This is a genomic window from Arthrobacter sp. Z4-13, assembly GCF_054792705.1.
Map to the genome: position 1 here is coordinate 3929376 of NZ_CP096459.1, position 57671 is coordinate 3987046.

Annotated in this window: 50 protein-coding genes (2 of these 50 cut by a window edge); 16 read left to right on the top strand and 34 right to left on the bottom strand. The window is 62.9% G+C overall.

Annotated features, from left to right (window positions below; translation table 11 throughout):
* Positions 1-1453, top strand: the end of a protein-coding gene (locus M1E07_RS20010; protein WP_461188344.1) for a rhamnogalacturonan lyase family protein. The gene continues 2948 nt to the left of window position 1, outside the view; only the last 1453 of its 4401 coding nucleotides appear in the window; its start codon lies off the left edge, out of view; the stop codon is at positions 1451-1453.
* A 129-nt stretch (positions 1454-1582) separates the two neighbouring features.
* Positions 1583-2554, top strand: coding sequence for an acyl-CoA thioesterase (locus M1E07_RS20015; protein WP_461188345.1), 972 nt, complete (start codon positions 1583-1585; stop codon positions 2552-2554).
* A gap of 51 nt (positions 2555-2605) precedes the next feature.
* Here M1E07_RS20015 and dnaB read toward each other — a convergent pair whose 3' ends face one another.
* Entirely contained in the window at positions 2606-3988 is a 1383-nt protein-coding gene (dnaB, locus tag M1E07_RS20020) for a replicative DNA helicase (protein WP_461188346.1), read from the bottom strand.
* Between the two features lie 670 nt (positions 3989-4658).
* On the opposite strand from dnaB, the gene M1E07_RS20025 reads away from it, so the two are divergent.
* Both M1E07_RS20025 and M1E07_RS20030 read left to right on the top strand, forming a co-directional pair.
* Positions 4659-4937, top strand: coding sequence for a hypothetical protein (locus tag M1E07_RS20025; protein ID WP_461188347.1), 279 nt, complete (start codon positions 4659-4661; stop codon positions 4935-4937).
* Between the two features lie 3 nt (positions 4938-4940).
* The gene (locus M1E07_RS20030) at positions 4941-5513 is read left to right on the top strand and encodes a hypothetical protein (RefSeq protein ID WP_461188348.1); all 573 of its coding nucleotides are present in this window, start codon (positions 4941-4943) and stop codon (positions 5511-5513) included.
* A 51-nt stretch (positions 5514-5564) separates the two neighbouring features.
* Here M1E07_RS20030 and M1E07_RS20035 read toward each other — a convergent pair whose 3' ends face one another.
* The 23 genes from M1E07_RS20035 to M1E07_RS20145 all read right to left on the bottom strand — a co-directional run bounded on the left by M1E07_RS20035 (position 5565) and on the right by M1E07_RS20145 (position 29382).
* Entirely contained in the window at positions 5565-5891 is a 327-nt protein-coding gene (locus M1E07_RS20035; RefSeq protein WP_461188349.1) for a TFIIB-type zinc ribbon-containing protein, read from the bottom strand.
* A 57-nt stretch (positions 5892-5948) separates the two neighbouring features.
* Entirely contained in the window at positions 5949-6575 is a 627-nt protein-coding gene (locus M1E07_RS20040) for an FMN reductase (RefSeq protein WP_461190450.1), read from the bottom strand.
* A gap of 94 nt (positions 6576-6669) precedes the next feature.
* Positions 6670-7518 (bottom strand): PhzF family phenazine biosynthesis protein, encoded by an 849-nt coding sequence (locus tag M1E07_RS20045; protein WP_461188350.1) that lies wholly within the window; start codon positions 7516-7518, stop codon positions 6670-6672.
* Between the two features lie 188 nt (positions 7519-7706).
* Positions 7707-8159 carry a 50S ribosomal protein L9 gene (rplI, locus tag M1E07_RS20050; protein WP_050057159.1) on the bottom strand — a complete coding sequence of 151 codons (453 nt, stop codon included), beginning with the start codon at positions 8157-8159 and terminating at the stop codon, positions 7707-7709.
* A gap of 17 nt (positions 8160-8176) precedes the next feature.
* A complete protein-coding gene (gene rpsR / locus M1E07_RS20055; protein WP_003800144.1) occupies positions 8177-8416 on the bottom strand; it encodes a 30S ribosomal protein S18 in 240 nt (79 codons plus the stop codon).
* Positions 8417-8542: 126 nt separating this feature from the next.
* A complete protein-coding gene (locus M1E07_RS20060) occupies positions 8543-9124 on the bottom strand; it encodes a single-stranded DNA-binding protein (protein WP_461188351.1) in 582 nt (193 codons plus the stop codon).
* A gap of 73 nt (positions 9125-9197) precedes the next feature.
* Positions 9198-9503 (bottom strand): 30S ribosomal protein S6, encoded by a 306-nt coding sequence (gene rpsF, locus M1E07_RS20065; RefSeq protein WP_015939036.1) that lies wholly within the window; start codon positions 9501-9503, stop codon positions 9198-9200.
* A gap of 228 nt (positions 9504-9731) precedes the next feature.
* Complete coding sequence (locus tag M1E07_RS20070; RefSeq protein WP_461188352.1) at positions 9732-11066, bottom strand: M18 family aminopeptidase; 1335 nt, start codon at positions 11064-11066, stop codon at positions 9732-9734.
* Positions 11067-11076: 10 nt separating this feature from the next.
* A complete protein-coding gene (locus tag M1E07_RS20075) occupies positions 11077-11976 on the bottom strand; it encodes an intradiol ring-cleavage dioxygenase (RefSeq protein WP_461188353.1) in 900 nt (299 codons plus the stop codon).
* A 56-nt stretch (positions 11977-12032) separates the two neighbouring features.
* Positions 12033-12725 carry a response regulator gene (locus M1E07_RS20080; RefSeq protein WP_461188354.1) on the bottom strand — a complete coding sequence of 231 codons (693 nt, stop codon included), beginning with the start codon at positions 12723-12725 and terminating at the stop codon, positions 12033-12035.
* Complete coding sequence (locus M1E07_RS20085) at positions 12722-14074, bottom strand: sensor histidine kinase (protein ID WP_461188355.1); 1353 nt, start codon at positions 14072-14074, stop codon at positions 12722-12724. The genes M1E07_RS20080 and M1E07_RS20085 overlap by 4 nt, the downstream gene beginning before the upstream one ends.
* A gap of 25 nt (positions 14075-14099) precedes the next feature.
* A complete protein-coding gene (locus M1E07_RS20090) occupies positions 14100-14987 on the bottom strand; it encodes an ABC transporter permease (protein WP_461188356.1) in 888 nt (295 codons plus the stop codon).
* A 14-nt stretch (positions 14988-15001) separates the two neighbouring features.
* On the bottom strand, positions 15002-15949 hold the full coding sequence (locus M1E07_RS20095; protein WP_461188357.1) for an ABC transporter ATP-binding protein: 948 nt from the start codon (positions 15947-15949) through the stop codon (positions 15002-15004).
* 182 nt (positions 15950-16131) lie between these two features.
* Positions 16132-17628, bottom strand: a complete 1497-nt coding sequence (locus M1E07_RS20100) for a bifunctional phosphatase PAP2/diacylglycerol kinase family protein (RefSeq protein WP_461188358.1) — start codon at positions 17626-17628, stop codon at positions 16132-16134.
* Positions 17629-17706: 78 nt separating this feature from the next.
* Entirely contained in the window at positions 17707-18903 is a 1197-nt protein-coding gene (locus M1E07_RS20105) for an MFS transporter (protein WP_461188359.1), read from the bottom strand.
* Positions 18900-19673 carry a DeoR/GlpR family DNA-binding transcription regulator gene (locus tag M1E07_RS20110; RefSeq protein ID WP_461188360.1) on the bottom strand — a complete coding sequence of 258 codons (774 nt, stop codon included), beginning with the start codon at positions 19671-19673 and terminating at the stop codon, positions 18900-18902. The genes M1E07_RS20105 and M1E07_RS20110 overlap by 4 nt, the downstream gene beginning before the upstream one ends.
* Before the next feature lie 49 nt (positions 19674-19722).
* Positions 19723-21405: an ABC-F family ATP-binding cassette domain-containing protein gene (locus M1E07_RS20115; protein WP_461188361.1), complete on the bottom strand. Its 1683-nt coding sequence runs from the start codon at positions 21403-21405 to the stop codon at positions 19723-19725.
* A 99-nt stretch (positions 21406-21504) separates the two neighbouring features.
* A complete protein-coding gene (locus tag M1E07_RS20120; RefSeq protein WP_461188362.1) occupies positions 21505-23493 on the bottom strand; it encodes a penicillin-binding transpeptidase domain-containing protein in 1989 nt (662 codons plus the stop codon).
* 69 nt (positions 23494-23562) lie between these two features.
* Positions 23563-25011: a phytoene desaturase family protein gene (locus tag M1E07_RS20125; protein ID WP_461188363.1), complete on the bottom strand. Its 1449-nt coding sequence runs from the start codon at positions 25009-25011 to the stop codon at positions 23563-23565.
* Positions 25004-26470, bottom strand: coding sequence for a glycosyltransferase family 87 protein (locus M1E07_RS20130; RefSeq protein ID WP_461188364.1), 1467 nt, complete (start codon positions 26468-26470; stop codon positions 25004-25006). The genes M1E07_RS20125 and M1E07_RS20130 overlap by 8 nt, the downstream gene beginning before the upstream one ends.
* 129 nt (positions 26471-26599) lie before the next feature.
* A complete protein-coding gene (locus M1E07_RS20135; RefSeq protein WP_461188365.1) occupies positions 26600-26857 on the bottom strand; it encodes a hypothetical protein in 258 nt (85 codons plus the stop codon).
* Between the two features lie 438 nt (positions 26858-27295).
* The gene (locus M1E07_RS20140) at positions 27296-27880 is read right to left on the bottom strand and encodes a histidine phosphatase family protein (RefSeq protein WP_461188366.1); all 585 of its coding nucleotides are present in this window, start codon (positions 27878-27880) and stop codon (positions 27296-27298) included.
* Positions 27877-29382 (bottom strand): CCA tRNA nucleotidyltransferase, encoded by a 1506-nt coding sequence (locus M1E07_RS20145; RefSeq protein ID WP_461188367.1) that lies wholly within the window; start codon positions 29380-29382, stop codon positions 27877-27879. The genes M1E07_RS20140 and M1E07_RS20145 overlap by 4 nt, the downstream gene beginning before the upstream one ends.
* Before the next feature lie 159 nt (positions 29383-29541).
* Between M1E07_RS20145 and M1E07_RS20150 the strand changes: the two genes are divergently transcribed.
* The 5 genes from M1E07_RS20150 (at position 29542) to trxA (ending at position 35715) form a co-directional block, all read left to right on the top strand.
* Positions 29542-30090 (top strand): NUDIX hydrolase, encoded by a 549-nt coding sequence (locus tag M1E07_RS20150; protein ID WP_461188368.1) that lies wholly within the window; start codon positions 29542-29544, stop codon positions 30088-30090.
* Between the two features lie 61 nt (positions 30091-30151).
* On the top strand, positions 30152-32413 hold the full coding sequence (murJ, locus tag M1E07_RS20155; RefSeq protein WP_461188369.1) for a murein biosynthesis integral membrane protein MurJ: 2262 nt from the start codon (positions 30152-30154) through the stop codon (positions 32411-32413).
* A gap of 167 nt (positions 32414-32580) precedes the next feature.
* Positions 32581-34164, top strand: coding sequence for an ABC transporter substrate-binding protein (locus M1E07_RS20160; RefSeq protein WP_461188370.1), 1584 nt, complete (start codon positions 32581-32583; stop codon positions 34162-34164).
* A gap of 234 nt (positions 34165-34398) precedes the next feature.
* On the top strand, positions 34399-35355 hold the full coding sequence (gene trxB, locus M1E07_RS20165; protein WP_461188371.1) for a thioredoxin-disulfide reductase: 957 nt from the start codon (positions 34399-34401) through the stop codon (positions 35353-35355).
* 33 nt (positions 35356-35388) lie between these two features.
* Entirely contained in the window at positions 35389-35715 is a 327-nt protein-coding gene (gene trxA, locus M1E07_RS20170) for a thioredoxin (protein WP_461188372.1), read from the top strand.
* Between the two features lie 4709 nt (positions 35716-40424).
* Here the strand turns inward: trxA and M1E07_RS20175 are convergent.
* The 8 genes from M1E07_RS20175 to rpmH form a co-directional block, all read right to left on the bottom strand.
* Positions 40425-41747: a ParB/RepB/Spo0J family partition protein gene (locus M1E07_RS20175; protein ID WP_461188373.1), complete on the bottom strand. Its 1323-nt coding sequence runs from the start codon at positions 41745-41747 to the stop codon at positions 40425-40427.
* 66 nt (positions 41748-41813) lie between these two features.
* Positions 41814-42881: a ParA family protein gene (locus M1E07_RS20180; RefSeq protein WP_461188374.1), complete on the bottom strand. Its 1068-nt coding sequence runs from the start codon at positions 42879-42881 to the stop codon at positions 41814-41816.
* An 89-nt stretch (positions 42882-42970) separates the two neighbouring features.
* On the bottom strand, positions 42971-43621 hold the full coding sequence (gene rsmG, locus M1E07_RS20185) for a 16S rRNA (guanine(527)-N(7))-methyltransferase RsmG (RefSeq protein WP_461188375.1): 651 nt from the start codon (positions 43619-43621) through the stop codon (positions 42971-42973).
* A 21-nt stretch (positions 43622-43642) separates the two neighbouring features.
* Positions 43643-44209, bottom strand: a complete 567-nt coding sequence (locus M1E07_RS20190; RefSeq protein WP_461188376.1) for a Jag family protein — start codon at positions 44207-44209, stop codon at positions 43643-43645.
* The gene (gene yidC, locus M1E07_RS20195) at positions 44209-45177 is read right to left on the bottom strand and encodes a membrane protein insertase YidC (RefSeq protein ID WP_461188377.1); all 969 of its coding nucleotides are present in this window, start codon (positions 45175-45177) and stop codon (positions 44209-44211) included. Before yidC ends, M1E07_RS20190 begins: the two co-directional genes overlap by 1 nt.
* 15 nt (positions 45178-45192) lie before the next feature.
* Positions 45193-45588, bottom strand: coding sequence for a membrane protein insertion efficiency factor YidD (gene yidD, locus M1E07_RS20200; protein WP_461188378.1), 396 nt, complete (start codon positions 45586-45588; stop codon positions 45193-45195).
* Complete coding sequence (gene rnpA, locus M1E07_RS20205; RefSeq protein WP_461188379.1) at positions 45581-45991, bottom strand: ribonuclease P protein component; 411 nt, start codon at positions 45989-45991, stop codon at positions 45581-45583. The genes yidD and rnpA overlap by 8 nt, the downstream gene beginning before the upstream one ends.
* Positions 45992-46031: 40 nt before the next feature.
* Positions 46032-46169 carry a 50S ribosomal protein L34 gene (rpmH, locus tag M1E07_RS20210; RefSeq protein ID WP_003800212.1) on the bottom strand — a complete coding sequence of 46 codons (138 nt, stop codon included), beginning with the start codon at positions 46167-46169 and terminating at the stop codon, positions 46032-46034.
* A 468-nt stretch (positions 46170-46637) separates the two neighbouring features.
* On the opposite strand from rpmH, the gene dnaA reads away from it, so the two are divergent.
* From dnaA to M1E07_RS20235, 5 genes are all read left to right on the top strand, one after another.
* Positions 46638-48059 carry a chromosomal replication initiator protein DnaA gene (gene dnaA / locus M1E07_RS20215; protein ID WP_461188380.1) on the top strand — a complete coding sequence of 474 codons (1422 nt, stop codon included), beginning with the start codon at positions 46638-46640 and terminating at the stop codon, positions 48057-48059.
* Between the two features lie 524 nt (positions 48060-48583).
* A complete protein-coding gene (gene dnaN, locus M1E07_RS20220; RefSeq protein ID WP_461188381.1) occupies positions 48584-49708 on the top strand; it encodes a DNA polymerase III subunit beta in 1125 nt (374 codons plus the stop codon).
* A 43-nt stretch (positions 49709-49751) separates the two neighbouring features.
* Positions 49752-50636, top strand: coding sequence for a phosphogluconate dehydrogenase (NAD(+)-dependent, decarboxylating) (gene gnd, locus M1E07_RS20225; protein ID WP_461188382.1), 885 nt, complete (start codon positions 49752-49754; stop codon positions 50634-50636).
* A 45-nt stretch (positions 50637-50681) separates the two neighbouring features.
* Positions 50682-51884 carry a DNA replication/repair protein RecF gene (gene recF, locus M1E07_RS20230; protein ID WP_461188383.1) on the top strand — a complete coding sequence of 401 codons (1203 nt, stop codon included), beginning with the start codon at positions 50682-50684 and terminating at the stop codon, positions 51882-51884.
* A complete protein-coding gene (locus M1E07_RS20235; RefSeq protein ID WP_461188384.1) occupies positions 51877-52449 on the top strand; it encodes a DciA family protein in 573 nt (190 codons plus the stop codon). The genes recF and M1E07_RS20235 overlap by 8 nt, the downstream gene beginning before the upstream one ends.
* Positions 52450-52524: 75 nt before the next feature.
* On the opposite strand, the gene M1E07_RS20240 is transcribed toward M1E07_RS20235, so the two are convergent.
* Together M1E07_RS20240 and M1E07_RS20245 are read right to left on the bottom strand one after the other, a co-directional pair.
* A complete protein-coding gene (locus M1E07_RS20240; protein ID WP_461188385.1) occupies positions 52525-53199 on the bottom strand; it encodes a hypothetical protein in 675 nt (224 codons plus the stop codon).
* Positions 53200-53337: 138 nt separating this feature from the next.
* On the bottom strand, positions 53338-54480 hold the full coding sequence (locus M1E07_RS20245) for a ThuA domain-containing protein (RefSeq protein ID WP_461188386.1): 1143 nt from the start codon (positions 54478-54480) through the stop codon (positions 53338-53340).
* A 727-nt stretch (positions 54481-55207) separates the two neighbouring features.
* Here M1E07_RS20245 and gyrB point away from each other — a divergent pair.
* Both gyrB and gyrA read left to right on the top strand, forming a co-directional pair.
* Positions 55208-57298, top strand: coding sequence for a DNA topoisomerase (ATP-hydrolyzing) subunit B (gyrB, locus tag M1E07_RS20250; RefSeq protein WP_461188387.1), 2091 nt, complete (start codon positions 55208-55210; stop codon positions 57296-57298).
* Between the two features lie 55 nt (positions 57299-57353).
* Positions 57354-57671, top strand: the start of a protein-coding gene (gyrA, locus tag M1E07_RS20255; protein WP_461188388.1) for a DNA gyrase subunit A. Its footprint extends 2361 nt past the window's final position; only the first 318 of its 2679 coding nucleotides appear in the window; the start codon lies at positions 57354-57356; the stop codon falls past the right edge of the window.

Sequence of the window (57671 nt, forward strand, 5' to 3'; positions counted from 1 at the left end):
CGGCGACGGGACCTACGAGGTCCTTCAGATGTGGTCACCGTCCAACTCCAAGGACAACTCGCAGGCCGGCTACACGGGCACTGTCTACGTCGATGCCTACAAGATGGACGGCACCAAACTCTGGCGCATCAACATGGGCCCGAACATCCGGGCAGGAGCCCACTACACCCAGGTGCTCGCTTACGACTTCAACGGCGACGGCAAGGCTGAGATCGCCATGAAGACGGCGGACGGCACACGGGATGCCGCCGGCACGGTGATCGGCAACCCGAGCGCCGACCACCGCAACAGCAGCGGCTACGTGCTGACCGGTGATGAATTCCTGACCGTCTTCCACGGCGCCACCGGCACTGTGATGGACACGGTGAAGTACGATCCGCCGCGCGGCGACGTGGGGGCCTGGGGAGACACCTACGGCAACCGCGTGGACCGCTTCCTGGGAGCCGTGGCCTACCTGGACGGTGAGCACCCCTCCATGATGTTCAGCCGCGGCTACTACACCCGTGCCGTGCTGGCCACCTACGATCTGGTGGGCGGCAAAATCGTCAAGCGCTGGGTCTTCGATTCGGATGCTGCCGGTGCACAGTACCGGAGCCAGGGCAACCACAACCTGTCCGTCGCGGATGTTGACGCCGACGGCAAGGACGAGTTCGTCTTCGGGTCCATGACCATCGACGACAACGGCAAACCGCTGTACAACACCGGCCTCGGCCACGGCGACGCCATCCACACCAGCGACTTCGATCCGTCCCGCCCGGGGTTGGAGACCTTTGCCGCCCACGAGGACCTGGGTTCAAGCGGAAACAAGGGAGCAACGTTCCGGGACTCACGGACAGGCGAAGTGCTCTGGAGCATCCCGGCCACCAAGGACACCGGACGGGCTGCGGCCGGAGACATCGACCCCCGCCACCCGGGTGCCGAAGGCTGGGCCATCGGCGGCGACGCCGCCTGGAACTCCCCTGTAGGTGAACTCCGCTCGGCCAAGGGCCAGCTGATCGCCAACAACATCCCTGCCGCCAACTTCCTGGCCTGGTGGGACGGCGACCTGCTGCGCGAAATCGTGGACCACGACTGGAACGCCGCAGCCAACACCGGCACGCCCAGCATCGCCAAGTGGAACTGGGAAACGGAGTCCAGCGACCGGCTGCTGACAGCCACCGGTGCCAAGACCAACAACAGCACCAAGGGAAATCCCGCCATCCAGGCGGACCTCCTGGGTGACTGGCGTGAAGAACTGGCGTGGCCTTCGGCGGACAGCACGGAGTTGCGGATCTACACCACCTCCGCTTCCACCGACGTCCGGCTCCGTACGCTGATGCATGATCCGGTGTACCGCCTCTCGGTTGCGCGCGAGAACATCGCCTACAACCAGCCGCCGCACCCCGGCTTCTTCATCGGCGAGGGCATGGAGCTTCCGGCCCAGCCGGACATCGTGTACACCCGCGCCGGTTAGGCTGCCGCGGCCGCACTCCCCTGATCAAGCGATGCCCCGTCCGCCACTTGGCGGGCGGGGCACTGCTGTTGGCGCCAATGTTGCAGGTCCAACTGCTGGGTAACCAAGCGGCGTCAGTAAGATCGCACCATGACTGAGACCGGCACCTCCAACTCCGTGACCCTCCGCTTCCTGGCCGCCCCCATGGACGTGGGGCACAGCGGCTCCGTGGACGCCGGAACCGTCCTGGAGTGGGTGGACAAGGCCGCCTACGCTGCCGCCGTGGGCTGGGCCAAGTCCTACTGCGTCACCGCCTACGTGGGGAACATCCACTTCGCCGACCCGGTCAACAGCGGCGACATGGTGGAGGTGGAGGCGACCATCGTCTACACCGGCAGGTCCTCGATGCACATCAGGACCGTGGTGTCCTCGGGGGATCCCAAGGGCGGCCCGGCCACCATGCGCAGCCAATGCATGGTGATCTTTGTGGCCGTGGGGGAGGACGGAAGACCCATTCCGGTCAAGCAGTTTGAGCCCGTAACAGCTGAAGAGATCGAGCAGCGGGACCATGCCCTGGCGCGCGTCAGGATCCGCGAGCAGATCGTAGAAGCTATGAACCGCCAGGAATATACCGATGCGGGTACGGCGGAGCGCGTCACCCTGCGTTTTATGGCTGCTCCTACGGACGTGAACTGGGGCGGAAAAGTCCACGGCGGCATTGTAATGAAGTGGATTGACGAAGCCGCCTACGTCTGTGCGTCCCGCTATTGCGGGATGGACACGGTGGCCGTGTTCTCGGGCGGCGTCCGGTTTTACCGCCCGCTGCTGATCGGCCACGTCGTGGAGGTTGAGGCCCGCCTCGTGTACACGGGCACGAAGGGCATGCACGTCGCCGTTCATGTCCGGTCCGGCGATCCGAAGGGCGGCGGGCTGAACCTCACCACCTACTGCCTCACCGTCATGGTGGCTCGCGACGACGAAGGCAACTCCGTTCCCATCCCCGCCTGGGCGCCTGCCAGCGAGGAGGACAAGAGGCTCCACGCCCATGCCCGCGAACTGCTGGAAATCAGGGGGACGGCGCCGGGGAACCGGCTGCCGAACCACCTGCTGGCACAGGGCTGAAGGTCAGGGGCCAAAAGGCTCCAGGCGGACGGCCCCGGGACGGGCGTAGCCCTAGAAGCCTCCGCCGCCGGCGTCGGCCGCCATGTTGGCAAAGCGGGAGTAGTGCCCCTGGAAGGCCACCACGATGTCCTTGGTGGGACCGTTACGGTGCTTGGCAATGAGGATATCCGCCTCGCCGGCGCGCGGGGATTCCTTGTCGTAGACATCCTCGCGGTGGAGCAGGATGACCATGTCGGCGTCCTGCTCAATGGATCCGGATTCGCGAAGGTCAGAAACCATGGGCCGCTTGTCAGAGCGCTGTTCCGAACCACGGTTCAGCTGCGACAGGGCAATGACGGGGACCTGGAGTTCCTTGGCCAGCAGCTTCAGGGCACGGGAGAACTCCGAGACCTCCTGCTGGCGCGACTCCACCTTTTTGCCGGAGCTCATCAGCTGCAGGTAGTCGAGGATAACGAGCTTAAGATCGTGCTGCTGCTTCAACCGCCGGCACTTGGCACGGATTTCCATCAGGGACATGTTGGGGCTGTCATCGATAAACAGCGGGGCGTCATTCATCCGGCCCATGGTGGTGGCGATCTTGGACCACTGCTCGTCCTTGATGGTTCCCTTGCGGAGGTCCTGCAGGCCGATGGTTGCCTCCGCCGAAAGCAGGCGCATGGCAATCTCGTTCCGGCCCATTTCGAGCGAGAACATCACGGTGGCCAGGTTGTTCTTGATTGCCGCGGAGCGGGCAAAGTCCAGGGCGAAAGTGGACTTGCCCACCGCGGGCCGGGCTGCGATGACAATCATCTGGCCGGGGTGGAGGCCGTGCGTGAGCTCGTCCAGCTCGTAGAAGCCGGTGGGAACGCCGGTCATGCCCTCGCCGCGGTGGCCGGACGCCTCAATTTCGTCCACCGTGGACTCCATCACGTCCTTGAGCACCACGTAATCCTCCGCGGTGCGCCGCTCAGCCACCGCATAGACCTCAGCCTGGGCCTGGTTAACCAGGTCCTCCACCTCGCCGTCCGAGCCGTAGCCCAGTTGCACAATCTTGGTGCCGGCATTCACCAGGCGCCGGAGGACCGCGCGTTCAGCAACGATTTCGGCGTAATACCCGGCGTTGGCTGCGGTGGGAACAGTCTGGATCAGCTCGTGCAGGTAGGCAGGGCCGCCGATCCGGTTGATCTCGGCGCGCTTGGTGAGTTCATCGGAGACCGTGACGGCGTCAGCCGGTTCACCGCGGCCGTAGAGGTCGATGATGGCTTCATAGATGGTTTCATGCGCAGGCCGGTAGAAGTCCTGGCCGCGGAGGATCTCCACGACGTCGGCAATGGCGTCCTTGGACAACATCATGCCGCCCAGGACAGATTGTTCGGCGGGAATATCCTGTGGAGGCTTCCGGCTCACGTCCGATCCGCGGGTGGCCTCGATCGGGTCCAGATGCGCTACTGACAAAGCTGCCGTCCTCCACTGTGTACCGGGGACCAAAAGTACCCGGTGGCTAACCATCCTGCTAAAGGCGTTGCGCCTCAAAAGCTGCGCTCCGCCACCTGTCCAGGTTTACCGGCGGGGTCTGACAATCCTGCGCTGCCCGCACGTGCGCGGGCTATCACCGGAGTTATCCCCACTATCCACAGGTTTTCCACATTGGGCCGTCACTGGGGTTGGGAGCGGTCCGCCCTGAACACTCCCGACGCCCTTATAAGGGCCGTCCGAGGCGCCGAGGAACAGGTACCCCGCTACGCTAGCCGCCTTAGGTTCAGCCGCAAAGCCAGCATGCCGGAAGGGGTGTGGATAACCTGTGCAGTACCGGGCATAGCTTGTGCACAGCCTGTGGGGAAAGCTGTGGAAACTAAAAAACTTTGTGGCTGCTAACGGCTCTGACCTGCGGAAACGTCCGGGCGGGCATGTGGAGGAGATATTTCTTTTGGGGAATTTCATCCACAGCCGGCCGTCGCGGACCTGGTGGGCGAGGCAGGCTTCGGGAGACCGTAGCGGACAGAGCCGGCGCCATTGTGGCAGTCCTCATATTCCGCTCCGCTGATGTGGCGCGGTCCTGGGCCCACCTCCATGCACTATGCCGAATATTGCTGTGGATAACCGGGATCTGGCATAAGCTCTATGCATGGGCGAACTACTGCTGGTGCTGTTGCCCGCGATCGTTTTGGTGGCGCTCATTTGGGGTCTTTTCACAGCCCTGAGCCCGCGCGATTCGGGCATGTCTGATGCCGAAAAATACCAGCGCGACCTGGCGGCGCGTTCGGCACAGCACTACGCGGCCCAGGTCCAGGCTGCCACCGCTGCCCGCGCCCGCCTGGAACGGAGTACCAAGCCCAGCCAGAACGCTGCCCAGGCAAAGCAATCGGATCTGGCTGCCGCCAGGAAGCACATAGAACGGCTTTAGACAATGGAATCGCTTGTGGCCCCTGTCCTTATCCTCCTCGCAGTGATCGCGGGAGTAACGCTGGCTGCCCGCGCCGTCAGCAGGCGGAAGGCCGCCCGCAGGGCCGAACCGGCGGACCCGGCTGTTACCCCCTCTGAGCTGGCGCGGACGGCCTCGGCCAGGCTTTCGGAGGAAGAGCACCGCAGGCTTTATGCCCTGATCGCCCAGGGACAGGCCATGGCGGCCATCAAGCTCTACTACGAGAGCACGGGAGAGGGCCTGCGGGCGTCCCGGGACGCCGTCGGGGCGCTGGCAGCCCATCCCCAGCCCTACCGGGGCGCGGAGGCTGCCCCTGCCGCTGCTGAGGACGACGAGGACGAAGAACCGCAACGTTTCCCGTACCGCTACCGGGCAATTGCAAGCAAGGGCGATGTGACGCGTGAAGTCAGCAGCAATATGCTCAATGACGAGATCTACGGCAGAATCCGCACGCTGGCCCGGAGCGGGGACACCGAAGCTGCGGCCAACGCCCTGACGCGGCATTCGGACATCAGCCTGAAGCAGGCAAGGGAATTCATCGAACTACTCGATGACTGACCCGCGGGTGCTGTTCTTCCCGGAACAGCACAGCATCCCCGGGCCCCGGACCTAGAAGTCGAACATCTCCCCGAGCCAGCCTTCCTTCTTTTTATGCCGCCGCCGGTCGTGGTCCCGGTCGTATTCCTGCTTGCCGTACCGGCGGTCGTCGTAGCCGCGCTGCTCCCGGCGCGGTTCGAAGTTGGGATACAGCGGCGGGGGTGCCATTCCCGGAGCCGGGGTTGAAGGACGCGCCGGGGCGGGGCCAGGCATCATATCTGCCGCGCGGTCCAGGATCTTGTCCAGCTCCCCGCGGTCGAGCCACACGCCCCTGCACTGGGGGCAGTAGTCAATCTCCACCCCGCCGCGTTCGGTCATCATCAGTTCCACGGAATCCACAGGACATTTCATGCCCACATAACGTGCGGCCCCGCCTGAAAGTTCGGCATGGCCGGTTCAACGCATTCCCGAGATGCCCGCCATAAGCTGTTCGAAGGGCAGGGACTCCAGTGGGGCAGGCTTCCGCCCCGGCTGCGGTCCTTCCAGCAGGCGCGTAAATTCACCGGCTGCCCGGTTGACGCGCTCTGCAAGGCCGGAGCCGCCGTCGTCCATCGTGCCCCAGTCCTGGGGTCCGGCGAAAACGCCTGTGGCGGCCATCCGGGTGCGGAGGTAGCTGAACAGCGGCCGCATGGCGTAGTCCAGGACCATCTGGTGGCGGTCCGTGCCGCCGGTTGCGCCGAGCAGGACGGCTTTGCCGTCAAGTGACTTGGGGTCCAGGACGTCAATGAACGACTTGAAGAGGCCGCTGTAGGACGCACTGAAAACGGGCGTTACGGCGATGATTCCGTCCGACGCTTCCACGCCTGCAATGACCTCAGCGAGGCGGGGGGCGGCATAGCCGGTAACAAAATTGTTGGCGATGTCTACGGCAAGGTGGCGGAGTTCGACGACGTCCACCTGCACGCTGAATCCCGCGGCGCCCAGTTGCCGCTCAGCAGCGGCCGCCAGCTGGTCAGCCAGCAGGCGGCTCGACGACGGTACGCCGAGTCCGGCAGAAAGGACTGTGATGCGGCGGGTCTCCATGGCATTCTCCTGTTGCTCGTTCATTCGATCATACATGCATATGCATCTACCTTCTGAACGGTGCGGGCTCCCGGAGTATTCCCGCAATGTGCGTTCAGAGCAGCACTGATCCCCGGATGCACGTGGTGCAATGTCCACCTACCCAGATGTCGCCGCCTTCCGCCATGACGTGCACGCGCCCGGCCCGGCCCAGCGCGGTTCCCTGCGCGGCTACGTACTCGTCTGGAGCCCTGTTGCTGTTGATGAGCCACTGCGCCACGCCAGCGTTGAAACTGCCGGTGACCGGGTCCTCCATGGAATCACCGGGGAGGAAGGTACGCACTTCGTAGTCCGCATCGGCCCCTGGCCCGTGGGCTCCTACAACCCCCACTTTCAGCCCGCCCATGGCTGCAAAGTCGGGCTGGATCGCCAGAACCTGCTCCGCGGAGCCGAGCAGCACGCCGATCCATTCAGGACCATTGACCAGCCATGACGCATCCAGAATGTCGGCTTGGGGAACCCGCAGGCCGGCGGCCAGTTGGCTACGAACCTCCGCCTCAACCGGACCGAAGCGGGTAAGGGGCGGGGCAGCGAAGGCCAGCCGGCCGGCGTCGTGCTTCACCCGCACCAGCCCAACACCGCACTCCTGCACCACGAAGCCCTGCGATTTGGGCACTCCCCCGGACTCCAGCCAGGCGTGCGCCGAACCCAGTGTGGGATGGCCGGCGAACGGAAACTCCTCGGTACCCGTGAAGATGCGCACGCGGTAGTCTGCGCGGGGGTCTGCCGGGGGCAGCAGGAAGGTGGTTTCGGACAAGTTGGTCCAGTTTGCGAACTGCTGCATCTCCTCCGAGGTCAGTCCCTCGGCATCCACGACGACGGCGAGCGGGTTACCGCGGTATGGCTCGGCGGAGAAGACGTCGACCTGATGGAAGGGGCGGCTGCGCGGGGAAGTTGAACTCACCGCTGCAGGCTATCACCGGTACTGCACAGCCCTGACCGTCCCGCGAGATAGCATTTGGCCGCGGTCCGAAGGGCCAACACTGCTCCCAAATGTCATCTCGGCGTGGCCGCGCGCAGACAAAAGACCCCCGCCGCCGGAATCCGGCAACGAGGGTCTTAGTGCAGTTCAGGAATGCGTAGCCGTGAAGACTACTTGCCTGCCACTACGTCGAGTTCAATCACAGCAGCAACGTCGTCGTGCAGACGGACGTTGGCCTGGTAGGAACCAACCGACTTGATGTGTGCCGGCAGTTCAACCTTGCGCTTGTCGATGCGGCCAAGGCCAGCGGCCTCAACAGCGTCAGCAACGTCGCCCTGCTTGACGGTGCCGAACAGGCGTCCGGTCTCGCCAGCCTTGACGACGAGCTTGACCGGCTTGGCGGAGAGTGCAGCAGCCTGCTTCTGAGCGTCTTCCAGGGAAGCGTGCTCGCGGGCGGCGCGGGCAGCCTTGATGGACTCAACCTGCTTTTCGCCACCCTTCGACCAGGTCAGGGCGAAGTTGCGGGGGAGCAGGTAGTTACGTGCGTAACCGTCCTTGACCTCTACAACATCGCCAGCAGCACCGAGACCGGTTACTTCGTGGGTCAGAATGAGCTTTGCCATGTTAGTTAATCCCTTCCTTAGCCGCGGCCAGCGCCGGAGTAAGGCAGCAGGGCAACTTCGCGGGCGTTCTTGATTGCCTGTGCGATCTTGCGCTGTTCCTGCACCGTGACGCCAGTGACGCGACGGGCGCGGATCTTTCCGCGGTCGGAGATGAACTTGCGCAGCAATGCTACGTCCTTGTAGTCGATGACAGTGATGTCAGCGGCCTTCAAGGGGTTGGACTTTGGTTTGGGCTTACGGAGTTCAGCCTTAGCCATCGTGGAGCTCCTATTCTAGGGAGCCCGTGGATATTGATCCACGGGATGGTGGTGGTCCGGCGGCGGCAGTCACCCTGGTGCCTTGCGGCACGTTCGGTGGTCCCGGCGTCGGGCCTTGTTTGGTTGTTAGAAGGGAGGTTCGGAATCGGGGCCGTTGCCCCAGCCGCCTGCGTTGGAGACACCGGGCGTCGCCCAGGGGTCGTCCTGTGCAGCCTGCTGGTTGCCGCCGCCCCAGCCTCCACCGGAGTTGCCGCCCTGGTTTCCACCAGAGTTGCCGCCTCCGAAGCCACCGCCGCTGTTGTTGCCTCCGCCGAAGCCGCCCTGACCACCCTGACCGCCGGAGCGCTGGGTGCGGTTGACTTTGGCATTGGCGTAGCGCAGGCTGGGGCCGATTTCGTCGACCTCAAGCTCGATGACGGTGCGCTTTTCGCCTTCTTTGGTTTCGTAGGAACGGCTCTTCAGGCGCCCGGTAACAATCACGCGCATGCCCTTGGTGAGGGACTCGGCGACGTTCTCGGCCGCTTCACGCCATACCGCTGCGCGGAGGAACAGGGTTTCCCCGTCCTTCCACTCGTTGGACTGGCGATCAAAGGTGCGGGGGGTGGAAGCGATGGTGAAGTTCGCTACTGCCGAACCGGACGGTGTGAACCGCAATTCCGGGTCATTGGTGAGATTACCGATGACCGTAATGGTGGTCTCGCCTGCCATCTACTGCCTCCTTGTTCGATCCTGGGTGAAGAGTGCGTTTCCTGCGGGGTGAAGAATGAAGATCGGGCTGAAATTACTCAGCAACAACCTTCTGCTCTTCGGGGCGGGTGATCTTGGTGCGCATGATGGTCTCGTTAAGAGACAGCTGGCGGTCAAGTTCCTTGGCGGTTTCCGGCTTGGCGGTGAAGTTCACCACGGCGTAGATACCTTCGGACTTCTTCTTGATGTCGTAAGCCAGCCGGCGACGGCCCCAGATGTCAACCTTTTCGATGGTTCCACCATCGTTGGTGATGACGTTCAGGAACTTCTGAAGCGACGGCTCAACGGTACGCTCTTCGACCTCGGGGTCGATGATTACCATCAATTCGTAAGGACGCATATGTGAACCCACCTCCTTTGGGCTAAGCGGTTACGGCATTTCCGTAACAGGAGGTTCATTTGCGATGCCATGCAAAGCCCCGCCGCCGGAACGGAGGCAGGACGCAGCACAGACTTCAATATCTTAGTGCATTTGGACCGGATAGGCGATTCGCGCTTGACTCAAGGCTATCGGCCATGGTTGCCGGCACAGCAGCGCGAATGCCGCTATGTGGAAAACCCGCTGTAGTTACGACGGCAGCAAAGGCTGCAAAGCCGTCCTGAAAAACAACTCCGTCACCACGGCAAGACGCCGCGGGTCGTCCACGCCGCACAGTTCACGCGCAGAATGCATGGAAAGCAGCGGAACACCCACGTCCACCGTCCGGATTCCCAAGCGGGTGGCAGTCAGCGGGCCGATGGTGGACCCGCAGGGGATCGCGTTGTTGGACACGAACTCCTGGTACGGCACCTTGGCTTCGCCGCAGAGCCGGGCCCAGAAAGCCGCCCCGTTGGCGTCCGTGGCGTACCGCTGGTTCGCGTTGATCTTCAACAGCGGACCGCCGTTGAGCACCGGGTGATTGGCAGGGTCGTGCCGCTCGGCGTAGTTCGGGTGGACAGCGTGCCCCGCATCGGCCGAGACACAGAACGACGCCGATAACGCTTGCCGCCGCTGGCTTACAGTAGCGCCGAGGCCATCGGAAATGCGCACCAGCACATCCTCAAGAATGGGCCCGCAGGCGCCGGAGCGGGAGTTGGAGCCGATCTCCTCGTGATCGAAGGCGGCAAGCACAGCGATCGGCCCGCCGGCCGCGCCGGAACTGCCGCCGGCAGCAGAAGTAGCATGGCCAATCAGGGCCACCAGCCCCGCATGCGTGGCGGAAAGGTTATCCAACCGCCCGGACGCGAAGAACTCCCCGTTCCCCCCGAAAACCGCAGGGGCCTGTGTGTCTGCAATAACGACGTCGTACCCCCCAATCCGGGCAGGATCCACGGAAGCACCGGCAACATGGGAAGCCAGGACGGAAAGCAGGTCAAAATCGGCGGGGTTCCCGAGCCCCCACACGGGGTTCATGTGGCGCTGCTTATCCAGCGTCAGGCCATCATTGACGGCCCGGTCCAGGTGGATTGCCAGTTGCGGGAAGCGGAGCATGGGCCCGGTAGCCGTGAGGTGCCCGGTCCCGTCCAGCATCACCAGCCGGCCGGCAAGCTGCAGTTCGCGGTCCAGCCAGGAGTTGAGCAGCGGCCCGCCGTACACCTCCACTCCCGCCTGGAGCCAGCCGTGGGCGCCGATGGTGGGCCTGGGCTTGAGCTTGAAGGAGGGTGAATCCGTGTGCGCCCCCAGGATGTTGAAGCCGGTCGCCGGGCCGGCGTTTTCGGGGACAACCCAGGCGATCAGCGCGCCGTCGCGAATTATGAAGAACGAGCCGGCGCCGCCCTCCCAGGGCTCCAGCTCATCCAGGCGGACAAACCCCGCCCCAACCAGCCGGCGGCCCGCTTCATGCACAGCATGGAAGCTCGACGGCGATGCGGTGACGTAAGCGCCAAGGTCCTGGATGTGGTCTGCAGCGGAGGAAGAAGGCATGCTCCCGAGTCTAGATGGTGACGTTCAGCCCCGCCGTGTAGCCCGCCGCGGCTGATCCTGTCATGGTGGCGAGCTGGTAGATGCCGCCGTCGTTCCGAAAAACGCTGTCCGACTGCAGGGTGGTGCGGCCCATGTTGCGCAGGCTCTCCTCGTAGCCGGGTGTGGCATACACGTCATCGCACGACGCCTTGGTCAGCGCTATCTGCGAAACGGCCAGCACCTGGCCCGCAGCTGTCGCGTTGTTCATGGACTCGAACACCTCGAAGTGGATGTGCGGCCAGCGTCCCGAATAGGCGCCCGGGAAGACGGACGTGAAGGTCGCCTGGCCGTTGGCGTCGGCCTCCTGCACGCCGCGCAGGTAGTTTTCGCTTCCCAGCTCCGGGTCGTACATCGAGTACCTGCCTTCCCTGTCGCAGTGCCATGCGTATACGGCCGCGCCGGCCAGCGGAACACATCCGTTTGCGTTATCCAGCAGTGTCAGGGTGAAGGTCAGCGGCACGCCTTCAGCCTTGGCGGTTCCGGTCCCGAAGCTGGACGCGATGTCCCGCCGCACTACTCCCGAGGCTTCCAGCAGGTTCGGCCCGTTCGAGCCGTCGGCCGGAAACGGTCCGGCGGTTTCACGCGGAATTTCCACGCCGCACTCCACGATGGCCCGGGTCAGGGTGGGCGACGGGGAGGCGGCCGCAGCAGTACCGGTCGCCGCAGGAGTACTGGTTCCGGCAGCGGTTGCCGGGGCGGCGGACGACGTCGACGGGCTGGCGTTGGGGGATCCGCCAGGGGTGCAGGCGGCCAAGGCAGCCGCGGCGCCGCCTGCCCCGAAAAACATGCCCAGTGACCGGCGGCTCATGATGGTGGACAGGTCGAATTCGAGGCCGCGGTCGTGGTTCGGGTGGGGGGCTCGGTTGATCATGGGACTATCCAACCCGCCCGCAACCCGCCTGCATAGGGTTTCCTGCCCGGGGAGTGTCAGTAATCCGGATTGCTGGGAACCACCAGGCCCGTTTCGTAGGCGTACACCACAGCCTGGACCCGGTCGCGCAGGTGGAGCTTGGTGAGGATCCGCCGGACGTGCGTCTTCACCGTGGCCTCGGACAGAAAGTACCGGTGGGCGATCTCCGCATTGGACAGGCCCTCGGCCATGGCCTGCAGCATTTCCGTTTCCCTGGGCGTCAGGTCGGCCAGCAGCGGATCGGGCGCAGGGGCCACGGGTGCCGGCTTGGCGGCACCGCGGACATAGGTTTCGAGCAACCGCTGGGTAATCCTCGGCGCCACTACGGCGTCCCCGCTGGCCACCACCCGCACAGCGTTGATCAGTTCCGAGGGCGCCGCGTCCTTAAGAAGGAACGCGGACGCGCCTGCCTGAAGACCTGAGAAGGCGTACTCATCCACGTCGAAGGTGGTGAGGATGATGATCCTGGCGCAGGCCCCGGAATCCGTGATGGCACGCGTCGCCTCGATGCCGTCCAGCACTGGCATCCGCACGTCCATCAGCACCACATCAGGGTTAAGTTCCCGGACCTGACGGACAGCCTCGGCGCCGTTGGAGGCTTCACCCACGATCCGCAGGTCATCCTCGCCCTCGAGGATGAGCCGGAAGCCCATGCGGAGCAGCGGCTGGTCGTCCACCAGCAGGACGGAAATAGCCGGATTATTGGTCATGCTTTGCCTTGAAGTTCGTAGGGGCGGAGGGGTTCGGAAACATCATCGCCCGGCCAGGTAAGGACGGCGTGCACGCGCCAGCCCCGTCCGCTGCGGCCGGCTTCCACCGCGCCGGCATAAATCCGGGCCCGCTCCGCCATTCCCGTGATCCCTTGGCCCGTGCCGTACGAGCCGTGCCCCGGGGCAGTGGCCGCACCGCTGTCAGAGGCGGAAACCCCCGGCACCCCCGCGCCGTCGTCAAGCACGTCAATGGTGACCGTTGGACCGTCCCGGACGATCGAAACATCTACGCGTCCCAGGGAACGGCCGTAGCGGAGCACGTTGGTCAGAGATTCCTGGACAATCCGGTACACGGTGAGCTGGAACGCTGCGTCGTCGGGCAACGCCGGGCCGGTATGGGAGTAGTGCAGGGGCAGGCCCGCCGTGCGGAATCCCTCCAGCAGCTTGGACAGGCTGTCCCCTGAAGCGAGCGGCAGCGGCGGCGCAGCGGCTCCGGCATCGTCGCGGAGGACACCGAGGACCCGCCGCATGTCGGCGAGGGCCGTCCGCCCCGTTCGGGAGAGTTCACCCAGGACCTCGCCGGCGCGCTCCGGACTTTTCCGGACCACGACGGCGGCACCGTCCGACAGACTGATCATCACCGTCAGCGAGTGGGCCACGACGTCGTGCATCTCCCGGGCAATCCGGTTACGTTCATTCACCGACGCGAGCCGGGCAGTCCGCGCCGCCCAGGCCGCCACTTCCTGTTCGTGTTCGCGCCGCTGCCGGACAGAGATACCGATGCCCGTGGCGATGACATTTGAGAGGGTGATGGTGGCCCCGGTGGCGATGCTGGTCAACAGGTGGAAGTCCCCGGGGTTGACCCCGGTGTCGTGGACGAAGGAGTTCTCCATGGGTCCGACGGCGGCAAGGAGGTAGAGGAGGGCCAGCGGCGCCGTGGCCGCTGCCATGGTGATGAGAGCAAAGCGGCGGGTATGCGCCACTGCCACTGCATACAGCGAGAACCAGAGGCCGGCGGACGCATTGGAACCCCACGGGTGCAGGAGCGTCACGGCCACCTCCGCCACTGCCACAAAGGCAACGACTCCCAACGGGTGGGAACGGCGAAGGAAAAGCGCCGCAGCCACCGCCGCCAGCAGGGCGATGGCGAGCCAGTTGCCGGACCTGACGGCGTCCGCCACGGTGGGCGCAACCAACAGGCAGTAGCTGAGCGCCACCGCGGTGTCCATAACCCGGGGGTGCCGGTGCAGGTAGCGGCGGATGAGTCCCCTGCGCCTGGCTGTGAGCTCGGCGAAGGACGCGTCGGCCTGTCCGGCCGGCGCGTCCCTTTCAACCGCCGTTTTTGTCATGGTCCTGCTTCTTGATCCTGCCCGGTCAGACGTCGCGTTTCTTCAGCACAATCATTGCCGGGATCAGGAACAGCAGCACGTAGCCCAGGAAGATCAGGCCGCCGTGCCAGGGATCGATCACGCCGTCGGTGTGGCCAATCGACAGGAACCGTCCACCGGCCTCGCTGGGGATGTACTGCGGAACGTACTTCCAGAATTCGCCGGGGATGAGGGTCATGAAGCCTGCGGCGATGGACAGGACAAAGAACATTGCCACCAGGACGGTGATGCCGCCGGCGGAGTTGCGGAGCAGGGTTCCCAGGGAAAGGCCAATCAAGGCAACGCCGGCCACGTAAAGGCCGCCGGTGAAGATGCTGTAGAGCACACCGTCGGTGGACCAGTCGAGGTCGAAGCCCATGCCCTGGAATACCGGCATGGCGATCAGGAAGGTAGCCACTCCGGCGATGGTGGTGATCACGTAGGAGATGACTGCAAGGATGATCGCTTTGGCCACAAAGGCGGGCGTGCGCCGGGGGACGGCGTTCATGGTGGAACGGATCATTCCGGTGGCGTATTCAGAGGACATAAAGAGGACTGCCAGTGATCCGAGGATCAGGATGCCGATCTGGAGCCCTGCGTTGGGCAGGTTGTAGAGGTCGAAGCCGGAGCCCGGGGGGAAGGATTGCTCGAGCATTTCGGGGGTCATTGTCTGGCCCTGGTCCCTGGCGCTGCGCACCATGTCTTCAAGATAGGTGTAGCGGATCAGGACGGCCAGAGCGCCGATTCCGATGATGGCAGCCAGCGTCAGCAGCAGCAGGATGCGGGTGGACATCAGCGACCAAAGCTTGATCCATTCGGACCGCAGGACGCCGCCGAAGGTCACACCCCTGGAGCCGGCGGAGGAACGGGTGGGCGCGGTACGGGTTTCAGTCATGGTGCTCATCGTCCTTACTTTCCTGCCGCTGCGGGAGCGGACAGCGCGGGTCCGCCGGTCAGGTGCGAGTGGTATTCCACTTCGTCCTTGGTCAGGTCGAAGTACGCGTCTTCAAGGGAGGACAGCTGCGGGGTGAGCTCGTACAGCAGGACGCCGTTATCCAGGGCAACCTGGGCAATGCGGCGGGAATCCATCCCGGTCACCTCAAGGGTCTCAGGCTCGCTTTGGTCCACGGTGACGCCGTCGCCGGCCAGCAGGGCAGACAGTTGCAGGGCCGCGCCGGTGCGCACCAGGGTCCTGGCCTGGCGGGTGCCGGCGATGATCTCCTTCACCGGGGCATCGGCAATGATCCGTCCGCGGCCGATCACAATCAGGTGGTCCGCGGTCTGTGCCATTTCGCTCATCAGGTGTGAGGAAAGGAAAATTGTCTTGCCCTGGTTGGCAAGGTACCGGACCAGGTTGCGGACCCACAGGACGCCCTCCGGGTCCAGGCCGTTGACGGGCTCATCCAGGATGAGCGTCTGCGGATCACCCAGCAGGGCTGCAGCAATTCCAAGCCGCTGGCCCATGCCCAGTGAGAAACCGCCGGCCTTCTTGCGGGCCACCGCCTCGAGGCCGGTCATTTCAATGACTTCACGGACCCTGGTCCTGGGGATGTTGTGCGTGGCGGCCATGGCCAGGAGGTGGTTGTAGGCGCTGCGGCTGGTGTGTACGGCCTTGGCGTCCAGCAGCGCGCCCACCTCATGCAGCGGCGCCTTGTGCTCTGCGTACGGCAGGCCGTTCACGGTGACGGAGCCCGACGTCGGCCGGTCCAGCCCCATGATCATGCGCATCGTGGTCGACTTGCCGGCGCCGTTCGGGCCCAGGAACCCCGTGACCTGCCCTGCTTTGACGGTGAAGCTGACCCCTGCCACGGCGGTTTTTCCCCCGTAGACCTTGGTCAGGCCTTGTGCCTCAATCATTGATTGTTCCTTCGGACGGCAGCGCGCGGCTGCGGCAGATGTTTAGGGACCGTTGTGTATCCACCACGCTACCGATGCCCGGCTCTGTTTTCGCCGGTCTCAGGGATGATTCAGGGGTAAACCGGGGTAGTCCCCGTGGATGATCCACTGTCAACGAAATTCCCATCGGGGGAGAATCTCCGTCAGGGACGGGGGGAGTAGTAGGCGAGGGCCCGGGGCAGCACACGGTACGCCACGCTGCGGACGCCGGCAAGCGTCTCGCCGTCGACGGCCAGTGCCATCGGTGACCCGCCGGATTCGATGTGCACCTCCGTTGCCGCCGACAAATGAGTGATGCGTGAGGTAGCTACGGTCCCTGTCAGCACGGACCACAGCAGCCGCAGCCGGGCAAAGGACTCATCAGCCGTAATCATGCGGACATCCAGGAAGCCGTCGTCCATCACGGGCCGGAGCAAGGGGGCGTGGTCGCGGGGATAGTAGCGGCCCCGTCCCACGTAGGCGATCCACACCTTGCGCAGCATGCCATCTACCGTCAGGGTGGTGGGAGTGCCTGCCACGAACGTACGGAACATTGCCACCACTCGCGCGAGGGGTTTTCCCAGTGCGGGCTGCAACTGTTCCCGCCGCCGGACAAAGTCGGGATACAGGCCGAGGCTGGAGGTGTTGAGCATCAGTACTTCCGCCGTTTCGGACTTGCCGGCGAGGCCGCGTTCAACCGTGACGGTTCCGACGTCGGCCAGGGCAGCTTCGCCTTTGGACGCCGCTGCCAGGGCCCCCTTGAGGCTCTCCGTTCCTGCGTCGCGGGCAAAGTGGTTGAGGGTTCCGCCGGGCAGGACCAGCAGCGGGAGTGACCGCTCGACGGCGGCAGCTGCTGCCGCTCCCACGGTTCCGTCGCCACCGTACACACCCAGGGCACGTGTCCCGGGAAGGTCCGCCGTGTGCCTGATGGCAGCCAGCAGGTCATCATCCTGCTGCACGGTCTTTACATACGCCTCGGGGAATACTTGCAGAAGTGCCGCAGCTGTCTCTTCGCTGAAGGAGCCGCCGAGAGTGTTGACCACAATCGCCAGCCCTTCACCCCCGGGCAGTGGCGGCGCCGTGGTCCAGGTCCTGGCTGTCTGCGGAATGGGCGGACTGACAGGCCACCACCGCCGTGTCACCAGCGCGGCGGCGGCACCAAGCGCCGAACCGAAAAGCACGTCCGAGGGCCAGTGCGCCCCGGTATGAACGCGGGAATACGCCACTCCCACTGCCGCCGGGGCCAGTGCCACGCCCAGGGCGGGCTTGACCAAACCTGTCCCTACGGCGAACGCCACAGCCGACGCTGAATGCCCCGACGGCATGGACGAGCTTCGAGGCTGCGGATGCACGAACCGGAACACTGGCAGGTGTTCGGGCAATGGGCGGGCGCGGGGCAGCAGGGTCTTGAAAACGCCGTTGGTAACGGCGGAGGCCACCGCCTGGGCAATCAGCCCGTGCAGCGCAGCCCGTCGCGGCCGGCCCGGAATCGCGGCGAGGACGCCTGCCACACCTATCCAAAGTTTTCCGCGGTTTGCAGCGGCCGACAGCCTGCGGAAGAAGTCGTCATGGTTTCCGCCCGGCAGCCTCGATACATGCTGCACGAGGTATCTGTCCGTCCGGCTGACCCACCGATGGCCCTTGGGCCATTTCGCCTGCATGCCCTCACCCTACCGCCGTCACTGCATCCGGCAGCCGATACAGAACCACGTGCTGACCTGCCCTTCCCGGGACGCCGCCTATGTGACCTTTAGCGGCTTGGCAGCACCGGCGAGCAGGAGGGCAAGAAGGATGGGCGCAAGGATCGCCAGCAGCGCGAGGTGGATTCCCGTCAGGTCGCCCAGGTATCCCAGCAGGGGCGGACCGGCCAGGAATGAGATGTATCCAAGCGTGGACACCACGGAGACCCTCGCTGCTGCATGCCGGGGGTCGTCCGCGGCAGCGGACATTCCCATCGGGAAGGCCAGTGCTGCCCCGACGCCCCAAAGCGCGGCGCCCACCGCAGCGAGCCACACATTGCCGGCCAGCACGAAGAGGCAAAGGCCGGCGGCCGCTGCTGCCATGCTGGCACGGAGGACGGCGACGCGGCCGTACTTGTCGATGACGGTGCCGCCAAGGAACCGCATGGCTGTCATGGCCAGGACAAAGAGGGCGAACATCAGGGCGCCGGTCGATTCGGAGGTACCCAGGCCGTCAACGGATGCCTTGGCGATCCAGTCATTGCCCGCACCCTCGGTCAGGGTGGCGCCAAGGACCACGACGCCGATGAGCAGGGTCCTCCCGTCCCGCCAGGCCGAAGGGCCCTTGGCTGCTTTCGGTTCTCCTTCGGCCGCGGCTGGTGCCGGGGCGTGCGGAAGAAAGTAGCGCGGAACGGTCATCGTCACCAGCAGCACGATGCCCGCAATGACCAGCAGGTGCACCGGCAGTCCGACGCCGAGGTTCGATAGTCCTGCGCCGATGAGGGCACCCACAAAGGCACCGCCGCTGAAGGCAGCGTGAAACTGGGGCATGATGGTGCGCCGAAGCTTGTGTTCGACGTCGGCCCCTTCGATGTTTTGGGAGACATCCCAGAGGCCGATGGCTATGCCAAAGAAGAACAGGGCAATGGCTGTGCCCGGGATCGAGGCCGCGGCCAAGGAGAGCGCAATGCCCACACCGGCCGCGGAGGCCAGCAGCCCGCCAAAGCGCACGGTGTTGGCCGTGCCGATCCTGCCCACTACCCAGCCCGCCGTCGGCAGGGCGAGCAATGAGCCGACGGCGGTGCAGAGCAGCAAGGTGCCCATCTGGCCGGACGTTATCTGCAGGGTCTCGGTGACAGCAGGGATCCGCGCCGCCCAGCTGGCGAACACCAGGCCGTTGATGCCGAAGACAACGAACGTTGCCGCTGCTGCCGCTTTCAGGCCGGCATGCTGCGCCGTTCCGGTATTTATGCTCATACATTCACTACTTCCACAGAATTGTCATCGAGTCGTCGTCGTTCTTCGGAGCTGAACTGCTTATTGGTGACCAATATGTCCACCCGATCAAGACCGCCCACAAGTGCTCTGGCAACCGCATCCCATTTGGCAGCGGCGGCGGCCACCACAACACGCGAGGCTGATTCCAGGCCCGCGCGTTTTACGGCTGCGTCTTCCAGGTCATGGGCCAGGAGACCGTCCTTAAAGTCGACTGAGCAGGGCGTAACAACTGCCGTATCGAAGCGGAGGGAGCGGATGTTGGATTCCGCGAGCGGGCCCCGGAAGCACAACTCGCCGGGGACTAGGCTTCCTCCCGGCAACAGCAGCGCGGGCCTGGACCCTGCGCTCGACTCCTCACCCGCCAGCACGTTGAGCGACCGCAGCGACATCGGCATGAGGGTCAACTCCCTGCCGTTCAACGCCCGCGCCACCTCAGTGGCGGTGCTTCCACTGTCCAGCCAGACGTGCTCACGGTCACCCAAAAGGTTCGCTACAGCTGCTGCGATGCGCTTCTTGACGTCCTGGTCCTCCAGCTCGCGCTGCCCGTAACCTGGATTCCCGCCGCGCCCGATCAGACTCCGTGCGCCACCGTGGACCCGGCGGAGGACGCCGTTGGCCGCCAGGACTTCGAGGTCCCGGCGGATGGTCGCGCCGGAAGCGTCACAAGCGAGGGTCAGCTCCTCCACGGTGACCTCGTGGCGCTGGCGGAGCAACCCGGCGATCGTGCGATGACGCTCGTCCGTCTTCATGATCAAATGATAACAACTTTTGATCATTTGATCAGAATAAGACCAGGACTCAGCGCGTGCGCACTACGCGCTTCTCGTCCCACACCGGCTCGGCGGACTCGTACACCTTGCCGTCAGATCCGAACACCAGGAAGCGGTCGAAGGTCCGGGCAAACCAGCGGTCGTGCGTCACGGCCAGGACAGTGCCCTCAAAGTGGTCGATGGCCCGCTCAAGTGCCTCTGCCGAGTGCAGGTCCAGGTTGTCCGTGGGCTCGTCCAAAAGGAGCAGGGTGGCTCCGCTGAGCTGCAGGAGCAGGATCTGGAACCGGGCCTGCTGGCCGCCGGAAAGGGACTCGTACTTTTGCTCGGACTGGCCTGCCAGCCCGTAGCCGTCCAGCGCCCCGGCTGCTGCCTCGCGGCCCAGGCCGGAGCGGTGTTCGTCTCCGCGGTGCAGGATTTCCAGCAACGTCTTACCAAGGAGGTCCGGCCGGACGTGTGTCTGGGCAAAGAACCCGGGGCGGATCCTGGCGCCGAGTTTCACCGTGCCCTCGTGTGGCACCTCGGCAATCTCGACATCCGACACCGGCAGGTGCTCACGTTCGGGATCGGTGCCGCCCGTCGCGAGCAGCCGCAGAAAGTGGGATTTGCCCGAGCCGTTGGATCCCAGGACACCCACACGGTCGCCAAACCACACTTCCGTGGAAAACGGCTTCATGAGCCCGGTGAGCTCGAGTTTCTCCGCTACGATGGCGCGCTTGGCGGTCCGTCCGCCCTTGAGCCGCATTTGCACGTTCTGCTCGATGGGCAGCGCCTCGGGCGGTCCGATCTCCAGGAACTTCGCCAAACGGGTTTGGGCCGCGTGGTAGCGGTTGGCCATGTCGGAGCGGAATGCGGCCTTGTTTTTATACATATTGACGAGTTCCTTGAGCTTGACGTGCTCCTCGTCCCACCGCTTGCGCAGTTCCTCGAAGCGGGCGTTCCGGTCCGCCCTTGCCTCCACGTAGGAGCCGAACCCGCCGCCGTGAATCCACGCGCCGGCGCCGTTGATGCCCGGTTCCAGCGTGACGATGCGCCCTGCGGCGTTGTTCAGCAGTTCACGGTCGTGGCTGATGAAGAAAACGGTCTTCTTCGATTCGTTCAGTTTGTCCTCGAGCCAGCGCTTGCCGGGCACGTCCAGGTAGTTGTCCGGTTCGTCCAGCAGCAGCAGGTCGTCGGGTCCGGCAAAAAGCGCCTCCAGCACCAGCCGCTTCTGCTCACCGCCGGAAAGGGTCGACGCCGGGCGGTGCTGGGCGCGGTCAAAGGGCAGTCCCAGCGCGGCCATGCACACTTCGTCCCAGACGGTCTCGACGTCGTAGCCCCCGGCATCTCCCCAGTCCACGATTGCCTGGGCGTAGCGCATCTGGCTGGGTTCGTCGTCGTCCTCCACCATCGCCAGCTCAGCCTCGTCCACCTCGCGCGCCGCTGCGGCCAGTGCGGGCGGGGCCGCCGACACCAGCAGGTCGCGGACAGTGGAATCATCGCGGACCTGCCCCACGAACTGGCGCATGATGCCCATGTTCCCGGAGCGCCCGATCACGCCTTCATCCGGAACCAGGTCCCCGGCGATGATCCGGAACAGCGTTGTTTTTCCGGTCCCGTTGGGGCCGATCAGAGCAGTTTTGGTGCCGTCCGGAACCTTGAAGGTCACCCCATTGAGCAGCTGAGTGCCGTCGGAGAGGAAGTAATCGATACCGGAAACGTCAATATGGGCCACGTACTCCATCTTCCCACGCCCCAGCCGCGGAGTTTTTGGGCAGGTACTGCGGCCTGAGCCGGCCTGTACGTCACCGTACCTGCCCAAAAACCCGGGACGCTAGCCCGCGGCGGTCAGGAACTTCTGCAGCAGCGGCCCGGACGTTGTTGCCCCCAAGCCGCCATCCTCAACAAACACGGCAACGGCAAGATCCCCGTGCACGGCCACAATCCAGGCGTGGGTCTTGGGCGGATTCTCGTTGCCGAACTCGGCGGTTCCGGTCTTCGCTCCCACCGGGGCACCGGGGACGCCGGACAGGAAGCCGGCGTGCCCCGACGTCACCACGGCACGCATCATGTCCGCCAGGGATGTTGCCTCTTCAGCCGTGATCGGCTTGTCGGACGCCTGGGACGGCGCCTCAGCAGAGGCTGTGGCGGACGGCTGGGCAGCGGGAGCTGTGGAACCGCTGGTAGTTCCCTCAGCGGCAGCACCGGCGTCGGGATTCAAAACCAGCTGCGGGGCAACCGGCCCGCCCTTGGCCACGGAGCCGGCCATCATGGCAGCGGCCAAAGGCGACAGCAGCACCTTTCCCTGGCCGATCATGGACGCTGCATGCTCTGTTCCCGCGGCCTCGCCGGGGACGGATCCCAGGAAGGCCGCTGCACCGAGCGTCGGGGCCTCGACGGCGAGGCCCATCGACATGGCGGCGGCTTCAAGCTGACCCTGCGAGACCGTGTCCCGAGCGGCGATAAACGCTGTATTGCAGGAGTGGGCGAAGGCGTCACGGAGCGTCACCGAACCCAAAGAATCCTCCGGGTACCCCTCAGCATTTTTGAATGTCCGCCCGTCCACCGTCAACGTGGGCGTGCACTCTACTTTCGACTCGGGGGTCAGGCCGTTGCGGAACATCGCCAGCGAGTCCACCATTTTGAAGATGGATCCGGGAGCGTACTGGCCAAGCATGGCCGTGTTGTAGCCGTTGCTTCCCGGGCCGGATGCGGCCGCCAGGACCGCGCCGGTGGAGGGGCGGAGAGCAACAATTGCGGAGGCTGGTTTCACACCTTCCAGGGTGCTCTCGGCCAGGGACTGAAGCTTGGGATCCAAGGTTGTTTTCAGCGGCGTTCCGGGCGTGGGCTTCACCTCGAAGAGCACCCGGCGGGGATCCGTTGCGGCGGACTGGATCTGTTCCCGGGTCAGGTCCGCGCGCTGGGCACGGATAACGACGGCGTCCGTCCCCCGAAGCTGTTCGTCGTACTGCTGCTGGAGGCCGCCAACGCCGGTGACATCACCGGATGTCAGTTCGCCTTCGGAGGCCTCTATCTGCTCAGCCGTGGCCTCGCTGACCGAGCCGAGCACGGCGCGGGCAAACGTGCGGCTGGGAGCCAAGGGCACCGTGGCGGGAATGGCGCGTGCTCCGGGAACTGCCGTGATCTGCTCATTGGTGATGGTGCGGCCTTCTTCACGCAGGGTTATCGCGGAGACGAACGCCTCGGCGCCGGAGGCCTGTACCTGCTGGACGTAAGCGGCCGGGTCCACTCCAACCAGGGCGGCAAGCTTTGCAGCGGAAGCGGCAGGATCCGCTGCGCCCAGTTGCGGCTTGTCGATGCCGACGTTCACCACGGGACGGTAGGTCACCAGGGGCACGTCGCCGGCGCCGAGGATATCTGCCCGCTGGGGCGACTGTTCACCCTTGGTCAGGATCTCGCTGTCGGCAAGGTCCGGTGCCAGGGTGGCCGGATCCCAGACCGTGAGCCACTTGTCTCCGGACTTCTTGAACTTGGCGGAGACGGTGTACTTCCACTCGGCGCCGCCGAAGTTCCAAATGTAGTTCAGGGGTGCAGACGCGTTGTCGCCGTCCAGGGCCAGCTCGCCTGCTTCGACGGCGGGCTTCTCCGGATCCAGCGCGGCAAAGACTTTTTTCAGCTGGTCATTGGCAGCCGCTGAGTCCTTGCCGTCGAAGGGCACCGAGCCCACATCCAGCCCGGAGACGGCGGTGGCCAACTGCCCCGCTGCCGCTTCGGCACCGCTCCGGCCGTCGTCGCAGGCAACGAGCGAAGTTCCGAGAATGACGGCAGCGATGCCTAAAGAAAGTTTTGTTGATATCCCCATCGCGCCATTATCTCCCGTTTTTGAGGTCAGTTTGGCACATGTCGCAATCCCACGCCCTGGGTGACGCCGCTAGGTTCCGGCCACTCCCAGCTGGGGTACGGAAAGGCCGAACATGTCCCGAAGAGCATATTTTGCCGCGTGCCAGCCCGGCATGCCGGTAACACCCGGGCCTGGCGGGGTGGAAGAGGAACAAAGGTAAACGCCCCGGAGCGGGGTCCGCCACGGGACCCGGGACACGACGGGCCTCTGAACCAGGTTCACCATGTCCATGGTGCCCGCGCTGAAGTCCCCGCCAACGTAGTTCCGGTTGTATTTTGCCAGCCCCGCGGCGGTGATCGCCTTGGACTCAACCACAAGGTCCCGGAACCCCGGCGCGAAGCGTTCCAGTTGCGCCGTGATGGCTTCTGTCATGTCCCTTGTAGACCCGGTGGGGACGTGGCAGTAGGCCCACAGGGTGTGGTGTCCTGCCGGTGCGCGGCCGGAGTCGAAGCGGGACTGCTGTGCCACCAGGACGTAGGGACGTTCCGGGTGTTTGCCGGCGTTTACTTCGTTCTCCGAGCGGACAACTTCTGCCCGCGTGCCGCCCAGGTGGACGGTTCCGGCGTCGGCCAGTTCCTTGGCAGCCCACGGCACGGGTCCCGAGAGGATGAAGTCCACCTTGCAGGAGCCGTTCCCGTATCTGAAGGATTCCAAGGCACTGCGGTACCGGACGGGAAGGGCGTTGCCCGCCATGTTCAGCAGGCCTTGCGGGGCGACGTTCAGCAAAGTTGCCCGTGCGGCGGGGAGATCTTCCAGGCGATCGATCGGGGAATCCGTGTGGATGACACCGCCGTGCGCTACGAGGTCGTCCGCCATCGCGGCGGCAATGGCAGCTGATCCGCCCTGGGGAATGGGCCAGCCGCCCGCATGTCCGAGTGCCCCGAGCATCAATCCGCCGCCGGAAGCTGCAAGGGATGGCTGCTGTGAGATGGGATGGGCGGCAACACCGCTGAGCAAGGCGGGTGCCAAATCTTCCCTGAACCGGGCATTCCACAACCCGGATCCCTGCTCCAGCGTCCTGAGCCCGAACACCCCGGCCGCCAAGGGGTTGCGGGGGATACGGAGGAGTTGGTTCTGGGTGAAGTCCATGATGCCGTCGATGCGGGCCACGAGAGGTGCCATCAGCCGCCGGTAGGCATCGCCGTCGCGGCCCAGCCCTGCAACTGTCCTGTCCAGGGAGCGGTAGGCAAGGGCCGCCCTGCCGCCATCCAGCGGGGATCCATAGGACAACTCAGGGGTGATGAGGTTTATCCGGCGGGACAGTTCGAAGGCCCTGAAAAATGGTGAGGCCACTGCCATCGGATGAACGGCGGAGCAGATGTCGTGGAAATGCCCGGGCCGCATCACTTCGCTGGTCCGAGTGCCGCCGCCGATGGTTTCGCCGGCCTCGAAGAGCTCCACGGAGAGCCCTGCCCGCGCCATCACCGCTGCGGCTGCAAGCCCGTTGGGCCCAGCGCCCACCACGGCCACGTCAGGCATTGGAACCAACTTTCCAGGGCAGTAGGAACTTCGATCGGTCCCGAGGGTTCAACCGGAACCAGTCAGGGGTACCGGCGAAGGGGCCGCCGTGGGGATCATCAAGGTGATGCCGCCGGATGGGGTCGTAGTCCGGGTTGTAGATGTCCCAGGTCACGCGCAGCATGAGGTAACCCACCACAGCCATGTGTGCCGCCACGGCGAGAACGTAGTAGGGCATATCCAGGTTGTGCTGGGAAGAGCCTGCGCTGGTCACCTGTCCAAGGTACATCCACACTGCTGCCCAGTGCAGGCCTTCGACGCCCTGCCAAATCAAAAAGTCGCGCCATCTCGGTCGCGCCAGCGCCAGGAGGGGGATCAGCCACACCACGAACTGCGGCGAGTAGACCTTGCTGGTAAGGATGAAGGCCGCCACGATGAGGAAGGCCAGTTGGGCCAGGCGGGGCCGGCGGCGGGCGGTGAGGGCAACGGCTGCGATGGCAGCGCAGGACAGCAGGAAAAGGCCAAGGGACAAGAGGTCGACGGCGGCCGGGCTGAGTTCCCTCCATCGCAGCCGGTCCGCCACCAGGTTGTAGGCGAACCAGGGCGAGCTGTAGCCGGCACCGCGGTCCGCGCTGAACCGGAAGAAGTAGGCCCAGCCGGCGGGGTTGGCAGCGGCGAAGGGCAGGTTGACGGCCAACCACGTGACAGCAGCAGCCCCCGCTGTCACCAGGAAGGGGCGGAACCGGCCGGTCCGGACGGCCAGCAGCAGGATCGCGCCCAGAATAAGCAGCGGGTACAGCTTCGTGGCCGTGCCCAGCCCGATAAAGACCCCGGCAAGGACCAGCCGCTGCCGCGAGAAGAAGTACATGCCCAGGGCAAGCAGCGCCACTGCCCATAGGTCCCAGTTGATGGTGCCGGCCAGCACGATCCCTGGGGCCAGGGCCACCATGGCGGCATCCCAGGGCCGGCGGCTGGTCATCCGGGCGGTGGCCAAAACCGTGACCACCGTGACCGCCGCCAGAAGGGCAACATTGATATCGAAGTAGGCGAGCACACTCGAATCCGATATCCCGGTCCCGGGAACGAACAACGCCGTCACCCCCGCGATCAGGGCGATCAGGACCGGGTACTCAAACTGGCTGCCGGCACTAAGGACGGGAAAGGTACCTTCGGCGAGTCCACGGTTTCGAAAGAGCTCGGGAAAGTCCGAGTAGCAGGTGGCGTAGAACTGCGTGGGTGACTCCCAGCCGTTGGCGCGGCAATACCCTTTGACCAGGATGCCCGTGACAGCCGCCAGGACTGTGAGGAGTATCAGTACGCGTTCCACGGTGAAGATGCCGGGGGAGATGATGCCCGGGGCCGCCCTTGTTCCGAGGGGACCGCCGATGACTTCGGTGAAATTGCGCAGCAGGACATCACTGCGGCTGGGAACTATCAGGCGGGACGGCCCTCGATGCTCCGGCGGCTGGGTTCCCTGCATGGAACCGAGCTTACCGCCGTTGCCAGGCACCACCGAAAGAAGGCCCGTGGGGAGCCCACGCGTCGCTGCGTGGGCTCCGGCACGGCAATATGGTGCACCATAACTTCTCCGGAAAACGGGACCAGCAAGCTACATCATGCCGCCCAGTTGCTGATGCATCAGCAGGAATACGTCTTCCCGCTGCTTTTCCAGCAGCAGGCGGTTGAACTGCCTGCTGCTGCTGCGTCTCCTGCGTGAAGGAGACAGGAGTTTTTGAAGCTTCTTAATCATTGGGGCCACCTCCTTTTCGAACTGATTGACCCGCAAACGGGGCGCGACAATTAAGCCCTTCATGCACACCTTTGAAATACGGCGCATCAGGGCAGGGAAATGCCCGGTAATTGGCACGTTAATATAAATAAGGGAAAGAAATGCAAAAGCGCGAAGGCTGCTATGTGCGTTAGGAGCGCATCGCTCGGCTAAGGAATGGCAGGGTTATCCCGGGAAACCTTGAGGACGCCCACACCGGTACCTGGAAAAGCCAAAGCGTCACCACCGGTCGCGCCGGCGGCAGGGGCGAAGGCTAGGAGCCGAGGAGCCCTGTATCCGGGCGCGCAAAAGCATCGGAGGCCGGGGCCGCGGTGATGGTCGTCTTCCGTCCGCTAGTCAAAGTAATCATTTTTCCCAACCTCCTTTTTTGCTCTGCCGTTGCTCCGGCTGACGGGCCTGGCAACGAACGCCGCGACCCCGGCGAAACGCTCTGGGGTCAGAAATAAAAGTACACCACGATTACAGTCGGCGGCTACCTAATTTGCAAAACTTCCCAAGGAAATTTGCAAATAGCTGTTAAAGGCCCCACCGGACAATTGCGGGAGTCCTCTTATCCCAGCCTAAGGTGCACACTTTCGCGGTTCCGAGTATAAAGTGGCGCCCCTCGGTGGGAGGCAATTCAAGCCAACGGGCTGTGAGGATCCGGGAGAAGTGCCCGTGGGCAACAATGAGGACGTTGTCCATTCCGGATTCCAGTACGCGCCCAATAATCTTGTCCGCCCTGGCCGCTACCTCGTCCAGGGTCTCGCCGTTGGGCACGCCGTGGGTCCAGATCAGGTAATCGGGGTTGTCTTTCCGGATCAGGTCCGAGCTGATGCCCTCGTAGTCGCCGTAGTTCCATTCCACGGCCAGTGGCTCGTGCTGGGCATCCGGGAAGCCGGCGAGTTCCGCAGTCCGTCGCGCCCGCCTCAAGGGAGACGTCAGCACCAGGTCGAAATCGACCGTGTCCAAGACTTTTCGGGCCTCCACCGCCTGCTGTTCGCCTTCTACCGTGAGGGGCAGATCAGTGAGTCCGGTGTACTGCCCGCTTTTGGACCACTCGGTCTCGCCGTGGCGGAGGATCCAGAGCTGGGGCCGGGGGGCAAGGGCAGGATTGGTCACTTGGACTCCTTGGAGGAAAGGTCGACGGCGGCAGGAGACGTTCCAGCTTCAGTTCCGGCAGGTGCAGCTTCGGGCTGCTCCGCCCACCAGCGGAATAGCCTGGCTTCCGCTTCCGCGGCGGGCAGGGGCCCGTGCTCCATCCGCTCGTTAAGCAGGAACTTGTAGGCGCGGCCCACCACCGGGCCGGGTTTGAGCCCCAGCAGGGCCATGATCCTGGCACCGTCCAGGTCAGGGCGCACCGCGTCCAGCGATTCCTGTTCGCGGAGCGCCGCGATCCGGGCCTCGAGGTCGTCGTAGGCAAAAGCCAGGCGCTCGGCCTTCCGCTGGTTGCGCGTGGTGACGTCGGAGCGGGTCAGCCGGTGCAGCCGTTCCAGCAGCGGCCCGGCGTCGGTGACATAGCGGCGGACAGCGGAATCGCTCCAGCCGGCCTCCCCGTATCCGTAGAAGCGCATGTGAAGCTCCACCAGGCGGGCAACGGCCTTGATGGTGTCGTTGTCGAACCTCAGGGCCTTCATCCTCTTGGTGGTGAGCTTGGCACCCACCATGTCGTGATGGCGGAAACTCACCGCACCGCCCGGTTCGAAGCGCCGCGTAGCCGGCTTGCCGACGTCGTGCATTAACGCCGCGAAACGCAGCACGAAGTCAGGGGCCGGCACGGGGCCTTCGGCGTCCGTTTCCAGCTCCGCTGCCTGTTCCAGCACCTGCAGCGAATGCTGGTACACGTCCTTGTGCCGGTGGTGCTCATCCGATTCCAGCCGGAGGGCGGAAACTTCCGGCAACACGAACTCAGCCAAACCGGTGTCCACCAGCAAGTCCACCCCCACCCGCGGCCTGGCACCGCAGATGAGCTTGGTAAGTTCGTCCCGCACCCGTTCCGCGGAAATGATGGTGATCCGTCCAGCCATCCGGGTCATGGCCTGGCGGACGTCGTCGTGGACGGAGACACCCAACTGCGCCGCGAACCTGGCGGCACGCATCATCCTCAACGGATCATCGGAGAAGGACGCTTCAGGGGAACCGGGTGTGGCCAGGATGGAGGCGTGCAGGTCGCGCACGCCGCCGAACGGATCCACCAGCTCCAGGGAGGGCAGTTTGAGGGCCATGGCGTTGATGGTGAAGTCCCGCCGAAGCAGGTCATCAGTCAAGGAGGAACCGAACGCCACTACGGGCTTACGGGACTCCGGATCGTACGCCTCGGCACGGTAGGTGGTTACCTCGATCTGGAAGCCGGCCTTCCGCATGCCGATAGTGCCAAAGGCGCGGCCGATCTCCCAATAGTTGTCTGCCCATTTCTTGATGAGGGCCAACGTTTGGTCCGGCGTGGCGTCTGTGGTGAAGTCCAGATCCGGGGAGGTCCTGCCCAGGAAAAGGTCACGCACCGGGCCGCCCACCAGCGACAGTTCGTGGCCGGCGTCCACGAAACGCCGGCCGAGCTCCAGGACCACCGGGTCCACGTGGAAATCGACGGTGTGGGATTCAGTCTTGTGATGTGCGTGCGCCATAGTTACTTAAGCTTGTCAGAAACCAGCGGCAGCGCAGGCCAAATTACCGTCAAGATCCGGCCCATTCCGTCTACCGCCGCCAATGCGCGTCATAAGCAGTCCATGTTGGTGTCATGTTCCAGTCATCACGAACGGGCAACAGTCGTTAGAGTGGACTCCATGGCCCATCCAGTACCGAGCGCTCCAGGCAGGAGGACAAACGCACCATTGCCGTCGGCAATCGGTGCGCACGTTGCGCCTGCCCAGCATTCGGCACCGGCCTCGCTGCCTACGGTGGAAGAAGTCTCCGCCGGCGGCGTCGTTGTGGACACGTCCGACGCCGAACTGAGGGTGGCGATTATCGCCCGCCTTAATCGCGGCGGACGTCTCGAGTGGTGCCTGCCGAAGGGTCATCCGGAGGGCAAGGAAAACAACGAGCAAGCCGCGGTCCGCGAAATCGCAGAAGAGACCGGCATCGAAGGCGACATCCTCGCGCCGCTGGGAAGCATCGACTACTGGTTTACCGTCAGTGGCCACCGCGTGCATAAAACGGTCCATCACTATCTATTGCGGGCCACCGGCGGCGAGCTGACCATCGAGAACGATCCGGACCAGGAAGCGGTGGATGTTGCATGGGTTCCCATCCAGGAACTCGCCCGCAAGCTGTCCTTCCCGAATGAACGGCGCATCGCCGATCTGGCCCGCGAAGTCCTGCCCGACCACCTTTAGGCCGGTACTGCCGGCGCCGGCAGTGCCGTGATAGGCACTTGCGGGTGAGACGATGAACTCGATGTCAGCTTCCAATTTTCCTTCCGATCAAGCCGGCCGGGCCGGCGGCGCTCCACACGGGGTGCCGGCCGCCGGTGTGCCCCTTGACGGCGCACCCCTCGATGGTGCACCCCAGGGTGCAGCACCCCTGGACAGCGCAACCCAGGACAGTGCCCCCGCGGAAACCGCCCACCGGAACGCACCTGCGGACGGCCCTCCCCTGGACGGTGGACAAGCCGGCTCGGAGCAGGCGGGCGAAACCAGGTCAAGCGCCATCATGGCCGCCGGAACCCTCGTTTCGCGTTTCCTGGGCTTCGGCAAGACGTGGATGCTGGGCACGGCCCTGGGGCTCGGTTCCACGGTCAATGACACGTTCATCAACGCCAACAACCTCCCCAACCTGATCTTCCTGCTGGTGGCCGGCGGCGTGTTCAACGCAGTGCTCGTGCCGCAGATCATCAAAGCCAGCAAGGCCCCGGACCGGGGAGCCGACTACATCAGCCGGCTCCTGACGCTGGCGGTCCTGCTCCTGCTGGGACTGACGGCCCTGGTGACGCTGGCGGCGCCCTGGGTCATCGAACTCACCACTCAGGGATATTCCCCGCAGCAAAAAGCGCTGGCCGTGGCCTTCGCCTTCTGGTGCCTGCCGCAAATCTTCTTTTACGGCCTCTATGCCCTCCTCACCCAGGTCCTTAATGCCAACGGCGCCTTTGGACCTGCCATGTGGGCGCCCATCCTCAACAACCTGGTGGCAATCGCCGGGCTGGGCATGTTCATCTGGATTTTCGGCACCAACGAGTTCAGCCCGCACACCTTGGACAACTGGGGCGAAACCCAAACCCTGTTCGTGGCCGGATTCTCCACCATCGGTGTGGTGTCGCAGACCGCCATCCTGATGATCCCCGTGATCCGGCTGAAACTGGGGCTCCGCCCGCGGTTCGGCTGGCGGGGAGTAGGACTGGGCCAGGCAGCCAAGCTGAGCGTGTGGACGTTGCTGACTGCCGCCGTCGGCCAGCTCGCTTTCCTGTACGTCATGCGTATCGCCACCATTCCCGGCGCCGAGCGGATCCGGCTGCAGCAGGCCGGCGACCCCGCCGCCAGCCTGCTGCCCGGCAACGCCGTGCTGGAGGTGGCCAGCCAGCTGTACCTGCTGCCGCACTCCATCATTGCCCTGTCCCTCGCCACGGTCCTGTTCAACCGCATGACCCGCGCGTCCCAGGATGGCAACCGCGCAGAACTGCGCGACGCCCTCTCGCACGGCCTTCGGACCATGGCAGTTGCCACCGTGTTCGGAGCGCTGGCACTTTTTGCCCTGGCGGGTCCGCTCGGCATGTTCTTCTCGGGCGGGTCGCGCCAGGACGGCGTGATGCTGGCCCAGACGTTGACCATCCTCGCCCTTAGCACGCCGTTTATGAGCGCCAACTTCATGATGTCCCGGGTCTTCTACGCCAATGAAGATGCCCGGACCCCCTTCTACGTTCAGCTGCTCCTGGCGGTTGTCTACGTGGCTGGGGCGTTTGCCATCCAGTTCCTGCCCGTGAACCAGATCATCTACGCCATCGCAGTGCTTTATATGGTGGGCAACATCCTCTCGGTGGTTATCAGCGCCTACTTCCTGCGGCGGCTCCTGGGGCATCTGGACGGCCCGCGGATTGCCAATTCCTACATCCGGATGGGTTACGCAGCCCTGGGTTCCGCGATCGCGGGCGCAGGGGCGCTTTGGCTGATGGGCAGCTACAGCCCGGACGGGTTCGCCTGGCGTGACCGGCTGGCAGCTCTCATCACCGTCATCGTGGTGGGTCCGGTCATGCTCGTGGTGTACTTCTTCCTGCTCAAGCTGTTCCGGGTGTCCGAACTGCGCGACCTGCTTCGTCCCCTCCTGGGACGGTTGGGGCGGGGCGGGCAAGGTTCGCCTGCCGCAGAACCCGGGACGCCGCCGTCGGACGCCTCACCTGGTGCGCCTTCCCAGGACCGCCAGCGGCCCGCACCCGAGCGCGCCACCACGTCGGTTGACACAGGGCTCATCCCACGCATTTCAGGTGAATTTGACGCCGTTTCCTTCCGTGCCGGCCCGGTTCCGGAGCGCGCTGCAGGCCGCAGGCAAAAGGCCGACGACGGCGAGGGCCCCGAGGCTGAAAGCGCCTACCTCCCCGGCGAGGATCAGCCCAGCACCGCACGCGGCGGATTGCTGCGCGATCAGATTCCGCTTCCGGGCCGCCGGACCTTCCAGGGGAAGCCCGGGGAGAACCCCCACTTTAAGCCTCGGCGTCCCCGGAAAAAGTGATGTTTGCGCGGTCTGCCGCTGTCATCGTCCACGGCGCGTGGGGTGCAATCGGCTAGGATCGAAAGGGAACAGGGGTAGTTGCATTCAAGGACCAGCCTCCCCGGCGGCCCCTTGAACGGTGGTTGCGCCATCCGTGCCGGCGATACCGGAAAGTCTAGGAGGAACACGTGTCCAACCCGATCGATGTCGGATCAGTACTGGGCGGCCGTTACAAGGTCACAGCCACTGTATTGGCCTCGCACGACCACGATCTGGTGCTGGATGGTGTGGACCAGGTACTTAACCGTCCCGTCAGCATCCTGGTTGCCGGACCGGACAACACGGAGCAGGTTGCGCAGAGCGCCCGGGAGGTCGCCACCGGCGAACGCCCCGGAACTGTTCAGGTTCTTGACCTCGGAGTGACTGAGGCTGCCACGTACTTGATCACCAACCACACGTCCGCTGCGGACCTGCTGGATCTCGTGGTGGCGTCCAACCCTCCGTACGTGGAGCCTTTCTTTACGGACACTCTGGGAAGTGAAATCTTCGGCCAGCCGCGGTCCCACGAGCCCGAGCCTTACGACGACGAAGATCATGTGGACGCGGGCTACATCAACTATGGGGGCACTCACCCCAACCAGGTTGATCCTTACCGCGCCGCACCCGCTGTTCCGCCGAAGCCACCGGTCCGTCCGGCCACTGCACCCGCCGGCCGCAAGCCTTCCGGGGCGTCCCCCTTCGGGGGAACGGCCCTCGGTGGCGCCACTGGTGCAGCAGCCGGGGCTGCGGCTTCAAGCGCGTCAGCACGCCCTGCCGGTCCGCTGACACGGCCCGCCGGCCCTTCGACGCGGCCTGCCGAAGATCCGGCCACTGCCAGCTACGCCTCCAACCCGACTAATGCAGAAACGCCTGATTCAGGGAAGCCAAGGGTGTCCCTCTGGTCGGAAGACGACTACGCCAGCGCCGACAGCCAGGACCGCTATGAGGATGCGCCGGCAGAAGATGACCGGCCGGCCAATAAGAAGTCGTCGGTCTTTGCCCGCGCGGCAGCCCCGGCCGCCGGTTCTGGCCCTTCCTACGCTGAGCAGGACGACTATGACGACGACCGGGATGTACCTGCACGTGAACCTCGGTCCATGCGATGGCTGGTGGGCGGACTGCTGGCCGTCGTCCTGATTGCCGGCCTTGTTTTCGCCGTGACCAACCTCGGCAGCCTTTTCTCCCCGGGTCCTCAGGCCAACCCCTCCGCTCCTGCCACCCCCAACGGGGCCCCCGCAGGCTCGGCTGCACCTACGCAGGCACCCACCTCCGCACCGCCCGCCGTCCCGCCCGCCATTGAAAGCGTCAGCCGGCAGGGTAACTTCGATTTTGCGGCGACCTTTGACGGTGACCTGGTCAAGGCCTACGACGGTAACGCAGCCAGTTACTGGTCTGACATGGAATTTGCCACCGAAAACTGGGGTGGACTCGCCGCCCAGGGCGTGCCGCTGGTGGTAAAGCTTAAGAACCCTGCAACGGTTTCATCCGTCACACTTTCGCAGCTGGGCGGCTCCGGTGGAAACATCACCGTCTACACCAACGACCGGCCGTCGCTGGAGGGAGCGAAGGCCGTGGGGACCAACAGCTTTACTTCTACGGACCTGAACATGCCCCTCGCGGCACCGGTACAAGCCCAGTACGTCATTGTCTCCATCAACTCGCTTCCCCAGCTCGCTGCGCCAAAGACGCGCTACGGTTTCGGACTGCGGTTGGCCGAGGTTAAGGTTCAGTAACTTCAGCTGCCTTGCGTCCGGTTCCACGGAACCTGCGGCTGGAGGTCGTCTGCGGTCCGTGGGTTTGCCGCGCGGCGGTAATCTTGAAAAAGCGCCTCAGGGATTTCGCTTGCTGCTGTCCATCGGCAATCGGTCATGCACCGGGGCCGGAATATTCAGCCTGCAGTATCAGTTGTGCCATGTGGCCGGCCTCCAAAGCGGGGCACGTCAAATAAGGAAGAGGTTCACCGTTCAGTGACCATCACAGAAAACACCACGTCAGACGTACGTGATGTCATTATCGTCGGCTCCGGCCCGGCTGGTTACACGGCAGCTGTTTACACCGCCCGTGCCAACCTGAAGCCCCTGATGTTGGCAGGTTCTGTCACTGCCGGCGGTGAACTGATGAACACCACAGATGTTGAGAACTACCCGGGCTTCCCGGACGGCATCATGGGACCGGACCTGATGGAGAACTTTGAGAAGCAGGCAGCGCGCTTCGGCACAGAAATTCAGTTCGAGGACGTCACCTCGCTCCAGCTTGAAGGACCTGTAAAGACGGTCACCATCGCCACGGGTGAAAGCTTCCAGGCGAAGGCAGTGATTCTTTCCACCGGCTCGGCCTACCGTGAACTTGGCCTGCCTAACGAGAAGCGTCTTTCAGGGCACGGCGTCAGCTGGTGTGCAACCTGCGATGGTTTCTTCTTCAAGGACCAGGACATCGCTGTCATTGGCGGGGGAGACTCTGCAATGGAAGAGGCGCTGTTCCTCACCAAGTTTGCGAAATCGGTAACGGTTGTCCACCGCCGCGATTCGCTGAAGGCGTCGAAAATCATGGCAGACCGTGCCCTGGCACACGAGAAGATCAACTTCGTATGGAACAGCACCGTGGACGACGTGGTTGGCGACCAGAAAGTCACCGGCCTGAAGTTGAAGAACCTCATTGACGGCTCCGTATCCGATCTGGACGTAACGGGTGTGTTCGTCGCCATCGGTAATGACCCACGAACTGATTTGGTCAAGGGAATCCTGGACCTGACGCCCGAAGGAACCATCGCCGTGGAAGGCCGCAGTTCCAAGACCAGCCTGCCGGGCGTCTTCGCTGCCGGCGATGTCATTGACCCCACCTACCGTCAGGCCATCACAGCTTCCGGTTCCGGCTGTGTTGCCGCGCTTGACGTTGAGCACTACCTCGCAGACCTGCCCGCATAAATCCACAAGCCCTAGACGAAGAGAGATCAAGCCATGAGCAATGCCAAAGACGTAACAGACGCAACTTTCGGTACAGACGTTTTGTCCTCGGATAAGCCGGTTATCGTGGATTTTTGGGCTGAGTGGTGCGGCCCCTGCCGCAAGCTCGGTCCGATTCTCGACGAGATCTCGGTTGAGTACGGCGAAAAGGTTGACGTCGTGAAGCTGAATGTCGACGACAATCCGGGAATTGCTGCGGAATACGGTATCACTTCGATTCCCGCTGTTTACCTGTTCCAAGGCGGGGAAGTGAAGAGCACCGTCATCGGGGCAAAGCCGAAGCAGTTCTTCGAGAAGGAATTTGCTGACGTCCTTTCCTAAGAGGGCAGACGCTGGACCAGGTCCAGCAGTTATGCAGTGGCCACCGCTCTATTGCGGTGGCCACTTTTCTTTTGCCGCGTAGTGCCGGGATTCACTTGTCCGCGCGATTGTTGCCCACGATACCGAAGAGTCCGCGCCTTCTTCGCCCCTGGTTGAATCAGGCGGGGGAGTACTTAGAGTCTTCCTGACCGCAGCCCGTCCGGCGATGCCTCGAAGACAGCCGCCCAGATCATCGCAAAGTGTTTCACGTGAAACAGAATCTCAAGCTTGAAGACGCTTGAGGCCGGGCGGAGCGGACGCCAGGAGTCGGAACTGTCCCAAGGCCTCGCAAGCTGGCAGCGACGATGCCCATCCCAAGAGCACCGGACATCAGATTTACAGTGCCGCCAGGATAGTTCCATAGCACATTGAGCCGAAAACCTAAATGTCCGACTTTCGTAACTAAGCCGCTCTCATCGTTACGGACTCCTTGCTGTTTCACGTGAAACATCCAACATATTCAATAGGTGCCGATCAAGCACCGCCTGAAAGTGGCGCAGCGGCATTGCCGAGCAGGTCGACTACAAGTCACACGCTCGAGGTGCCGGACTGCGACATCTTGGTTTCATCAGTTGGTGACTTCGTCACATTGCCTCTGACGGTCATGTACTACGCGGATTCGGAGCACCAAGTCGGCCTAATAGCACCAGGTACCAATAGAGCAGCCAACAGCAGAAATGTTGCATACGTCCAACAGAAGGAACGGCTGCGCCAGTACGATGCTTGACGTCTAAGAACATCAATAGGTAAACAAAACACAGGAGCCGGCGGGGGGCAGGTTACGACAAAAGCTCATGCCTTGTTTCACGTGAAACTGCCAGCGCGCCTACGGAAACCAACCGGTAAAGCTAGATACCACTAATTGGGTTGCGGAGCACAACACCGTCGGCAGTAAACATCACGTCATGACTGTCTCCGTTCACCTTGTCCCGAGAGCAAGCCCTTTCCCAACATCGCTGTCTACGCAACAGCACAATAAGCGTGTTGTGCTTGGAACAGCACCAGTTGATGCGGAGACCTGCATCGGGACCGATGTGAAATCCTGTGCAGGGCTTGAAGGAGGGGTACTCGAAAATGAACGGCCAGGCCCACCCGATGATCCAAGGGTGACGCGACCCAACGGCCAATCCGGACAAAGGCAATACCGCTTTAGCCTCGATTCGGGGCCAGCATTGTTGCCGTCCCGAAGCCGATGATCCGAGTCTACGGGCGGGGGCATGCGAGAGCAGATGCACCAGCTTATGCCCTCAGGTTCTAAAGCTACAGGTGCAAATCGCATAGGTACTTGGTACCCGTAACAATACGCAGATGGCGCCGATTCATCAGCATACCGACCGTGGACGACAATCCCGGATTCTGCGTCCCGCGGGTACGACCCGTTCTCGATCGCCAACGCCGTCCCGCCTGGCAGCGCCTTCAGTAGCAGTCATAGGAAGAATCTGTGAAGGCTGCCATCTTCACCCAATACGAAGGGGCAGCGCCTTTCGTCCTGTTTCACGTGAAACATGCGCCAATCGCTTGTGTTCGACCCCTGCAAAGGATCTATAGACGGGAACCTTTATAGGAGCGGCACCCACAGAAGCCAAAGCGGCGTGCCGGCTAGAAGGGTATCCAACGATCGGCACCAAACCTTTGATTCTTGCAGAACGTGAATGGGAAGCCGTATGTGGATCTCCTTTAGCGCCCATCAAGATGAAAGGTCGGCAGCGAGGTCCAACGAAACATGGGCTGACTGAGACCGGAGCTTATGGAACTTTCTGCCTTGGCGACCATGGACGACTAACCCTGGGAACCACGCCACGAGTGGGCGAAAGTGGTTTCGCACTGGCGTAGTGCCTGGAGGAGCCCGTCTGTCGGCGGCGGTACTTTTGGCGACCAGGCAGCACCGAAGACGGTGTGCTTGTACCTCTTCACCCCATGGAGGGTCAGTGATCGCGTTCCACAGTCGCAGCATCCACAGGGTATACACGGCAGGTTCAGCCGGGCCGGGGTACTTTGGCCAGATACGCGTAGACAGCAACGGAGCCACAATCAACGAAGGATGTCATGAACGCCCTGATACCTACGTCAATCTCTATGCCCACAGGGCTTAGCGATGACAACATTCACGCTGTTCTAGGGGACCGTGTCACATGGTTGTCCACAGTATTTTCCACAGCCCCGAGACTGCTTCTCCCCATGGTTATCCACAGGGCGTTAGGAATATCACAAGGCTGTGCGCTGTGACCGACGATCCGAGGTGCGCAGCTTTGTAGGCGGTGATGGCCCTACCTACTTCTACGTCAGCTCTTTTGATCGGGCAGTCGGGCCTTACCGGGCTGTTGTTGTCTGGAACTAAACCGTTTTCGCTCGCCTGCGCGTTCTCGCAAGCGGGCCATTACGCCTGTCACGACTCCAAATCAACAGCACCCGGGTTTCACGTGAAACGATGCGGCTGCGCGTTGTGGGGCATAGACCAGAAGATGGGTCTTGGCGCTCCGACGCAGCCGAGTTTCTGACTACAGAATCCACAGGGTCAGCAGCAGGTATCCACAGGCTTATCCACAGGGATATGCACACCGCCCGCACCCCTTTTGCAGCTATGTAACCAGCGAATTGACCGGCGGCTTCCGTCATTGCAGATCCGGCGCACCGGCTCGGCCACGACATCGAAACGTGAGGACGAGCGCACGTTTATCGGAACTGCAGGACGATCGCACGGCAGTCCTAGTGCAGGGCTCACAAGAAGTAGATGCATGCCGGCACAAGTTTGGCTTGCGCCCCGCTCGAGCACTTAGTCATTCCGCAGCAACGGCACTGTCCGGTCAACTAGGGAAGGAGCGCCGCGCAATCCAGGTGTGCGCGCCAGGAATTGGGGGACGACCATGCATATGGAGCTTCTCAGGCGTGGAGCCTCTCGCTGTCGCACTAGCCCGCAACTTCGTGCTCGACGACCTTCCTTCCGACAGCGCCACGTTGGGCCTGTGACGTCCAGACTGCAAGGCCCCCTAGACCGTACCGGTGATCAAATTCGGTGTGACCCGCCGCTTAGGGTGCTGTCCATATAGGTGAAGGCCCTTGCAAGTAGGACGGCATGGGCCGTCAGTTGCGGCGAAGCTTGCTGCCGCTCTCGCATGCGTTTGTTTCACGTGAAACGGCCGGGATGCACCGATGATCAGCGAGCACCAGTCTTCCTTTTCGCGCCCGCACCGCGAGCTTTGATCAGGCCAACCCCGACGAAGTGAGTTCAGTCCCTTACAAGCTGCCATGGCCGCTGCCGCGCGCAACCCTCCAGCATCGGAACACAAGGCAAATTGTCCATTTTGCACCGCGTAAGCATCAGCTATACCTGGACAACTGCCTACGTTCTGTTTGGACTCCAAGCGGACGCCAGGCATAGGCGCTTTTCGTGCGTGCCCAGTACTAGTGCCCTTGATCTGCCCACGGTATGCACAGCTCCGCCCAGGCCTCCTTTTTGGTAAGGTCCTCCGCACCATAAGGAGAGACGGTGGTTCTGGGCGCTGCTGGAGCCCTTTCAACCTGCCAACCTAGGCACTACGAATATGCTGTGACGCCAGAATCCGGACATAGGTATCAACACGACGATCTGTGCCACCGGCAGCGCAGGTGCCTCTATGCGCTAAGCGATGGATGGCCCCGAGGTTCATGTAAACATCCGCGGAACCTGAACAATGGGTGTCCGCCGGCTTTGCAGATGTAATGCTCGTCGAACCTAGGGGCGCGGATGTTCGGACCCGACTGCCGCAACATTGGCAGCGCTCATCACGCGCCGACATGTCTATTTTGCAGAGTGAGGGCAAAGCATACCTTCGGTATAGACGCTCCCACGCCTTTAAGCCTCAAAGCGGCTGCGCCGGCCGAACCGTGCCGCTCCTCGCATCGCAGCTGCTCGTGAAGGCTACTTCGAGGCGTCCGAGTTTAAGGACGAGCGTTTCACGTGAAACACACGAACAGCACTACCGGACGAGCACGGCGCCCGGCATCAGGGAACATTCCGAGGACCAGCCAACGTCTTAGGACTATGGAGCGGGCAGGACTGAAAATGAGGCAACTAGCGATCGCTTCAGGCGGACTTTGCGCCGCAGCCGCCTATTCTGTCACGCGAGGACCGCACGACTGCCTCACACACGCAAACCAAAGAGACGGCATGCAGGTGGGCTCGGCAATCGATGTCCGCGAATGCCGCCTCAGCCGGCATCTGCATCGGTACAGGAACTACATGAGGAGGGGCGTCCACGTATCGTGTGCTGAATGCACGGTCCAAGGCACGGCAGGGAAAACAGCTCCTGCGGGGTGAAGGAAGGTTTTCCCCCGCAGTGCGGAGAAAGCGGGCATAGGCCCACCCGCCTTTAACATCAACCCAGCTTCTGTTTCACGTGAAACACAATGCCTTGGCAACACGGCAACAGGACCGCAAATGCCGGCCTGGAGTAGGGGGAGTTCGCCTCCGGCATTCGAGGCATACTTCACGGCGGCAAGTCATCACCGGAATCAGTGTGCGACAGACAAAACGGAAGCACTAGGCCCCATCGCCAGGAAGTTCTCGCACCCACACCACAACCAAGACTCCCGCAGTTAGGAGCACCGTGCTGAAAGGCAGCTTCTGCCGGAGCAATGCAGCCCTTGAACCCCTGCAGCCCTTGCAGCAAACCAGGCGGCCCCTGGCTTATTTAGTTCTCGGAGCCAGGAGCGAGGACGTCCATAATCCGGTTGAGGTCCTCGACGCTGGCAAATTCGATGCTAACCCGGCCCTTGCGGACACCCAGCGAGATCTTGACGTTCGTGTCCAAACGGTCGGAAAGCGACGACGCCAAGTAATCGAGACGTTCGTGGCGTGCTCCGGGACGGGGAATGTTCTTCTTCGCCGGCGTTGCTGGATCCTGGTGCATGGCTACGGCTTCTTCCGTGGCCCGCACGGACATGCCTTCGGCCACAATCCGTTGTGCCAAGCGTTCCATTGCAGCAGCGTCAGGAAGTGCCAGGAGAGCACGCGCATGGCCTGCAGAAAGTACTCCGGCTGCCACCCGGCGCTGGACCAATGGGGGCAGCTTCAGGAGCCGCAGCGTGTTGGACACCTGCGGGCGTGACCGGCCGATGCGGTCGGCCAACTGTTCATGGGTAGTACCGAAGTCCTCAAGGAGCTGCTGGTAGGCCGCGGCTTCTTCCAAGGGGTTCAGCTGGCTCCGGTGGAGGTTCTCCAGCAACGCATCCCGCAACAGGTCATCGTCCGTGGTGTCTCTGACGATTGCGGGGATGGTGTCCAGGCCGGCGGCTTGTACCGCTCGCCAGCGCCTTTCGCCCATAACGAGCTCAAACGGCTCTCCACCAACTTCGGTTGAGTTCCGCACAACAATCGGCTGGAGAACGCCAATTTCGCGGACGGAGTGAACAAGCTCCGCCATGTCGTCCTCATCGAAGACTGCACGTGGCTGTTTCCGGTTGGGGTGAATATCAGAGACGCGTATTTCAGCAAAACGGACGCCGGGGACCGGCACCAACTCAACCCCGGCATCCGTACCAAACGATTCAAAGGAATCACCGGCGGGGACGTCCGCGTGGTCGGGCGAATCAGCTTTAGGGGAGGGTGCCACTTCGGCATCCGTCTTGACCGCGGACTTGCCGGCGGCCTTGGTGCTGCCGGTGGTCTTCGACGGCGACTCGCTACCGGAGACGCTCGGGGCAGGCGTTGACTCGGATGCCCGCTGCGCTGCGGATGATTTTGCATTCGTCTTAGGCGACGGGCTGGCAAGAGCTTTGGAAGCAGCATCCCTGGTGGGCGCAGAGCTGGTTGTTGTTCCCGCCCGCCGCCCTGACTCCGCCGCCGGTGAAGTATCTGTAACTTCCTCGGGTTCAACCGTCTTCCTGCGCCCCTCGGGGAAGAAGAGATCGACGGGCCGCGAAACCGCTGCACCGTTGCCCGCCCCGTTTGCACCGGCGGAACTCGGAATCAGTGCGCCAAGACCGCGGCCTAGGCCCCGTCGCTTCTCGCTCATGGGTAAATCCCTCCAGTGGTAGAGCACGACCTTGCCGCACCCCAGTTGTTGCAGTTCTCGAAGATTTTAGCGTTCTGCTATTTCAGCAGCGGCTTCCAGGTAGGACAGGGCTCCACTGGATGAGGGGTCGTAGGTCATCACGGTTTGCTGGTAACTCGGTGCTTCGGAGATGCGAACCGAACGGGGCACTACCGCAGACAGTACTTGTTCAGGGAAGTGCTGGCGGACCTCGGCGGCGACCTGGGCAGCAAGGTTGGTGCGGCCGTCGTACATGGTGAGAAGGATGGTCGAAACCACGAGATCGGCATTGAGATGTTTCTGGATCATCTCGATGTTCTTGAGGAGCTGGCTCAGGCCTTCGAGTGCATAGTACTCACACTGGATTGGAATAAGGACTTCGCTGGCTGCGCAGAACGCGTTGACTGTCAAGAGGCCAAGGCTTGGAGGGCAGTCGATGAAGATGTAGTCCAGGCGTTCTTCGCCCTTCTTCTCACGTGCCTTTGCGTATACATCGATAGCCCGCCGCAACCGCTGCTCACGCGCCACCAGGGACACGAGCTCAATTTCCGCACCTGCCAAGTGAATCGTGGCCGGGGCGCAGATGAGGTTGCCGATATCCGGGCACTGCGCAACCACATCGGCCAAGGGAACATCGTTGATCAGGACGTCGTAGATGCTGTCCACATCCGCGTGGTGCTCGATACCCAAAGCAGTGGACGCGTTGCCCTGGGGGTCGATATCAATAACCAGGACATTGAGTCCGGCAGCGGCAAGCGCGGCAGCAATGTTCACCGTGGTGGTGGTCTTGCCTACGCCACCCTTCTGGTTGGACACCGTAAAAATGCGCGTCTTCTCAGGACGCGGCAGTTGGCGTCCTACCAGCCGCTCCCGCCGGCGGGTCTCGTGCGCCAACTCGCGGGCGATGGGGCTCGAATCATCAATTGCGTCAATGATATTTGCCCTACCTGTTGACGTTGTTTCACGTGAAACAAAAATAGGAGAAGAAGATGAAACTGACTTGGGTTGATTCCCTGAAAAGCCGGAGGCGGCGGAAACAGCACCAGCGAGAGAACGCGCCGACCCCAATGACACGAACGGCGGTATCCGTTGCGTGGAGGCTTCGCTACTGGTCACTGGTGCACACTCACTCTCGTTCAGCTATTTTTGCTGCCGTTGACTAGCCTAACTGCTTACCCCGGCAGACCGTGGCCGCCGGGCCTACCCTAGGCCTTCTTTTGGGACTTGTTAACAACAATGCGCACCACGGTAGTGGGCTCTTCCAGCAGGCTGTCGCCAACCGTGACGACAGATGTCTGAACGCCCCCCAGTTTACGGATAACCTTCGCGGCCTTCTCAATTTCCTCAGCCGCACTGCGGCCCTTGATGGCAATTACTTCACCATGCCCTCCGAGCAGGGGAATGGTGAGGCCCGCGAGGTTAGTCAAGGCAGATACCGCCCTCGCCGTCACAACGTCGGCCTCCACGTGACCTACGGCAAGTTCAGCGCGGGTCCTCATAACCGTCACATTGCCCAGGCCCAGATCATCAACCACTTCCTGCAGCCAGATCACCCTGCGCTCCAGCGGTTCGATGAGGGTGAGTTCCAGATCCGGACGCGCAATCGCAAGGCAAAGGCCGGGCAGCCCCGCGCCGCTGCCGACGTCGGCAACGTGGCTTCCCTGCGTAATCTGGCTTTCAATGACGGCACAGTTGAGGACGTGCCGCCCCCACAAGCGGGGGATCTCCCGCGGCCCAATAAGCCCACGCTCAGTCCCGGAGGTGGCAAGGTGTTCCACATAGCGTTTGGCGAGGTCCAGCCGGTCCCCGAAGATCTTTTCAGCTGCCAGTAGCTCAGCTGGCGTGATATCAACCATTATTAGCGAATCAGCAATTCTCTAGTCCGCGGATACAACGATGTGGCGTCCGGCGCCTTCGCCCTCCGACTCGCTCACCAGGCCCAGGTCCGCGACGGCGTCGTGCACGATCTTCCGCTCGTAAGCACTCATCGGTTCAAGGGCAACAGCTTCCCCGGTCTTCTTCACAGCGGCCGCTGCATCTTCGGCGACCTTCTGCAGGTGACCCGTGCGCTCCTGCCGGTAGCCGTTGATATCCAGCACCAGCCGGGACCGGTTTTCCGTTGCGGAGAGCACGGAGAGACGGGTCAGTTCCTGCAGTGCTTCAAGGACTTCGCCGTCCTCTCCCACCAGGTTGTCCAGGCTGTCGGACTCTTCTTCGGTAACGATGGAGATGTAGGTGCGGCCGTTGCGGACCTCAATGTCAATGTCGCCGTCGATGTCCGCGATGTCCAGTAGTTCCTCGAGGTAATCCGCCGCGACGTCCCCTTCTTCCTCAAGCCGGCTGGCTGAGGAAGCTTTGGGGGCGGAGGTATCCTCGGCCACGGACTCGTCCTGATCGTCGATGATCTCTTCGGAAAGGGCGTGCTCGGTACTTTCGGCTGACATTACTTCTTCTTCCTGTTCTTGCGTTGTGGCTGGATGCGCTGTGCTTTGGCCTGCGCCACGGTAGCGGCGGCAGCAGCGTCGGCGTCCTCGTCCTTCTTGCCGCTCAGGATCGAGAGGGCAGGAAGGCCCTTTGCGGCACGGCGCTCGGCGAGGGCCTTGGCGGCTGGGGATCCCGGCGTCGGCATGCGGCGGATGACGAAGAACTGCTGGCCCATGGTCCAGAGGTTCGTGGTGGTCCAGTAGATCAGGACACCGATGGGGAAGTTGATGCCGCCAACACCGAAGACGATGGGCAGGATGTAGAGCATCATCTTCTGCTGGCGCATGAAGGGGCTTGCCATGGCTTCTTCAGACATGTTCTTGGCCATGATCTGCTTCTGCGTGATGAACTGCGACGCGGTCATGGCGAGGATCATCAGGATGCTCAGGACAACGACGGCCACGTTGGTAGCGCCGCCGTGAAGCAGTGCAGCAGACAGCGGAGCCCCGAAAATGCTGGACTGGTCAAACTGAACCACCTGCTCGTGGCTCATCGCGCCAATGCCCTCGCCCTCCCGGCTTGCGGTCGAAATGCCGGACAGCACCGTGAACAGCGCGAAGAAGAACGGCATCTGGATCAGCATGGGCAGGCACGCAGAGAACGGATTGGTCCCGTGCTTCTTGTACATGGCCATCTGTTCCTGCGCCATGGCCTGGCGGGACAGCTGGTCAGTCTTGCCCTTGTACTTGTCCTGCAGCTTCTTCAGGTCAGGCTGCAGCAGCTGCATGCCGCGCTGCGCCTTGATCTGCTTCACGAACACAGGGATAAGGGCGGCGCGGATCACCAGCACCAGGCCGATGATGGACAGAGTCCAGGTCCAGCCGGAGGCTTCAGGCAAGCCAATGGCGCTCAGGCCCTCATGGAAGCCCACCATGATGATGGACACCAGCCACTTGAACGGAAACATGATTGTTTCAAAGAAGTCCATACTTATCCCTATTCGTCAGGCCGCGGTGCGGCCTTCTCCATCAGTCCGAGCAGCCAGGTACTTGTCCGGGTTGTTCATCACAACAATTGTGGGGGTCTGGCTTACCGGCCATTCCCGGTGACCGGCGGGGACATGGTCCACACCGCCGGCATTCCATGGGTGGCAGCGGCCGAGGCGGCGGACGGCAAGCCAGCTCCCCTTGACGGCACCATGGACGGTAATCGCTTCAAGGGCATAGGCCGAGCATGAAGGGAAAAATCGACAGACCTGGCCATACAAGGGGGAAATCACCTTGCGGTAGGCCTTCAGCAGAAGAATAAGGATGTTGCGGGGCAGGTTCCAGAGGAACCGCCCGGCAGCGGCAGCAACAGGTAGGAGATAGGTGACGACGACGGCGGTGGCGTTACGCACGCAGTGTCCCCTCCTGTGTTGTACCGGCCGAACCGTTAGCACCAGCCCGGGAAGGGCGGCCTGCCAGCCGGGTTATGTTCGCTGCCAGTGCGACGTTGTAATCCGACAACAGCTGATCCCAGCTTGCGGACGCGGACGCAGGAAGCGCCCGGACCACTATGGCAAACCCGGTGCCGTACTCGCGCAGCGAGGCAGCACCTGCTTCTCTCAGTCTCCTCTTAACGAGGTTCCTGACCACAGCGTTCCCGACACCTTTGGAAACGATGAACCCGATCCGGCTGGGTTCGTCAGCAGCAAGAGCTGCCGTATATAACACTACGTTCCGGCGTCCATTGCGGACACCGGAACGTACAGTTGTTGAAAAATCGGTTGCAGTCCTCAAACGGTTATGGGTGGCCAGCACCTTAAACTCGCAAAGAAATGTCTGCCGACGAGTCAGTTATTTACGCCGACAGCTCGGTACGGCCCTTGCCACGACGGGCTGCCAGGATGGCGCGGCCGGCACGGGTACGCATACGAAGGCGGAAGCCGTGCTTCTTGGCTCGACGGCGGTTATTCGGCTGAAAAGTCCGCTTGCTCACGTTAGTTACTCCAGTGGATCAAAGGTGCGCCCACCCGATCAGTAAAAGGGGAAGAACTGGCCGACGCTAAGTTTTGTATATGCACGCTTCCCCCGGCTGCTCAAACACGCTGCGCTTGAGAACTTCAGATGGGGCCAAAAAGCGTACACAAAGGACTTCACAACGTTAGGGCAATTTGAGCCCCTGAGTCAAACTGAAGCAGCGCGGAGCGCTATCCACAACTGTGGCCAACTGGCCCTTCCAGCCTGTGGATGAAGTGGCTCACAGGGCCGCTTTCAGAACAACAACGGTGTAATTATCCACAAGCTACTTGCCAGCTATCTTCTAGGCTTTTCATCCCCTAGAGTTGCCCAGTAGCCGATTATCCACGTGCTGTGCATAACCCTGTGGATGAAGCTGAACCCATCTTGGTTCAAGACTTGCGGCTGCAGGCAATGCAGGCAAAGCAAGTTTTGAGGGAACCGATTGATGACAGTAGACGAAGCCAACCACGCCAATACTGTCGGAAGTTCCTGGCGGCGGGTTGTCACCTTGCTGGAGCAGGACCACCGCGTTACGCCGCGGCAGCGTGGCTTTGTCATCCTGGCCCAGGCCCAAGGCCTGATCGGCTCCACCCTGCTGGTTGCCGTTCCCAACGAACTCACCCGCGAAGTGCTCCAGACCCAGGTCAAGGACGCCCTGGACGATGCCCTGCACAACGTGTTCTCGGAAGACATCCGCTGCGCGATTGACGTCGACACCGATCTGGTGCCTGTCCACATCGAACCGGAACCCGTCGTCGAGCCTTCCTTCTCAGCTGACCAGCTCATCGAGCAGAAGCCGCAGCCCATGCTGCCCAGCACCTCCCACGAGTTCGGCCGGCTGAACCCCAAGTACGTCTTCGATACTTTTGTGATCGGTTCTTCCAACCGCTTCGCCCATGCGGCCGCCGTCGCTGTGGCTGAAGCGCCGGCCAAGGCCTACAACCCGCTGTTCATTTACGGTGACTCCGGATTGGGAAAGACGCACCTGCTGCACGCCATCGGACATTACGCCCGGCGCCTGTACAGCGGCATACGCGTCCGCTACGTCAATTCAGAAGAATTCACCAACGACTTCATCAACTCCATCCGCGACGATGAGGGCGCCAGCTTCAAAACCACGTACCGCAACGTGGACGTCCTGCTGATCGACGACATCCAGTTCCTGGCCGGCAAGGACCGGACGCTGGAGGAGTTCTTTCACACGTTCAACTCCCTGCATAACAACAACAAGCAGGTGGTCATCACCTCGGATCAGCCGCCCAAGCTGCTCGCCGGTTTCGAAGACCGGATGAAATCCCGCTTCGAGTGGGGCCTGCTGACAGACATCCAGCCACCCGAGCTTGAGACCCGTATCGCCATCCTGCGGAAGAAGGCTTTGAGCGAAGGTCTCTCCGCACCGGATGACGCCCTGGAGTACATCGCGTCCAAGATTTCGAGCAACATCCGTGAACTCGAAGGCGCCCTGATCCGGGTTACTGCCTTCGCCAGCCTCAACCGGCAGCCCGTGGATGTTGCCCTCGCCGAGATGGTCCTTAAGGACCTCATCACCGACGACGGCGCCCAGGAAATCACTTCCGGCCAGATCCTCACGCAGACTGCGGACTACTTCAAGCTCAGCATGGAAGAGCTCTGCAGCAAGTCACGTACCAGGACGCTGGTCACCGCCCGCCAGATCGCCATGTACCTGTGCCGGGAGTTGACGGACATGTCGCTTCCCAAGATCGGCCAGGAGCTCGGCGGCCGCGATCACACCACCGTGATCCACGCAGACCGCAAGATCCGCGAACTGATGGCCGAGCGTCGTGTGATCTACAACCAGGTGACAGAGCTGACCAACCGGATCAAGCAGCAGCAGCGCGACTCCTAGCGGAGCATCTATACCTTATTAACAGGTGCATGTGGATAAGCCTGTGGATAGTTAAGGGGACAACCGCGGTTAATGGGCTTAAAACCCTTAAGGCGCCTGTGGATTCGAAAAACCGCAAAAAATCTTGTCCCCATCCACACCCTGTTTAAAACCTGCTCCGCCCACAATCCATGAACAGGGCTTAACAGCCGGATCACGCGGACTGAGGAGGTTATCCACAGTTTCCACAGCAGTTATTAACACTACTAATCCCAAAAATTTGAAGTCCCTCAAATAACAAGATCGATTCCTCCGCACCGTGCCGAGGCACACCGGCCCCAAAGGACCCAGTCGGTCCAAGGTGGGGATGGGTTAATCGCTGATCTTCCGGCTAAGCTGTCAGCAGCGCTCCCATCCCTGGGTTTCGGCGTGGTCCAGGCAGCACGGACCATGCAGGTTCAGGCGTCGGGACAACTCCTCCTGGGACTTCCTGCGGGAAGTTTTCGGCACACCATCGCAGCAGCAATGAAAGGCGGCACCCTTCCGTGAAGTTCAGAGTCGATCGGGACGTCCTGGCAGAAGCCGTCACCTGGACAGCCCGCTCGTTGTCTCCGCGGCCGCCCGTCCCCGTCCTTTCCGGCCTTCTTTTGAAGGCAGAAGCAGGCACGGTCAGCCTTTCGAGCTTTGACTACGAGACCTCCGCGCGCCTGGAAATCGCCGCTGATATCCGGGACGAAGGCACCATCCTGGTTTCCGGCCGCCTCCTCGCAGACATCTGCCGCAGCCTCCCGTCGGCCCCGGTGGACGTCGAGACCGAGGGCAACAAGGTCACCCTGACCTGCCGCCGAAGCAGCTTCCATCTGGCCACCATGCCCGAAGCTGAATACCCGCCACTTCCGGCACTTCCGAGCGTCAGTGGAACGGTCCCTGGCGACTCGTTTGCCCAGGCCGTCTCCCAGGTGATCATTGCGGCCAGCAAGGATGACACGCTCCCCATCCTCACGGGCGTTCGGATGGAAATTGAAGATGACCTGATCACCCTCCTCGCTACAGACCGCTACCGTCTGGCCATGCGTGAGGTGCCATGGAAGCCGGTAACTCCCGGAATTTCCACAAGCGCCCTGGTCAAAGCCAAGACCCTGAACGAAGTAGCCAAGACCTTGGGCAACAGCGGCGATATCCGGCTTGCCCTCGCAGATGACGAAAGCCGCTTGATCGGGTTCGAAAGCGGCGGCCGCACCACAACGTCCCTGCTGGTGGACGGTGACTACCCAAAGATCCGTTCGCTTTTCCCGGACTCCACGCCCATTCACGCAACGGTCCAGACCCAGGAACTCGTGGAAGCAGTACGCCGCGTCTCGCTGGTGGCTGAACGCAACACCCCGGTCCGCCTTGCCTTCACCCAGGGCCTGTTGAACCTTGACGCCGGCACGGGGGAAGACGCCCAGGCGTCGGAGGAACTGGAAGCTCAGCTTTCCGGTGACGACATCACCGTGGCCTTCAACCCGCACTACCTGGTGGAAGGACTGAGCGTCATCGAAACCAAGTTTGTCCGGTTCTCGTTCACCACGGCGCCAAAGCCAGCCATGATCACGGCCCAGGCAGACGCGGACGGCGAGGACCAGGATGACTACCGTTACCTCGTGATGCCGGTCCGCCTTCCCAACTAGTCCCCACCGCCTCCCGACACCCAGCGCAGAAAAGAGATCCACCGTGCACATCGGACTGATCGGCCTCGGCAAAATGGGATTCAATATGCGCGAACGCCTGCGCAAGGGCGGTGTGGACGTCACCGGGTATGACCGCAACCCGGACGTCACCGACGCCGGCTCCATTGATGAGCTGCTCGCCGCAGTTCCCAGTCCACGGCTTATTTGGGTGATGGTCCCCGCCGGTGACATCACTGACGCAGTGATCAGGGAACTCGGCGAAAAGCTCGACGAGGGCGACCTCGTAATCGATGGCGGCAACTCACGTTTCACGGAAGACCAGAAGCACGGGGAACTCCTGGCCGCCAAGGGCATCCGCTTCGCAGACTGCGGTGTTTCCGGCGGCGTCTGGGGGTTGCAGAACGGATACGGCCTGATGGCCGGTGGTGAAGCAGCCGATATCGAACGGGCACTTCCGGTGTTTGACGCACTGCGTCCGGAGGGTGATCGCGAAGACAGCTTTGTCCACGTCGGCGGAGTCGGCGCCGGCCACTACGCGAAGATGGTGCACAACGGCATCGAGTACGGCCTTATGCAGGCCTACGCCGAGGGCTACCAACTGCTCGCTTCCAAGGACATCATCACCGATCTGCCCGGAACTTTCCGCGCCTGGCAAAAGGGCACCGTTGTCCGTTCGTGGCTGCTGGACCTCCTGGTCAAGGCACTCGATGAGGACCCTGGACTGCAGAACATCGACGACTACGTTGAAGACTCGGGCGAGGGCAGGTGGACCGTGGAAGAAGCCATCGCGAATGCAATTCCAGCACCGGCCATCACAGCCGCGCTCTTTGCGCGCTTCGAGTCGCGCGAAGACAGCTCCCCGGCCATGAAGATGGTGTCCGCACTGCGCCACCAGTTCGGCGGACACGCAACCCGTCCTGCCAAGTAACCACCACCGGGAACCTGTGCGGTTCCCAGAATTGCCGAACCCCGCGTGTACCTAGAACACCTCTCCTTGACCGACTTCCGCAGTTACGCCCAGGTCGACCTCGCCCTGGGGCCGGGTGTCACCGTTCTGGTGGGATACAACGGCATCGGCAAGACCAACCTGATGGAGGCCATCGGCTACCTGGCCACGTTGAGCTCCCACCGCGTCAGTTCAGACGGACCGCTTTTGCGCTTCGGCACCGACCGCGCACTCGTCCGGGCAAGGCTGGTCCGCGGCGGACAGATCACCGTACTGGAACTGGAGATCAACGCCGGCCGCGCCAACCGGGGCCGCATTAACCGGAGCAATCCGGTGCGCGCCCGCGATCTGCTGGGCATCTGCCAGACAGTACTCTTTGCCCCCGAAGATCTGGCACTGGTAAAGGGTGACCCCTCAAACCGGCGCCGCTTCCTGGATGAGCTGCTCGCCAGCCTGATTCCGCACCACGCGGCCACGCGCAGTGACTACGACCGGGTCCTGAAACAACGCAACGCCCTGCTGAAGTCCGCCCGCTCCGGCAAGTTCACCTCCGCGCATGAAGCAACACTGGATGTCTGGGACCAGCACATGGCCAAGGCCGGTGCCCAGCTGCTGTACGCGCGGCTTGAACTGGTGGAGCGCCTTCGGCCGCACCTGGCCGGGGCGTATGCCGAGCTGACTGACGCGTCAAAGCCCGCTGACGCCGTCTACCGCTCCACCCTTCAGAACCAGATGGACGACGACGGCACCCCCTTGCTGCGTGATGCCGGCGCCGGAACCGGTGGTACTTCGCCGCAAGGTGAGAACCTGCGCCAGCTGACTGTTGAGGAGTTGACGGAACGCTACGTGCGCGCCTTCACCGAAGCGCGCAGGAAAGAGCTGGAACGGGGCATCTCTTTGGTGGGCCCGCACCGCGATGAACTGGAGCTGGTCCTGGGCCATGCACCCGCGAAGGGCTACGCCTCCCATGGTGAAACGTGGTCCATGTGCCTGTCGCTGCGGCTCGCTTCCTACTACGTGATGCTGGATGACGCCCGCACAGGCGGTTCGGCCCCCATCCTGATCCTCGATGACGTTTTTGCCGAGCTTGACGTCCAGCGCCGGCGTAAACTGGCGGCAATAGTCTCGGGCGCGGAACAGGTCCTGGTGACCGCCGCCGTCGACGCCGATATCCCGGAGGAGCTCTCGGGGCGACGGGTGAAGGTCATCGCGGGAGGTATCGATGAATAGGGACGAGGAAAAAGCTCGCGGCCACCAACCCGCAGGCTCTGACGGCCGCGTCCCGGACAACATCGATGCGCCGCAGGCAGCACTGAACAGAATGCGGGAGGCTGCCGCAGCGCGTGGTGAGATCCGCCGGGCTGCAACCCGCCCCGGGGCACAAAAAGCCAAACGGGGGATTCGGGACACCCGCGGTTTCAGCCAGTTCCATGCCACCGGCCGGGACCCCCTCGGCCTCGGCAAAGTAGTAGGGCGGCTGGTGGCTGAACGCGGCTGGACGTCACCGGTTGCGGTCGGTTCCGTCATGGCGGAGTGGGCAACCCTGGTTGGACCGGAAATCTCGGCCCACTGCACGCCGGAAAGCTTCACCGACACCACGTTGCACGTCAGGTGCGATTCGACGGCCTGGGCCACGCAGCTGCGGCTCCTCAGCGTGAGCCTGCTGGAGAAATTCCGGGTGGAATTGGGCGATGGAGTGGTGACCAGCATCCAGGTCCTCGGACCCTCCGCGCCGAGCTGGCGCAAGGGCGGCCGGTCCGTCAACGGCCGGGGCCCCCGGGACACCTACGGATAGCCCGCCGTTGAACTCTTGGAAATCCCTTGACCGGCGGGCAGCGCCCTGCCGAAGCCGGAGGGGTATCACTCGAGGTCATTCCTGGCTCCCTGGCTCCTGGAACTCCTCCGGGACAGCATCGGGGTCACCGTCCGGAGTCAGGAATACATGTACATGCCCTTTACCTGAGCCAACAGTAAGGGTGTCCAGTTGTGCTGCCCCGGCCTGCCACAAGCGCACCGCCGCATCGCGTCGCTCCGCCACGGTTTCAGCGAGGGCCTCACGCTGGTCAGCGGGTGCGCTCAAAAGATGTCGATAACCAGCAGTTGCCGACTGGAGCAGCTCAGCGGCACCAATGAGGGCCTCCCGCGTCACAGTCTGTTCACTTGTGCCTTCTTCGACGGCTTCCAATGCAGACGTCGCTAGTGCCAGGTCGCGATTCCACTCGTCCACATCACTGATGCTGGCTGGATTCGAACTGATCGTTTCGTGCACCGGTACAGCGGAGGCAAGTTCCTGCAGAACCTGCACCAGATGGCCATGCGCGGCTTCGGCTGCCGCAGTCAGATGTGTGTTGAGCTCAGCCCTTGCGCGGGCCTGGCCCGTGGCCAGTTTTTCGGCAACCGCTTCGATTGAACCGGCCTCGGGAGCATTGTTGCCGTTCCCGGTTCGCCCGGCGCTCAGTGCACCGGCCACGACTATCAGGACCGCGGCCACGGCCGCTATGGCCAGAACGCGGGTTTTGCGGGAGGGGCGCGGAGAAGGGTTCAAGAGGATCGACTACCTTTATACGGTTTTTCTTCCGCGAGCTCCGCGGATGGTGTGGTCTGGCTCCAGATGTTCGCGGCACTTAATGGTGCCCCGCCGCACTGGCGCCTCAAGCGGACGCCAGTGCGGCAGATGCCATGGTTACTCCAGTTCGCTCTGCCAGATTTGCAGGTCCCGTACCTTTCCGAGCAGCAGGTTATGAGCTTCGGAATCACTGTCGGCGTGCGCCTTGACCTGCGCCGCAGCTGCGTTCAGTTTGTCTGCGGAATCGGCATGCAGGCCGGCTTCCGCGAGCTCCTGGGCCTTGTCCAGCTGCTTTGTCAGCTGGGTGGCGGCCTTCGCTGAGATCTCGCCACCAGCGAGTAGGTCCTGTGTCAACGACCCAACCTCGGACCAAGTGACACAGTCGCCGCCGCCGTTTACCGCACCGGCCGTCCAGGCGATACCGCCCAGCAGGTGTTTAAGGAAGACCGGGTCAACGTAGGATGCTTCCGTATGTCCCCCGCCGGTGTACCAGGAGCGGGCGGACTCAAAATTCTGGCACCAGGACAGCGGGTGGTCGGCACCCATAGCGTTGCCGCGCGCGTTGTACGTGGTTTCGTCAAGGTTTGTGAGGACCCGGACGCTATCGCGGGGACTTTGCGTGAAGTTGTACCACTCGTCAAAGCGCGTCCAGGTCCCTGACAGGTGCTCTGTAGAAGGATGGGTGCGGTCTTCAACAACCTGGACGGCAGTCTGCTGCTCAGGATGGCCGATGAACCGGGCGCCACCACCGGTGAGCTGGCTGTACCAGGGAATTGTGTGCATCGAATCCGTAGCTGCATGGACCCCGGCGAACCCGCCACCAGAACGGATATAGCCCTGGAAAGCCGTCAGCTCGCCCGCGTCGAGCAACGTCGGCTTTGCAGGATCGAGGTTATTGGTGCCATCGACAGTGGAAACGAAGACGATGGTCTCGTACTTCGCAAGGTCCGAGGCATTGGTGAATGGCGTGCTCGGAAGCGTGCGGTCGGGCTGTCCCTGATTCCTGGACGAGGTCGGGGGGTCCCAGACATCGACGCTGAACCCATTTGCCTCGCCGAGGGCGATGATCGCCGTGGTCGCCTCATCAATGCTGCTGTGGCGGAAGCCGGTCGTCTTCCCAACGACCAGTACGTCATAGTTTTGCACCGCCGCGGCCTGGGCCGGAACGGACTCGGCTTGGGCTGGAGTTATCACCAGGGCAGGAACGACAAGCGCCGTTCCAAGTACGCCAAGGACTGCCTTACTGATGTATCGCTTCATTGCGCTCCTCTTGTTTGCAGTGCCGCAGACTGGACATCGCCCGGGCTGGGCACCCGGTTATTGAATTCCTGATTCTCAGAGACCTACCGCTTTGAGCCGCCATAGGCTGCCGTTCGACAACTCCTGTTCAGTAAACACCGTAACTACGCGCATTTCCATGGTTCTGGGCGTGCTTTTCTTTTTGGTTGCCACATAACTTGCCGAACTCTGCCTTTTGTTCGTCGATAGATACGGCAGAAATGATTCGCCATCGACATAACTGCTATCGCGAGCGGCAATAGCAGCGCCTGGCCCATCTTGGAGTCATACAGAACTTCAAAGCGCCGACGGTGCAGCACTGAGGTTCCTGCACATGGATCTCCAGAACTGCATCCAACGGCGTATAGAGCCCCGTGGGGGCCGGAGGGTGTATAGGCACCCGGAGACCGGACCGTTGGGGCGCCCAAGGCATGGTCTACGGCCTGCAAAGGGCACATTGGCCGCCATCCACGCCCTTGAGATGCGGGGATACTGCCCGTTTCGCGGTAGAATCATTGCAGATAACTGGGCGCGGGTTAAACGTTGACTGAGTCCGTTTTCCGCACGCTTCCAGCACGCGGACTTCGGATTCCGCCAATGACTAGTAACCGGCGCTATAAGTTTGTGCCTGTTGGCAGACGACTTTCCTGATGAACTGAGGAAAAGAATCAGCCGGCCATCATCGAGAACAGAGGAGTCGACAGCGCCTGTGGCTAACGACAATACAGATATTCTGGCAGCTGAGCCCGCAGTCGAGGATGCCCGCACGCCTGACACCCCGGGGGAAACTGCCACTCCACGCGAGTACGGCGCAAGCGACATTACTGTCCTTGAAGGCCTGGAGGCAGTGCGGAAGCGCCCGGGCATGTACATCGGCTCTACAGGGCCCCGCGGACTCCACCACCTGGTCTACGAAGTGGTGGACAACTCCGTGGACGAGGCCCTGGCCGGCTACTGCTCACATATTGAAGTAGTGCTTCAGGCCGACGGCGGCGTGAAAGTGGTGGACGACGGCCGCGGCATTCCGGTGGACATGCACCCCACGGAACACAAACCCACAGTCGAAGTCGTTATGACCATCCTGCACGCCGGCGGCAAGTTCGGCGGCGGCGGCTATGCCGTGTCCGGTGGTCTGCACGGCGTGGGTATTTCCGTTGTCAACGCCCTGTCCAGCAGGGTGGACACCGAAGTCCGCCGCCAGGGCCACGTCTGGAGGATGTCCTTCGCCGACGGCGGCAAGCCCCAGGGCAGCTTGGTCAAGGGCGAGGAAACCGACCACACCGGAACCACCCAGACGTTCTATCCGGACGCCGAGATCTTCGAATCAACGGAATTCGATTTCGAGACGCTGCGCGCCCGGTTCCAGCAGATGGCATTCCTCAACAAGGGCCTGCGCATCACCTTGACCGACGAACGCACCGCCGCCAGCGACAGCGAAGCAGATGCGGACCTGGACCTCGATGCTGTTATCACCGAGGGCGAGGTCAGCGCCGAGCACCGCACCGTGGTCTACCAGTACAACGAAGGCCTGCTGGATTACGTCAAGCACCTGAACTCCGGCAAGAAGGTGGAAGTGGTCCACGAGGACGTCATCGCCTTCGAGACCGAGGACAAAGAGCGCCGGATTGCCCTGGAAATGGCGATGCAGTGGACCAACGCTTACTCCGAAAGCGTCCACACCTACGCCAACACCATCAACACCCATGAGGGCGGTACGCACGAAGAAGGTTTTCGTGCTGCCATGACCTCCCTGATCAACCGCTATGCGCGCGAAAAGGGGATCATCAAGGAAAAGGACGACAACCTCACCGGCGACGACATCCGTGAGGGCCTCACCGCCGTCATTTCCGTCAAGCTTGCTGAACCCCAGTTCGAAGGTCAGACCAAAACCAAGCTCGGCAACTCGGAGGTCAAGGGCTTCGTCCAGCGTGTGGTAACCGACGGACTCGGTGACTGGCTGGAACGCAACCCCGGCCCTGCAAGGGACGTGATCCGCAAGGCGATTTCTGCGGCACAGGCCCGCATGGCGGCCCGCAAGGCAAGGGACAACGCGCGCCGCAAGAGCCCGTTGGAATCCTTCGGCATGCCGGGCAAGCTGTCCGACTGCTCCTCGAAGGACCCTGAGAAGTGCGAGGTCTACATCGTGGAGGGTGACTCGGCAGGCGGCTCGGCCAAGCGCGGCCGCAACCCCGAGACCCAGGCCATCCTTCCGCTGCGCGGCAAGATTCTGAACGTGGAGCGCGCCCGCCTGGACAAGGCCCTGGGCAACGCCGAGGTCCAGTCCATGATCACGGCGTTCGGCACCGGCATCGGCGAGGACTTTGACCTCGGGAAGCTCCGGTACCACAAGATCGTCCTGATGGCCGACGCCGATGTGGACGGCCAGCACATCACCACCCTCCTGATGACGCTGCTGTTCCGCTATATGCGTCCGCTGATTGAAAACGGCTATGTGTACCTGGCCCAGCCGCCGTTGTACCGCATCAAGTGGTCAAACGCTGCGCACGACTACGTCTACAGCGACAGGGAGCGCGACGCGAAACTGGTTGCCGGTCAGGCAGCCGGGCGCCGCATCCCCAAGGACAACGGCATCCAGCGTTACAAGGGTCTTGGCGAGATGGATTACACAGAGCTGTGGGACACCACCATGGATCCGGACCACCGCACGCTGCTTCAAGTCACCATGGATGACGCACTCGCCGCGGACCAGATTTTCTCTGTCCTAATGGGCGAGGACGTGGAATCACGCCGTAACTTCATTCAGCAGAACGCCAAGGACGTGAGGTTCCTGGATATCTAAGCGCACCTCCTTTGCATATTCCAGAACTGACATATACCTGAAACGGAAATAGAAAATGAGCGACGAAACACCCGAGAACCCGGTCCCCGAGGCCGGGAACCCGGAGACCGTTCTTGAAGGCGACGTGCTGGTTGACCGTGTGGAGCAGGTGGACCTGCAGACGGAAATGCAGCGGTCCTACCTGGATTACGCCATGGCCGTTATTGTGGGCCGCGCCCTCCCGGACGTCAGGGACGGCCTCAAGCCGGTCCACCGCCGCGTGCTTTACGCGATGTTCGACGGCGGCTACCGGCCGGAGCGCTCCTTCAATAAGTGTGCCCGTGTGGTGGGCGAGGTCATGGGCCAGTACCACCCCCACGGCGACACCGCGATT

Bases quoted from the DNA above. Each gene is read 5' to 3' on its own strand.
- M1E07_RS20015 (WP_461188345.1), top strand. From the start codon at position 1,583: ATGACTGAGACCGGCACCTCCAACTCCGTGACCCTCCGCTTCCTGGCC.
- M1E07_RS20025 (WP_461188347.1), top strand. From the start codon at position 4,659: ATGGGCGAACTACTGCTGGTGCTGTTGCCCGCGATCGTTTTGGTGGCG.
- M1E07_RS20030 (WP_461188348.1), top strand. From the start codon at position 4,941: ATGGAATCGCTTGTGGCCCCTGTCCTTATCCTCCTCGCAGTGATCGCG.
- M1E07_RS20040 (WP_461190450.1), bottom strand. From the start codon at position 6,575: ATGGAGACCCGCCGCATCACAGTCCTTTCTGCCGGACTCGGCGTACCG.
- rplI (WP_050057159.1), bottom strand. From the start codon at position 8,159: ATGGCAAAGCTCATTCTGACCCACGAAGTAACCGGTCTCGGTGCTGCT.
- rpsR (WP_003800144.1), bottom strand. From the start codon at position 8,416: ATGGCTAAGGCTGAACTCCGTAAGCCCAAACCAAAGTCCAACCCCTTG.
- M1E07_RS20060 (WP_461188351.1), bottom strand. From the start codon at position 9,124: ATGGCAGGCGAGACCACCATTACGGTCATCGGTAATCTCACCAATGAC.
- rpsF (WP_015939036.1), bottom strand. From the start codon at position 9,503: ATGCGTCCTTACGAATTGATGGTAATCATCGACCCCGAGGTCGAAGAG.
- M1E07_RS20070 (WP_461188352.1), bottom strand. From the start codon at position 11,066: ATGCCTTCTTCCTCCGCTGCAGACCACATCCAGGACCTTGGCGCTTAC.
- M1E07_RS20075 (WP_461188353.1), bottom strand. From the start codon at position 11,976: ATGATCAACCGAGCCCCCCACCCGAACCACGACCGCGGCCTCGAATTC.
- M1E07_RS20080 (WP_461188354.1), bottom strand. From the start codon at position 12,725: ATGACCAATAATCCGGCTATTTCCGTCCTGCTGGTGGACGACCAGCCG.
- M1E07_RS20085 (WP_461188355.1), bottom strand. From the start codon at position 14,074: ATGACAAAAACGGCGGTTGAAAGGGACGCGCCGGCCGGACAGGCCGAC.
- M1E07_RS20090 (WP_461188356.1), bottom strand. From the start codon at position 14,987: ATGACTGAAACCCGTACCGCGCCCACCCGTTCCTCCGCCGGCTCCAGG.
- M1E07_RS20095 (WP_461188357.1), bottom strand. From the start codon at position 15,949: ATGATTGAGGCACAAGGCCTGACCAAGGTCTACGGGGGAAAAACCGCC.
- M1E07_RS20100 (WP_461188358.1), bottom strand. From the start codon at position 17,628: ATGCAGGCGAAATGGCCCAAGGGCCATCGGTGGGTCAGCCGGACGGAC.
- M1E07_RS20105 (WP_461188359.1), bottom strand. From the start codon at position 18,903: ATGAGCATAAATACCGGAACGGCGCAGCATGCCGGCCTGAAAGCGGCA.
- M1E07_RS20110 (WP_461188360.1), bottom strand. From the start codon at position 19,673: ATGAAGACGGACGAGCGTCATCGCACGATCGCCGGGTTGCTCCGCCAG.
- M1E07_RS20120 (WP_461188362.1), bottom strand. From the start codon at position 23,493: ATGGGGATATCAACAAAACTTTCTTTAGGCATCGCTGCCGTCATTCTC.
- M1E07_RS20125 (WP_461188363.1), bottom strand. From the start codon at position 25,011: ATGCCTGACGTGGCCGTGGTGGGCGCTGGGCCCAACGGGCTTGCAGCC.
- M1E07_RS20130 (WP_461188364.1), bottom strand. From the start codon at position 26,470: ATGCAGGGAACCCAGCCGCCGGAGCATCGAGGGCCGTCCCGCCTGATA.
- M1E07_RS20145 (WP_461188367.1), bottom strand. From the start codon at position 29,382: ATGGCGCACGCACATCACAAGACTGAATCCCACACCGTCGATTTCCAC.
- M1E07_RS20150 (WP_461188368.1), top strand. From the start codon at position 29,542: ATGGCCCATCCAGTACCGAGCGCTCCAGGCAGGAGGACAAACGCACCA.
- murJ (WP_461188369.1), top strand. From the start codon at position 30,152: ATGTCAGCTTCCAATTTTCCTTCCGATCAAGCCGGCCGGGCCGGCGGC.
- trxA (WP_461188372.1), top strand. From the start codon at position 35,389: ATGAGCAATGCCAAAGACGTAACAGACGCAACTTTCGGTACAGACGTT.
- M1E07_RS20175 (WP_461188373.1), bottom strand. From the start codon at position 41,747: ATGAGCGAGAAGCGACGGGGCCTAGGCCGCGGTCTTGGCGCACTGATT.
- rsmG (WP_461188375.1), bottom strand. From the start codon at position 43,621: ATGGTTGATATCACGCCAGCTGAGCTACTGGCAGCTGAAAAGATCTTC.
- M1E07_RS20190 (WP_461188376.1), bottom strand. From the start codon at position 44,209: ATGTCAGCCGAAAGTACCGAGCACGCCCTTTCCGAAGAGATCATCGAC.
- yidC (WP_461188377.1), bottom strand. From the start codon at position 45,177: ATGGACTTCTTTGAAACAATCATGTTTCCGTTCAAGTGGCTGGTGTCC.
- dnaA (WP_461188380.1), top strand. From the start codon at position 46,638: ATGACAGTAGACGAAGCCAACCACGCCAATACTGTCGGAAGTTCCTGG.
- M1E07_RS20235 (WP_461188384.1), top strand. From the start codon at position 51,877: ATGAATAGGGACGAGGAAAAAGCTCGCGGCCACCAACCCGCAGGCTCT.
- M1E07_RS20245 (WP_461188386.1), bottom strand. From the start codon at position 54,480: ATGAAGCGATACATCAGTAAGGCAGTCCTTGGCGTACTTGGAACGGCG.